Raw genomic sequence first — 56,094 nt, 5'->3', positions numbered from 1 at the left:
AGAAACGAAATCTGAACTAGATTACGATCAAACAAAGAAAATGATTGTTGATATTTTAAAAACCGATCAAGGAAAAAAAGCAATCCAAGATGTATTAACGGATGAAAAAATGAAACAAGCACTCATACTAGATGAAACGGTAGTAAAGAAAACGATTGAAGATGCGATGGTATCCGACAAAGGGCAACAATTCTGGGAAAAACTCTTTAAAGACCCTGAGTTCTCATCGAAATTTGCTAAAAGTATGGGAAAAGAACAAACAAACTTGATGAAAACTTTACTTAAAGATCCTGAATACCAATCAGGTGTTATAGAGATTATGAAGAATCCTGAAGTAGAAAAAATCATGTTACAAACAATGAAGAGTAAAGAATATCGTCAATATTTACAACAAGTACTAACCGAAACCGCTGAAAGTCCACTCTTCCAAGCTAAAATGATTGATATCATTAGTAAAGGTGTGCAAAAAGCCGAAAAAGGCGGATCTGCTAAAAAAGGCGGTGAAGGTGGTTCTCAAGGTGGGAATAAAGAGCAAAAGTAAAAATAATAATTATAATAATGAGTGGACAATGTATGTATTGCCCACTCATTATTACTTTACTTTTGTGTAACGGCCGTTTTATCAATAACTGTCTCAGCTATCGCACGATAAATGAGACCCGTTGTATGTGTATCTTCATATACTGACGGCGCAAAGTCTTCTTTATTCCAATCAGGTTGCTGAAGTGGAATTCGGCCAAGTACATCCGTTTGGAGTTCCGTAGCTAGTTTGTCTCCTCCGCCTCTTCCAAACACATACTCTTTCTCACCAGTTGCTTTACTTTCAAAGTATGCCATATTTTCAACGACACCAAGAATGCTATGTTCTGTACGTAAAGCCATCGCTCCAGCGCGCGCTGCTACAAACGCTGCTGTTGGATGCGGCGTTGTTACAATAATCTCTTTACAAGACGGCAACATCGAATGCACATCTAACGCAACGTCACCCGTGCCTGGCGGTAGGTCTAATACTAAGTAATCTAAATCACCCCATTCTACTTCTGTGAAGAAGTGATTTAACATTTTTCCAAGCATAGGTCCTCTCCAAATAACAGGCGCATTATCTTCTACAAAGAATCCCATTGAGATTACTTTCACACCTAGACGCTCCACTGGAATTATCTTATCGCCTCTTACGATTGGACGTTTTTCTATACCCATCATATCCGGTACACTAAAACCGTAAATATCTGCATCAATGATACCGACTTTTTTCCCTAAACGAGCTAAAGCAATTGCAAGGTTAACGGAAACAGTCGATTTTCCTACCCCACCTTTTCCACTTGCCACTGCTAAAAATGTTGTTTTTGAGTTTGGTGATAATAAAGATTCACTTTTCTCTTCTTCTTGCGGTGGTGCAAACTGAGCTAATTCCTCTTCTGTAAATTCTGCGAAACGAAGTCCAACTGTTGCTGCTCCAAGTTCTTTTACTAACTTTACAATTCCAGACTGCAACTGCATTTGCTCTGCTGTACCTGTTTTTACAATTGCAATTTTAACACTTACATGTTCCTTCTCAGGCTTGACTGTTACCTCTTTAATTGCATTTGTTTCTTTTAACGTTTTATGTAAAAACGGATCTACAATCCCTTCCAACGCTTCCACTACTTGCTCTTTTGTTACCATAATTAGCCCAGCCCCCTGTATGAAAAATAACGTAATGTTAATTGAATTTATCTCTCTTTATTTTTGAAATAAATGCGTTTACATTTCCAGTATAACATATTTTCGGAAAACTTCGTTAACGAGAGAAACTCGAAAAAATCCTCCTTATTCTGGAGGATTTCCCTTTTCCGTAAAATAACGTAATATACCACGATATATTGCAGCTGCTACTTTTTGCTGATATTTCTCCGAATTTAACATATATCTTTCATTCACATTCGATAAAAAGCCAGCCTCAATTAAAGCACCCGGTGTTTTAGCATACTTCAATAAGTACACGTGAGGAATTGTTTTAGCAGAACGATTCGTATTTTCTAAGCTTGTTCTCAATTCAGCCTGTATAAATTTCGCAGCCCGTTCATTTTCAATTAAAGAACGGTAATAGAACGTTTGTGCGCCTTTGGATCCACCACTAGTTAGAGCATTTAAATGGATACTTGCAAAAAAGTCTACATCAGGCTTATTAATGATCTCTACACGCCTTTTTAAATCCTCTGCTTTACGTCTACTATATGACTTTGTATCTTTGTTAGCTAAATCATAATCTCCCTCACGTGTTAAAATAACTAAAGCACCTTGTTCTTGTAAATAATCTTGTACCTTTTTTGTAATCTCAAGTGTAATATCTTTTTCTACAATATCCTTTCCACCAACAGCCCCTCCGTCTGGTCCACCATGTCCAGCATCCAATACAATTACTTTCCCTGATAAGGGTAAATTCCAAGCTCGCCACGATTTTGTAATTTGAAATTCTTGTTTGACTAAAAAAAACAAAACAACCGCAGCGAGCGCAAAAGAGATAATTCGAATTCTCTTCATACCTTTCCTCCTCCAGCTAGTCCCTCTAATTACTTATATGGGACAAGAGGAAAGTTTATGCTTGTCTTAGTGTAGCTTTAATCGATATCTTCTTTCACCTTTTTCATATCCTTCCTGCCACCACAAGCCGATAAACTGCTGGCAAGATTCATAAAGTAATTCCTCATCATTTAATTTAATTTCTCGTATAGTCATACTTGTTAAAAATTGAAATAGTGTTTCAGTTAATTGTTGTTCTTCCTCTAATGCTCTATATTTCACATCAAAGAATGATTCACCATAATAACCAAATTTACTGTATCTCGCTCCTAACAAATAAGATTCTATCCCTAATTCAATACAATAATCTTCATACTGACGATGAAGCTCTTGCATATGAAAAGCATCACGAATATTTGAACGTAATGTTTTTAATGATAATTCTCGCAGCATCTTCCGCTCGTATTTTAACTGCTTTTCTTTTTGTTTTTCTTGTAAGTTGACAATGACATTCATAGTACTTATAAACCTCCCTAATACGTATTAGTCTAAACCTCTAAAGAAGAAGCATACGTAGGACGATAGCACTAAAATATTCCAAACTACAAAAAATACAAAAGAGGAATTAAACATAAAAAACCCCAACCAAAATGGTTGGGGTTTGAAGTTCGCAAAAATTAACGTTTTGAGAACTGAGGTGCACGACGTGCGCCTTTAAGACCGTATTTTTTACGCTCTTTCATACGTGCGTCACGAGTTAATAGACCTGCACGTTTTAGTGTTAGACGGTATTCTGGATCAGCTTTTAATAAAGCGCGAGAAATACCGTGACGAATAGCACCAGCTTGACCAGTGTATCCACCACCATTTACGTTTACAAGTACATCGTAGTTACCTAAAGTTTCTGTTGCAACTAGAGGTTGTTTCACTACTTCACGTAATGCAGCAAATGGGATATAGTTTTCAAAATCACGACCGTTAATGATAACGCGTCCTTCGCCTGGAACTAGGCGTACGCGCGCTACTGAACTCTTACGACGTCCAGTGCCATAGTATTGAACCTGTGCCAAAGTAAGCCCTCCTTTAATTAATTATCCGCGAAGTTCGTAAACTTCTGGTTTTTGTGCTTGGTGTGGATGCTCTGCTCCAGCATACACGTTTAGTTTCTTAGAAACTTGACGTCCTAAACGTCCTTTTGGAAGCATGCCTTTAATTGCAAGCTCTAACATTTGTACAGGGTAGTTTGTACGCATTTCTAGAGCTGTTCTTTGCTTAAGTCCACCTGGGTGGTTAGTGTGACGGTAGTAAATTTTATCGTTTAATTTATTACCTGTTAAATGAATTTTCTCAGCGTTAATAATAATTACATGATCACCCGTGTCAACGTGTGGTGTAAATGTAGGTTTGTTTTTACCACGTAAAATGGATGCTACTTCACTAGCTAGGCGACCTAAAGTTTGACCTTCAGCGTCAACCACATACCATTTACGCTCAACTTCGTTAGCTTTTGCCATAAAAGTCGTACGCATGTGTTTCCCTCCTCGTTATCTTTTCCATAGAAAAAATCTATTGTTTATCTTAAACACGATTTCCTTCCGGGGCTAATCGTGGTTTTAGAAACAATACCATATGTTATGATATACTTTTGAGTTTCTAATGTCAAGCAAATGTTACACCAGGATTAGTTGTTATAGTTTACCTGCCATAAGTAAAGTCCATGACCTGGAGCCATCTTTCCAGCGAACTGGCGATTTTGTTTCGCTAAAATCTCTGGAATGCTATCAGGATCAAGCTTTCCTTGCCCTACGCTAAGTAACGTACCAACAATAATTCTGACCATATTATATAAAAATCCATTACCTACAAAACGAAAAATTAATTCATCGTCTTGCTCAATTAACTCGATTTCATAAATTGTTCGCACTTTATCTATTTTGTCAGTTTTTGCCGAACAAAAAGAAGTAAAATCATGAGTCCCGATAAAATAAGGAATTGCTTTTCTTATCGATTCTATTTCAAGTGGATATGGATATTGATATACGTAATTTCTACGGAATACATCCGCAGTCTTTGATAATAATACACGATAGCGATATTCTTTTTTCTCGACACCGTAACGTGCATGAAATTCTTCTGTTTTCTTCTCTACCTGCCTGATAACAATATCATCTGGCAACATTGTATTTAAAGCATTACTCCATTGCCACTCTTCAAGAGACAAAGGTGTATCAAAGTGTATAACTTGTCCTTTCGCGTGAACGGTAGAATCCGTTCTGCCTGATGCCTGAACACGAACAAGCTCTCCTTTATGCAACTTCTGCAATGCCTTCTCTATTTCTTGTTGAACAGTACGATGCTGTGGCTGAATTTGGTAACCACAAAAGTGAATGCCATCATATGCAACTGTACATTTTATTCTTTCCATTTCTCTATTCTCCATTACGATCGCACCCATGCCAAAATACAAGCTAAACAAAGTAAGCTTATAATCGTTACTGTATCGCTTGTTTTCCAGCGTAGTTGCCTAAATTTAGTGCGTCCTTCGCCATTTTGATATCCACGAGCTTCCATCGCAATCGCTAAGTCCTCAGCACGCTTAAAAGCACTAATAAAAAGTGGAACGAGTAATGAAATAATTGCTTTCATCCTATCTTTTATCGGACCTCCGGCAAAATCAATACCACGTGACGCTTGTGCTTTCATAATTTTACTCGTTTCATCCATTAATGTCGGGATAAAACGAAGAGAAATAGACATCATTAATGCGATTTCATGAACAGGAACCTTTATACGCTTCAATGGTTTTAATAACGTCTCCAAGCCATCTGTAATCTCAATTGGTGTCGTTGTTAACGTTAATAATGTCGTCATTAAAATAATAACGAAGAATCGTATAGAAATGTATATCCCTTGCTCTAATCCTTTTTCATGTATTGAAAACCAACCAAGCTGGAATAGTACATCCCCTTCTTTATTTGTAAAAATATGCAGGAAAAATGTAAAAAGAAAAATCCATAAAATTGGTTTTAAGCCCGAAAGTACATAACGAATCGGCACTTTTGCAAAAAATAAAGCAATGAGTGCATATAAAAATAAAAATCCATATGAAATCGCATTATTTGCTAAGAAAACAACAAATACATATAAAAAGACAATCAACAGCTTCGTACGAGGATCAAGTTGATGAATGAGTGACTGACCTGGAATGTATCTCCCAATAATCAACTGCTGCATGATTCATGACCACCTTTTCGTAACACCTGTACAACTTCATGAGTAAGATCCTCTAAAGATAAGGTAGCCTTCGAAATTGAAATACCAAACTTCTCTTCAATTGCACGTTTATACTTTAAAGACATCGGAAGATCCACACCAATTTGTTCTAATTCATCAGCATGTGAAAATACTTCCTCCGCTCTTCCTTGCAAAAAGACCGTTCCTTTATGCATGACCACAATTTGATCTGCATACTTAGCGGCATCCTCCATATTATGGGTAACAAGAATGACTGTAAGCCCCTGTTCCTTATGCAAATTATAAAACATCTCCATAAGCTCGTGCTGTCCTTTCGGGTCAAGCCCTGCTGTAGGCTCATCCAATACAAGCACTTCGGGTTCCATCGCAAGTACACCCGCTATTGCGACACGCCTCATTTGCCCACCGCTTAATTCAAACGGAGAACGTGCTAATAACTCTATGTCCAATCCAACAAGCTGGATTGCATCTTTCGCCTTTTGTTTTGCCATTTCTTCAGACACACCGAAATTAGTGGGTCCAAAACAAATATCCTTCTCAACTGTCTCTTCAAATAGTTGATGTTCTGGGAACTGAAAGACCACCCCTACTTTTTTTCGTAGTGGCTTAAGCTTCTTCTCTTTCTTCCCTGCTGAGATTAAATGTTCACCAATTTGAACCGTACCATTTGTCGGCTGCAATAAACCATTTAAATGTTGAATCATCGTCGACTTACCTGAACCAGTATGACCGATAATGGCATAATAGCCCCCACTTGGAAACGACACGTCTACATCATAAAGTGCGCGTCTTTCAAATGGAGTTTTATATTGATAACGATGTTCTACTTTTTGGAATGTAATCTCCAAAGTTCGTTCACCAAGCTTTCCATTGTAAGATGCGTATTTTGCAAGAGAATTTCATTTCTTTTTAATAATTCTGCTATTTTTACTGAAAACGGTACATCTAACCCTATTTCTTGGAGCATATGAGAGGACCTGAAAATTTGTTCTGGAGTTCCTTCCTCTAATATTTCTCCCTTGTTTAAAATAATGACACGGTCTGACTGTGCCGCTTCTTCTAAATCGTGTGTAATTGATAACACAGTAATACCTTTTTGATTAACAAGTTGTCTAACCGTTTCTACTACTTCACGTCTCCCTTGAGGGTCTAGCATTGACGTTGCTTCATCTAATATTAAAATAGATGGCTGAAGTGCTAAAACGCCTGCTATTGCGACTCGTTGCTTTTGTCCACCAGATAACGAATGGGGTTCATCATTAAGAAAATCTTCCATACGGACAAGTTGCAGAGCCTGTTCTAATCTTTCTACCATCTGCTCTCTTGGCATTCCAATATTCTCTAAGCCAAATACAACATCATCTTGTACTGTCGTTCCAACAAATTGATTATCAGGATTTTGAAATACCATCCCAATTTGTTTTCGAATATCCCATACCGTTTCCTCTGATAAAACCATTGTATCATTTACAGTAATTGTCCCTGATTCCGGCAAAAACAAACCATTCAATAATTTTGCAAGTGTAGACTTCCCTGAACCGTTTTGTCCAATAACAGATACCCATTCTCCTTCATATAAGGAAAATGAAACATCTTTTAATGCATAAGAGGCTGCCCCAGGATATTGAAATGATATATTTTCTGTCCGAAGTTTCTCTATTTTCAATACAAGGCACCCTTTCCTTCGCCAAGTTAGCCTATTTTTTTTATTTAAAAAAAAAGGGCCATGACCAGTTACTTGAAAAGAACTGTCCTGCCCTTTTAATCATCATTATACTAACTCGATAATTACCATTGGTGCTGCGTCTCCGCGACGTGGACCAATTTTTGCAATACGAGTGTATCCGCCTTGGCGCTCAGCATAGCGTGGAGCTACATCAGCGAATAATTTTTGAAGTGCATCTTGACCAGTCTCAGCGTTAGCAACTTCATTACGGATGAAAGCTGCTGCTTGACGACGAGCATGAAGATCTCCGCGTTTACCTAAAGTGATCATTTTTTCCACTACAGAACGAAGTTCTTTTGCACGAGTTTCTGTCGTTTGGATACGCTCGTTGATAATTAAATCAGTAGCTAAGTCACGTAACATAGCTTTACGTTGCGCACTTGTACGGCCTAATTTTCTGTATGCCATTCGTAGTTCCCTCCTTTGTTGATGGGTTTAAATCCTCAGTCGTCTTTACGTAAACCTAAACCTAATTCCTCAAGTTTATGTTTAACTTCTTCTAAGGATTTACGTCCTAAGTTACGAACTTTCATCATATCTTCTTCTGTTTTGTTCGCAAGCTCTTGTACAGTATTAATTCCTGCACGTTTTAGGCAATTATAAGAACGAACAGAAAGATCTAGTTCTTCGATAGTCATCTCAAGAACTTTCTCTTTTTGATCTTCTTCCTTCTCGACCATAATCTCAGCATTTTGTGCTTCATCAGTTAAACCAACAAAGATATTTAAATGCTCAGTTAAGATTTTGGCACCTAAAGAGATAGCTTCTTTTGGCCCGATGCTTCCATCCGTCCATACATCAAGCGTAAGCTTATCATAATTAGCCACTTGTCCGACACGTGTCTTTTCCACTTGGTAAGTTACACGTGATACTGGAGTATAAATAGAATCAATAGGAATTACTCCTATTGGTTGATCTTCGCTTTTATTTGCATCAGCTGGCGTATACCCACGGCCACGCTTTGCAGTTAAACGCATGCGGAAATGCGCATTTTTTGCTAACGTCGCAATGTGTAAATCTGGATTTAAGATTTCTACATCACTATCGTGAGTAATATCAGCAGCTGTGACAATACCTTCGCCCTGTACATCGATTTCCAACGTCTTCTCTTCTTCAGAGTAGATTTTAAGAGCTAACTTTTTCAAGTTTAAGATGATCGTCGTAACGTCCTCTACTACGCCCTCAACTGTTGAAAATTCGTGTAAAACACCATCGATTTGGATGGCAGTTACAGCGGCACCAGGGAGTGAGGATAAAAGAATACGACGTAAGGAGTTACCCAAAGTAGTACCATATCCACGCTCAAGCGGTTCAATCACGAATTTGCCATACTTAGCATCTTCGTTAAGTTCAACCGTTTCGATTTTCGGTTTTTCGATTTCAATCATTAACTAAACCCTCCTTCAAAACGTCGAAACCCCGGTTAAACAAAGGACAAACCCCTGTTTAACCGAAAGTCCCCCTTAGGCAGTTCCCGATTGTGCACAACAAGCGATGTTTCTGTACGAAATTTCTCGATAATGCATCATATCCATTATAGACAAAAGGGAAAATTCTATACAGAAAAATTACACACGACGACGTTTTGGTGGACGACATCCATTATGAGGAACTGGAGTAACATCTCTAATTGCTGTTACTTCTAGACCTGCAGCTTGAAGAGCACGAATTGCAGCTTCACGACCAGCACCAGGACCTTTAACAGTAACCTCTAAAGTTTTTAAACCGTGCTCCATTGCAACTTTAGCAGCAGCTTCAGCAGCCATTTGTGCAGCGAATGGAGTAGATTTACGAGATCCACGGAAACCAAGTGCACCAGCACTAGACCAAGAAAGTGCGTTACCGTGAGTATCTGTAAGTGTTACGATTGTGTTGTTGAAAGTAGAACGAATATGAGCTATACCAGCTTCAATATTCTTTTTCACACGTTTTTTACGAGTGTTTGTTTTACGTGCCATTGTTAGTTCAACCTCCTTTACTTATTATTTCTTTTTATTTGCTACTGTACGACGTGGACCTTTACGTGTACGAGCATTGTTTTTAGAATTTTGACCACGAACTGGTAAGCCACGACGGTGACGAAGACCACGGTAAGAACCGATCTCCATTAGACGTTTAATGTTAAGAGATACTTCACGACGAAGGTCTCCCTCAACTTTAATACGATCGATGATATCACGGATACGTCCTAATTCGTCTTCCGTTAGATCACGAACTCGTGTTTCTGAAGAAATACCAGCTTCAGTAAGAATTTTTTCAGCAGTTGTGCGACCAATGCCGAATACGTAAGTTAAAGAAATAACAACGCGCTTGTCACGAGGAATATCTACACCTGCGATACGTGCCATTCCGAATGCACCTCCTTCTGATTAACCTTGTTTTTGTTTATGTTTAGGGTTTTCACAAATAACCATTACTTTTCCACGTCTACGAATAACTTTACATTTTTCGCAGATTGGTTTAACTGACGGTCTTACTTTCATGTCTCGAACCTCCTTAAAGATTACGGAGTGCTATATTATTTAAAACGGTACGTAATACGACCACGATTTAAATCGTACGGAGATAATTCTACCGTAACTTTGTCTCCTGGTAAAATACGAATGAAGTTCATACGGATTTTACCAGAAACGTGAGCCAATACGACATGCCCATTCTCTAATTCTACTTTGAACATAGCATTTGGCAACGTTTCAAGAACGGTACCTTCGACTTCAATTACATCATCTTTAGCCATTCAATAGTTCTCCCTTCTTCAAATCAGTAACATTTTACACTGCTCTGAAATACCGGAGAGCCAGCTACTTATAAAGTGGTAAGGATTTCGTATCCTGCTTCTGTAAGAGCAATCGTGTGCTCAAAGTGGGCACACCATTTACCATCTACCGTTACCACTGTCCAGTCATCAGATAGTGTTTTTACATATCGTCTTCCTTGATTCACCATCGGCTCGACACAGATGACCATTCCCGGCTTTAATCTAGGACCTCTATTTGGTGGACCATAGTGCGGGATTTGAGGGTCCTCATGTAAGTCTTGCCCGATTCCGTGACCAACATACTCCCTAACGATCGAGAATCCATTCTCTTCAGCATGGGTTTGAACCGCATGTGAGATATTTGATAATCTTTCGCCTGGTTTTACTTGTTCTAGACCAAGATACAACGATTTTTCTGTGACATCAAGTAGCTTTTGAACAGATTCAGAAATGTTTCCAACTGGATACGTCCATGCAGAATCTCCATGGTACCCATTGTATTTTGCACCAATATCGATACTGATGATATCGCCCTCTTCGAGCTTACGCTTCCCTGGAATCCCGTGTACAAGCTCTTCATTTACAGAAGCACATATGCTCCCCGGAAATCCGTTGTATCCTTTAAAAGATGGCGTAGCACCATATTTTCGAATCGTCTTTTCCGCTATTTGATCGAGCTCTTTCGTTGTAATTCCTGGAGTAATATGCTGTTTCAACTCTTGATGAGTTAAAGCAACGATCCTGCCAGCTTCTCGCATGATTTCTATCTCGCGAGGAGTTTTGCAGATGATCATTACGCTAAGCCTCCGATGAGAACATCGATATCAGCAAATACTTTATTGATATCTTGCTCACCATTAATGCTTTGTAAGTAACCAAGCTCCTCGTAGAAATCAAGCAAAGGTTTTGTTTGCTTAATATTTACATCTAAACGATTTGCTACAGTTTCTTCATTGTCATCAGAGCGTTGATATAATTCGCCACCACATTTATCGCACACGTCAGCTTTTGCTGGTGGATTGAATTCTAAGTGGTAAGTCGCACCGCACTCTTTACAAATGCGACGGCCTGTAAGGCGTTTTAATAACAACCCTGAATCCACATTAATGTTTAAAACATAGTCGATTTTTTTGCCAAGATCTTTCATAATCTCTTCAAGAGCTGATGCTTGTGCAACAGTTCGTGGGAAACCATCTAGTAAGAATCCTTTAATACAGTCTTCTTGACTTAAACGTTCACGAACAATTCCGATTGTAACTTCATCTGGAACAAGCGCACCTTTATCAATAAAAGATTTCGCTTGTAAACCAAGTTCAGTTTCAGCCTTCATAGCTGCACGGAACATATCTCCTGTTGAGATGTGAGGGATGTTATACTTGGCAACAATCTGTTCGGCTTGTGTACCTTTACCAGCACCAGGAAGCCCCATTAAAATTAAGTTCATCCTTGTTCCCCCTCAGTACATGAGCATGTAGGGAAGATAATTCTTCCCACTTACTCACTGCTTGATAAACCCTTTGTAATGGCGTTTTACTAATTGGCTTTCTAGCTGCTTCATTGTTTCTAAAGCAACGCCGACAACGATTAACATACTCGTTCCGCCAATCTGTGCAGATGGAGGAAGATTTCCCAATTTCGTAAAGATAACTGGTAGAATTGCAATCGCTGCTAGGAAAATTGATCCCACAAAGGTCAAACGATACAAGATTTTTGTTAGATATTGTTCTGTATTCTTACCCGGACGAATACCTGGAACATATCCACCTTGCTTGTTTAGATTTTCTGACATTTGCTCTGGATTAACCTGAACAAATGCATAGAAATATGTGAAGGCTACAATGAGCGCAACATATATGATCATTCCCACTGGGTGAGAATAGTTAAAGTTTGCAATAATCCACTGCGATACATCATGTTTCGGGAAGAACTGTGCAATAGTTGGAGGCGTAATTAAGAATGAAACAGCAAAAATGACTGGAATAACACCCGCACTATTTACCTTAAGCGGTAAATGTGTGTTTTGTGCTCCAGCATGATTCCCATTCCCTCCTGTTACACGCTTCGCATATTGAATTGGGATCTTTCTAACAGCCTGTTGAATGAAAATAACACCAACAATAACCGCTAGCACAGCTAGTAAAATCAATGCAACTTTAACGATACTCATGAACAATTGATCTCCGATATTTTGAAACTGTTGTTGATACACTTGAGATATAACACTTGGGATCGCTGCGGCAATACCACCAAAGATAAGGATGGAAATACCATTACCTACACCTTTAGCTGTAATCTGTTCACCTAACCACATTAAAAATGCAGTACCAGCAGTCAGTACCGTAGCAATGTATAAATAAGTGCTCCAACCTGGATTCAAAATTAATTGTCCACCTACCATACCGTTAAAACCGATTGACATACCAAACCCCTGAATAAACGCAAGAACAATTGTAAAGTAACGCGTGAATTGCGTTAGTTTACGACGGCCCATTTCACCTTGCTTCGACCATTCCGAAAATTTAGGAACAACATCCATCTGCAATAATTGCACGATGATGGATGCTGTAATATACGGCATGATTCCCATCGCGAAGATGGAGAAGTTTTTCAAGGCGCCACCGCCAAATGTATTTAGGATACCTAAAGCATTTAATTGGTCTTGTGCTTTCAGTACGTCTCCATTTGTAAATGGCACTGGGATAAACGTGCCAATCCTGAATACGACTAACATCGCTAAAGTGAATAATATTTTACGTCTTATCTCAGCAACGCGCATAAAGTTGGAGATTGTACGAAACATTAGATCACCTCAACTGATCCGCCAGCTGCTTCAATTGCTTCTTTAGCACTTGAAGAGAACTTGTGCGCTTTAACAGTTAATTTTTTCTCTACTGCTCCGCTTGCAAGAATTTTAACACCGTCGTTTAATTTGCTGATAACGCCAGTTTCCAGCAATAATTCAGGTGTTACTTCTGTACCATCTTCAAAACGATTTAACGTTGATAAGTTTACAATAGTAAACTCTTTACGGTTAATGTTTGTGAAGCCGCGTTTTGGTAAACGACGGAATAATGGAGTTTGACCACCTTCGAAGCCAAGACGAACACCGCCGCCAGAACGTGCGTTTTGTCCTTTATGACCTTTACCAGCAGTTTTACCGTTACCAGAACCGATACCACGACCGACACGGTTACGTACTTTACGAGAACCTTCTGCAGGTTTTAATTCATGAAGTTTCATTCCCAGGCACCTCCTTATATTAATGAGTTATCCTTAAGCTTCTTTTACAGTTATAAGGTGAGAAACTTTGTTGATCATACCAAGAATAGCAGGAGTTTCTTCCTTAACTACAGTTGAATTCAACTTTTTAAGACCTAAAGCTTCTACCGTCGCACGTTGATCTTGTGGACGACCAATTACACTACGAGTGAGGGTAATTTCTAACTTTTTCGCCATTTGTTTTCCCTCCTTAACCTAGTAGCTCTTCTACAGATTTACCGCGTAATTTTGCAACATCTTCAGCGCGCTTAAGTTCGCTTAATCCGTTCACAGTAGCGCGAATCATGTTGATTGGTGTGTTAGAACCAAGAGATTTCGAAAGAATATCTTGTACACCAGCTAATTCAAGTACCGCACGAACAGGTCCACCAGCAATAACACCAGTACCTTCAGCAGCAGGTTTTAAGAATACTTCACCAGCTCCAAAATGACCGTTGATTGTGTGTGGAATTGTTGTACCAACTAATGGTACAGCGATTAAGTTTTTCTTAGCGTCTTCGATAGCTTTGCGAATTGCGTCTGGTACCTCTTGTGCTTTACCAGTACCGAATCCAACATGACCGTTTTTATCGCCAACTACAACTAGTGCAGCAAAGCGGAAACGACGACCACCCTTAACAACTTTCGCGACACGATTTATCGTAACTACACGTTCTTCAAGTTCTAATTTACTTGGGTCAATGCGATGCATCAATTTTCCCTCCTTTGACCATTAAAATTGTAATCCAGCCTCACGAGCAGCTTCAGCTAGAGCTTTAACACGGCCATGGTATAAGTAACCACCGCGATCAAATACTACTTCTTTAACGCCTTTCTCTACAGCACGCTTAGCAACTGATTCTCCAACTTTCGTAGCAGCTTCAGTATTGCTAGTACCGTTAAGAGCAAGGTCTTTATCAAGAGTAGATGCACTTACTAACGTTACACCATTTACATCATCAATAACTTGAGCGTAAATATGTTGGTTAGAACGGAACACGTTTAAACGTGGACGTTCTGCAGTACCAGTAAGTTTAGCACGTACACGCGCATGTCTTTTCTTACGAGTCGCATTTTTATCAGCTTTAGTGATCATTCTTGTCACTCCTTTCTCTCACCTAACGGGTTTACTTAGCAGTTTTACCTTCTTTACGACGAACAACTTCGCCTTCGTAACGAATACCTTTACCTTTATATGGCTCAGGAGCACGTACAGCACGGATGTTAGCAGCAAATTCGCCAACACGTTGCTTGTCGATACCTTTAATTACGATTTTAGTTGGTGCAGGTACTTCAACTTCAAGACCTGCTTCCGGAGTCATTTCTACTGGATGAGAATAACCTACGCTTAATACAAGTTTATCTCCTTGTTTTTGAGCACGGTAACCAACACCGACTAATTCAAGTCCGCGTGCGAAACCTGCAGTTACACCTTCAACCATGTTTCCGATTAAAGCACGAGTTGTACCGTGTAATGCACGGTGTTCCTTCTGTTCAGATGGACGCTCAACTGTTAGTGTATTTTCTTCAATTTTGATAGACATATCAGCATTGAATGTACGAGTTAATTCACCTTTAGGGCCTTTTACTGTTACAGTATTGTCTTCTGCAATTGTAATAGTAACACCTGCAGGGATTTCAAGAATCTTTTTACCAATACGAGACATGTGGTCACACCTCCGTTCGTTTTAAATATATATTACCAAACGTATGCTACTACTTCTCCACCAGTTTGTAATTGACGAGCGTCTTTGTCTGTCATTACTCCCTTAGATGTAGAAACAAGAGCGATACCTAATCCGTTAAGTACACGTGGTACTTCATCAGCTTTAGCGTAAACGCGTAAGCCAGGTTTACTGATACGTTTTAATCCAGTGATTACACGTTCATTGTTTGCACCATATTTCAGGAAAATACGAAGGATACCTTGTTTGTTATCCTCGATGTATTCTACATCACGAATGAAACCTTCACGTTTTAAAAGTTCAGCGATCTCTTTTTTGATTTTAGAAGCAGGAACCTCTAATTTCTCATGACGTACCATGTTCGCATTACGGATGCGAGTAAGCATGTCTGCAATTGGATCTGTCATCACCATGTGTTTTACCTCCTTCCCATTTGTGGGTTTTACCAACTAGCTTTTTTAACACCAGGAATTTGACCTTTATATGCAAGTTCACGGAAACAAATACGGCAAAGTTTAAATTTGCGGTATACAGAATGCGGACGGCCGCAGCGTTCGCAACGTGTATACTCTTGTACTTTAAACTTAGGAGTACGCTTTTGTTTCGCGATCATAGATTTTTTAGCCACGTTTTCGCCTCCTCTACTTAGCGTTGGCTTCCATTATTTTTGGAATGGCATACCGAATTGTGTTAAAAGTTCACGAGCTTCTTCATCAGTTTTCGCTGTAGTAACGATTACGATGTCCATACCGCGGACTTTACTTACTTTATCATAATCAATCTCAGGGAAAATTAGTTGCTCTTTAACACCTAATGTGTAGTTCCCACGACCATCGAATGATTTCTTAGAAACACCACGGAAATCACGTACACGTGGTAAAGAAACTGATACTAATTTGTCGAAGAACTCATACATTTGTTGTCCGCGTAAAGTTACTTTCGCACCGATTGGCATACCTTCACGAAGACGGAAACCAGCGATTGATTTTTTAGCGCGAGTTACAACAGGTTTTTGACCTGCGATTTGAGTTAATTCTTCTACTGCATTGTCTAAAGCTTTTGAGTTAGATACCGCGTCACCAACACCAGTGTTGATTACGATCTTTTCGATTTTCGGTACTTCCATCACAGATTTATAGTTAAACTTGCTCATTAGAGCAGGAGTAATTTCCTTTTGGAACTTCTCTTTAAGGCGATTCAATGAAGTGACCTCCTTTCTTAAGAAAATTATTTATCTAATAATTCACCAGATTTTTTTGCAATACGAACTTTTTTACCATCTTCTACTTTGAAGCCTACGCGAGTAGGTTCGCCTGTTTTCGGATCTAAAATCATAACATTAGAAACGTGAATAGGTGCTTCTTTCGTAATAATTCCACCTTGTGGATTTAATTGAGATGGCTTAGAGTGCTTCTTAACGATATTGACACCCTCAACGATAACACGGTTTTGCTTTGGGAAAGCCACAAGGATAACACCTTGTTTTCCTTTGTCTTTACCAGTGATTACCTGTACTTTATCACCTTTTTTTACATGCATCTTAATTCTGCACCTCCTTAGCAAGGCAATACCTTAAATTATAGAACTTCTGGAGCTAAAGAAACGATCTTCATGAAGTTGCTATCACGTAATTCACGAGCTACTGGTCCGAAGATACGAGTACCACGTGGGCTCTTATCGTCTTTAATGATAACCGCTGCGTTTTCATCAAATTTGATATAAGAACCGTCCGGACGACGAGCTCCGCTCTTCGTACGTACCACTACTGCCTTAACAACGTCACCTTTTTTAACAACGCCACCTGGTGTTGCTTGTTTTACCGTAGCAACGATAATATCACCAATGTTAGCATATTTACGACCAGAGCCGCCTAATACTTTAATTGTTAAAAGTTCACGTGCACCAGAGTTGTCAGCAACTTTCAAACGAGATTCTTGTTGGATCATGTTATGAAACCTCCCTTCGGACTAAAAATTCCGATTCGTCTATTTAGATAATAACCGCTTCTTCAACGATTTCAACTAAACGGAAACGCTTAGTAGCAGAAAGCGGGCGAGTTTCCATGATTTTAACGATATCGCCAAGTTTCGCTTGGTTTTGCTCATCATGGGCTTTGTACTTTTTAGAATACTTAACACGTTTTCCGTACAAGGAATGAGTTTTGTAAGTTTCAACTAAAACTGTAATCGTTTTGTCCATTTTATCAGACACAACACGACCAGTATAAACTTTGCGTTGGTTACGTTCGCTCACTATGCAAACCTCCCCTCAATTTATCGATTAATTCCGATCTCTCTTTCACGAACTACAGTTTTCATGCGAGCAATCGCTTTACGCACTTCACGGATGCGAGTTGGATTCTCTAATTGTCCTGTAGCAAGTTGGAAGCGAAGATTGAACAATTCTTCCTTTAAAGCTTTAACTTTTGTTTCGATTTCGGCAGTGGTTAATTCACGAATATCATTAGTTTTCATTAGATTCACCACCATTTTCTTCACGTTTTACGAATTTACATTTCACAGGTAACTTGTGAGCTGCAAGACGTAATGCTTCGCGTGCTACCTCTTCAGATACACCCGCGATTTCGAACATAATTTTCCCAGGTTTTACTACTGCTACCCAGCCTTCTGGTGCCCCTTTACCGGAACCCATACGTACTTCTAGAGGTTTTGCAGTGTAAGGCTTAGAAGGGAAAATTTTAATCCATACTTTACCGCCACGTTTCATGTAACGAGTCATTGCACGACGAGCAGCTTCGATTTGACGGTTTGTAATCCATGAAGCAGCTTGTGCTTGTAAACCGAATTCACCGAAAGCAATTTCAGTTCCACCTTTTGCACGACCACGCATTTTACCACGATGCTCTCTACGATATTTTACGCGTTTTGGCATTAACATATTATTTTCCTCCTTCCTCAGAAGCTTTCTTTTTTGTAGGAAGGACTTCTCCACGGTAGATCCATACTTTTACGCCTAATTTACCGTATGTTGTATCAGCTTCAACTGCTGCATAGTCAATATCAGCGCGAAGTGTATGAAGTGGAACAGTTCCTTCACTGTAAGATTCTGCACGAGCGATATCAGCTCCGCCAAGACGACCAGAAACCTGTGTTTTAATACCTTTAGCACCTGCACGCATAGCACGTTGAATAACTTGCTTTTGTGCACGACGGAATGATACACGGTTTTCTAATTGACGAGCGATGTTTTCGCCTACTAATTTAGCGTTAAGATCAGCTCTCTTAACTTCTAAAATGTTGATGTGTACACGCTTGCCTGTTAATTGGTTAAGAGCTTTACGAAGTGCTTCAACTTCAGTACCACCTTTACCAATTACCATACCAGGTTTTGCAGTGTGAATTGTAACATTTACACGATTTGCTGCACGTTCGATTTCTACTTTAGCAACAGCAGAATCTTTTAAGCGTACAGTAATGTACTCACGGATTTTGATGTCTTCATGTAATAATGTAGCGTAATCTTTCTCAGCGAACCAACGAGATTCCCAGTCACGGATAACACCGACACGAAGACCAATTGGATTAACCTTCTGACCCATCGATTATCCCTCCTTCTTTTCTGATACCACAACTGTGATGTGGCTTGTGCGTTTGTTAATTTGGCTTGCACGACCCATTGCACGTGGACGGAAACGTTTCAACGTTGGACCTTCGTCAACGAAGACTTTTTCAACAACTAGGTTGTTAATATCCATCTCATAATTGTGCTCTGCATTTGCGATTGCAGATTTTAAAACTTTTTCTACAACTGGAGAAGCAGTTTTTGGTGTGTGGTTAAGGATAGCAATCGCTTCACCCACTTGCTTACCTCGGATTAAGTCTACTACTAAACGAACTTTACGAGGAGCAATACGAACTGTTCTCGCTACTGCTTTAGCTTGCATTGAAGTGCCTCCTCTCATTATCTTCTAGTTTTCTTATCGTCAGCAAGGTGACCTTTATACGTACGAGTTGGTGCGAATTCACCTAACTTATGGCCAACCATATCCTCAGTGATGTACACAGGTACGTGTTTACGACCATCATATACAGCGATTGTGTGTCCGATGAACTGAGGGAAGATAGTTGAACGGCGAGACCAAGTTTTAACAACTTGTTTTTGCTCAGATGCAACTAATTTTTCCATTTTGCTCATTAAGTGATCATCGACAAATGGTCCTTTTTTTAAGCTACGAGCCATTTTGGTGCCTCCCTTCGTGATTGGCGTACGGTTCTTGAAATGAACCGTACTACAATCCCATTATTTTTTACGACGACGAACGATAAATTTATCAGACGCTTTGTTTTTCTTACGAGTCTTGAATCCAAGAGTTGGTTTACCCCATGGAGACATTGGAGACTTACGTCCGATTGGAGAACGTCCTTCACCACCACCGTGTGGGTGATCAACCGGGTTCATTACAGAACCACGAACTGTTGGGCGTTTACCTAACCAGCGAGAGCGACCAGCTTTACCGATTTTAATAAGTTCGTGTTGTTCGTTACCTACTTGACCAATTGAAGCGCGACAAGCAGATAATACTAAACGTACTTCACCAGAAGTTAAACGTACAAGTACGTATTTACCTTCTTTACCAAGTACTTGAGCAGATGTACCAGCAGAACGAACTAATTGTCCGCCACGACCAGGCTTAAGCTCGATGTTATGAACAACAGTACCTACTGGAATGTTGATTAATGGTAATGCGTTACCGATTTTGATGTCAGCCTCTGGGCCAGACATAACTTCCATACCTACTTCTAAAGTTTTAGGAGCAAGAATGTAACGTTTTTCACCGTCAACGTAGTTAATTAATGCAATATTCGCAGAGCGGTTTGGATCGTATTCGATCGTAGCAACGCGTCCTGGAATTCCATCTTTGTTACGCTTAAAGTCGATGATACGGTATTGACGCTTATGTCCGCCACCTTGATGACGTACAGTAATTTTACCTTGGTTATTACGACCAGCCTTTTTGCTTAAAGGAGCAAGTAAAGACTTTTCCGGTCTGTCAGTCGTGATTTCAGCGAAATCATTCGTAGTCATGTTACGACGACCGTTAGTAGTTGGATTATACTTTTTAATTCCCATCTCAATTTCCCTCCTTCTTTAGTAAGAATTAAACGCCTTGGAAGATTTCGATTTCTTTGCTGTCAGCAGTTAGCTTAACGATTGCTTTACGACGACGGCTAGTAAAACCAGCGTGACGACCAACGCGTTTTGCTTTCGGCTTGTAGTTCATGATGTTTACTTTGTCTACATTAACACCAAAGATCGCTTCTACAGCGTCTTTAACTTCTGTTTTATTAGATTTAACGTCCACGTCGAACGTGTATTTTTTTTCAGCCATCATTTCCATAGAACGTTCAGTGATAACTGGGCGCTTAATGATATCACGAGGATCTCTCATTATGCAAGCACCTCCTCTACTTTTTCCACTGCCGCTTTTGTCATGATTAGCTTATCATGATGAAGCACATCTAGCACGTTTACGCCATCAGCAGTGATTACTGTTACTCCAGGGATATTGCGAGCAGATAACTCTACAGATTCGTTTGCATCAGCAGTTACGATAAGAGCTTTCTTCTCAACAGTTAATCCTTTAAGTACTGCTACCATGTCTTTTGTTTTTGGTGCATTTAACACTAGGTCTTCAAGAACTACAATGTTGTTCTCAACTACTTTAGTAGCTAATGCAGATTTGATTGCTAAACGACGAACTTTCTTAGGAAGTTTGTACGCATAGCTTCTTGGTGTAGGTCCGAATACCGTACCACCACCACGCCATTGAGGAGAGCGGATAGAACCTTGACGAGCACGTCCAGTTCCTTTTTGACGCCATGGTTTACGACCACCACCGCGAACTTCAGAGCGAGTTTTTACTTTGTGTGTACCTTGACGTAAAGACGCACGTTGCATCATTACAGCTTCGAAAAGTACAGCTTCATTTGGTTCGATACCGAAAATAGCTTCAGCTAATTCGATTTCACCAACCTGTGAACCAGTTTGGTTATATACAGTAACTTTTGGCATTGGAATTCCTCCTTCCTATTGTGAATTATTTGCTAACCTTCACAGCGCCTTGAACAACTACAAGAGATTTCTTAGCACCTGGAACGTTACCTTTTACTAGTAATAAGTTGCGCTCAGTGTCAACTTGAACGATTTCTAAGTTTTGGATAGTAACTTGGTCTCCACCCATACGTCCAGCAAGTTTTTTGCCTTTGAATACACGGTTCGGAGCAACTGGGCCCATTGAACCTGGACGACGGTGATAGCGAGAACCATGAGACATAGGTCCGCGAGATTGTCCGTGGCGTTTAATTACACCTTGGAAACCTTTACCTTTAGAAATTCCTGTTACGTCAACGATTTCACCTGCAGCGAAAACTTCAACTTTTACCTCTTGACCAACCTCTAATCCGTCCACGTCTGCATCGCGGATTTCGCGAATGAAGCGCTTAGGAGTTGTAGATGCTTTAGCAGTGTGGCCTTGTTCAGGTTTGTTAGTTAACTTTTCACGTTTGTCTTCAAATCCTAACTGGATTGCATTGTAGCCATCAGTTTCAGTTGTTTTCTTTTGAAGAACAACGTTTGGATTAGCAGCGATTACCGTTACTGGGATTAACTCACCGTTCTCAGCAAATACTTGAGTCATACCGATCTTTCTTCCTAAGATTCCTTTGGTCATGAGTTACACCTCCTACATTTTTAAGTTATATAAATTATAGTTTGATTTCGATATCTACACCAGATGGTAAGTCTAAACGCATTAATGAATCTACTGTTTGTGGAGTAGGACTCACGATATCGATTAAACGTTTGTGTGTGCGCATTTCGAATTGCTCACGAGAATCTTTGTACTTATGAACAGCACGAAGAATTGTGTAAATAGTCTTCTCAGTTGGTAATGGGATCGGACCAGAAACTGTTGCCCCAGAACGCTTAGCTGTTTCTACAATTTTCTCAGCTGATTGATCAAGAATACGGTGATCATAAGCTTTTAAACGGATACGAATTTTTTCTTTTGCCATTATTTTCCCTCCTTCGTTCGCCTATTTCTAAAATAGACCTTCTCCATGGAAATTTCCCCACACCATGCCATGGCAAAGCGGCCGGGTGTGTCAGCAACCTTCCACTTCATCGCAGTCAAAGACCAACATTGTCTATTATACAATGTTATTCGTCTAGATGCAAGCATCTTTTTGTTTGCATCTGCTTTTCTCTACTTTTGCTATTATACATGGCACTTTAAAGAATATCAAGTTTTCATCTAACAGAATTCATTTTACAGTTTTTGGGTTTTTAGTTTGTTGAATTTATATTATTATAGAAGAAACTCGTCAAAACATAAATAAAATGATCTCATTCATTATATAAACACAAACAAAAAACCCAAGGGAAGATCCCTTGGGTTTTATATATCAGTTAAGATTACTCAACGATAGTTGCAACTACACCGTAACCTACTGTACGTCCACCTTCACGAATAGAGAATTTAGTTCCCTCTTCGATAGCGATTGGAGCGATAAGTTCGATAGTCATTTCGATGTTGTCACCAGGCATTACCATTTCAGTACCTTCTGGTAATTGGATGATACCAGTTACGTCAGTTGTACGGAAGTAGAACTGTGGACGGTAGTTAGCGAAGAATGGAGTATGACGTCCACCTTCTTCTTTAGATAATACGAAAACCTCAGCTTTGAATTTAGCGTGTGCTTTTACAGAGCCAGTTTTAGCAAGAACTTGTCCACGTTGGATGTCTTCACGAGCAACCCCACGAAGTAGAGCACCGATGTTGTCTCCAGCTTGAGCTTGGTCAAGAAGTTTACGGAACATTTCTACACCAGTTACAGTTGTAGAAGCATTCTCTTCAGCAAGACCGATAATTTCTACTACGTCACCAACTTTAACGATTCCGCGCTCAACACGACCAGTTGCAACTGTACCACGACCTGTGATAGAGAATACATCCTCGATAGGCATTAAGAATGGTTTGTCAGTTTCACGTTCTGGAGTTGGGATGTAAGCATCAACTTCAGTCATTAATTCGATGATTTTTTCTTCCCACTCAGCTTCTCCTTGAAGAGCTTTAAGAGCAGAACCTTTAATTACAGGAATATCGTCGCCTGGGAATCCGTATTCAGATAATAGGTCGCGAACTTCCATTTCAACTAATTCTAATAATTCTTCGTCGTCTACCATGTCGCATTTGTTTAAGAATACAACGATGTAAGGAACACCTACTTGACGAGAAAGAAGGATGTGCTCACGTGTTTGAGGCATTGGGCCATCAGCAGCAGATACTACTAAGATACCGCCGTCCATTTGAGCAGCACCAGTGATCATGTTTTTAACATAGTCAGCGTGACCTGGGCAGTCAACGTGTGCATAGTGACGAGTTTCAGTTTCGTACTCAACGTGTGCAGTTGAGATTGTGATTCCGCGCTCTCTTTCTTCTGGAGCAGCGTCGATTTGATCGTATCCGCGTGCTTCAGCACCACCAGCTTTTGCAAGAACTGTAGTGATCGCAGCAGTTAATGTAGTTTTACCATGGTCAACGTGGCCGATTGTACCGATGTTAACATGGGGTTTAGAACGTTCGAATTTAGCTTTAGCCATTCTAAATTCCTCCTTAGTTTATATAGGTTATTTTATATTTAGACTAGAAAGCGAGACATAAGCCTCACTTTCTAAGCTTACATAAGTAGTTATACTTGAACAATCGATAAAAATCAATTATTCACCTTTATTTTTTTTAATAATTTCTTCTGAAACAGACTTCGGTACTTCTTCATAATGATCAAATGTCATTGAGAATGTTCCGCGTCCTTGAGTGTTAGAACGTAATGACGTTGCATAACCGAACATTTCAGAAAGTGGAACCATAGCGCGAACAACTTGTGCGTTACCGCGAGCTTCCATACCTTCTACACGTCCACGACGAGATGTTACGTCACCCATAATGTCACCCATGTACTCTTCAGGAATTACAACTTCAACTTTCATCATTGGCTCAAGAATTACTGGGCTACATTTAGAAACCGCAGCTTTAAGCGCCATAGATGCAGCGATTTTGAACGCCATCTCAGATGAATCGACATCATGGTAAGATCCGTCAACTAATGCAGCTTTAATGTCAACTAGTGGATAACCAGCTAGTACACCATTTTTAAGTGCATCTTCAAGACCTGCTCCAACAGCTGGGATGTATTCACGTGGAACTACACCACCGACGATCTTGTTTTGGAATTCGAATCCTTTACCTTCTTCATTAGGTTCAAACTCAATCCAAACGTGACCGAATTGTCCACGACCACCAGATTGACGAGCGAACTTACCTTCAACTTTCGCAGCAGCGCGGAAAGTCTCACGGTATGCTACCTGAGGAGCACCAACGTTTGCTTCCACTTTGAATTCACGACGCATACGGTCAACGATGATATCAAGGTGAAGTTCACCCATACCAGCGATGATTGTTTGGCCAGTTTCTTGGTCAGTGTGAGCACGGAATGTTGGATCTTCTTCAGAAAGCTTAGATAATGCTGTACCCATTTTATCTTGGTCAGCTTTAGATTTTGGTTCGATAGCTACAGAGATAACTGGTTCTGGGAATTCCATAGACTCAAGGATAACAAGGCTCTTCTCGTCACAAAGAGTATCACCAGTAGTAGTATCTTTTAAACCTACAGCAGCAGCGATATCACCAGCGTAAACTGTTGAAATCTCTTCACGGCTGTTAGCGTGCATTTGTAGGATACGACCTACACGCTCACGCTTACCTTTAGTTGAGTTTTTCACGTATGATCCAGAGTTTAACACACCAGAATACACACGGAAGAACGTTAACTTACCAACATAAGGGTCAGTCATGATTTTGAATGCTAGAGCTGCGAATGGTTCTTCATCGCTAGACTTACGTTCTACAGCTTCATCTGTATCCGGAAGAGTACCTTTAATAGCAGGTACATCTAATGGAGATGGTAAGTAGTCAATAACTGCGTCTAACAGAATTTGAACACCTTTATTTTTGAATGCAGAACCACAGATTACTGGGAAGAATTCAACAGAAGTTGTAGCCTTACGGATACCAGCTTTAAGCTCTTCTATAGTGATTTCTTCACCTTCTAGGTACTTCATCATCATTTCTTCATCAAGCTCAGCTACCGCTTCAATAAGTTTTCCACGGTATTCTTCAGCTAGTTCTTTGTGCTCTTCAGGAATTTCAACACGCTCGATGTCTGTTCCTAAATCGTTACTGTACATGTAAGCACACTCTTCAACAAGGTCAATGATACCATTGAACTCGTCTTCAGCACCGATTGGTAACTGAATTGGATGTGCGTTTGCTTGTAAACGATCGTGGATTGTTCCTACAGAGTATAAGAAATCTGCACCGATCTTATCCATTTTGTTAACGAATACGATACGAGGTACGCCATAAGTAGTAGCCTGACGCCAAACAGTTTCTGTTTGTGGTTCTACACCAGATTGTGCATCAAGTACTGCTACCGCGCCATCAAGTACGCGTAAAGAACGTTCTACTTCTACTGTGAAATCTACGTGTCCTGGAGTGTCAATGATATTTACACGGTGACCCTTCCATTGTGCTGTAGTTGCAGCAGAAGTAATTGTGATACCACGTTCTTGCTCTTGCTCCATCCAGTCCATCTGAGATGCACCTTCATGAGTTTCACCGATTTTATGAATACGTCCTGTGTAATACAGAATACGCTCAGTTGCTGTTGTTTTACCAGCATCGATGTGAGCCATGATACCAATATTACGAGTGTTTTCTAAAGAGAACTCTCTTGTCATTTGGTGTCTTGCTCCTTCCATATATGGATTGGATTATTTTATTTTAAGTAGCAAAAAAGCCACTTTATATTGTTACATATGCCAGTGTCCAGTACCCTCATTATGTAAAACGAGCGCCCAACGAAAGGGAGAGGCATTCTCCCTCTCCACACTTCCATAAGCGACAAATAAAGCGGTTTATGCTTACATTTATTTTACGTTGAATCCTACCAACGGTAATGAGCAAATGCTTTGTTAGCTTCTGCCATTTTATGAGTGTCTTCACGTTTCTTAACAGATGCACCAGCGTTGTTAGCTGCATCTAAGATTTCGTAAGCTAGACGCTCTTCCATAGTTTTTTCACCACGAAGACGAGCATAGTTTACTAACCAGCGAAGACCTAAAGTTGTACGGCGTTCTGGACGAACCTCAACTGGAACTTGGTAGTTAGCACCACCAACACGACGAGCGCGTACTTCAAGAACAGGCATGATGTTCTTAAGAGCTTGCTCGAATACTTCCATAGGTTCTTTATCTGAACGTTCACGAACGATATCGAAAGCGTTATAAAGAATTGTTTGAGATTTACCTTTTTTACCGTCAACCATCATTTTGTTGATTAGGCGTGTTACAAGTTTAGAATTGTACATTGGATCTGGTAACACGTCACGTTTCGCAACAGGTCCTTTACGAGGCATATTGAGTTCCTCCTTTCATTATAAGTTTATTATTTTTTAGCAGGTTTTGGTCGCTTAGTACCATATTTAGAACGTCCTTGCATACGTTTGTCAACACCAGCTGTATCAAGCGCACCACGAACGATGTGGTAACGTACCCCCGGTAAATCCTTTACTCGACCACCGCGAATTAATACTACGCTATGCTCTTGTAGGTTATGACCGATACCTGGGATGTAAGCTGTAACTTCAATACCATTTGTTAAACGTACACGAGCGTATTTACGTAACGCTGAGTTCGGTTTCTTTGGAGTCATTGTACCAACACGAGTACATACACCACGTTTTTGAGGTGCAGAGATATCAGTTGATTTTTTCTTTAAAGAGTTAAAACCTTTGTTTAACGCAGGTGATTTAGATTTCCATACTTTATCAGTACGACCATTTCTCACTAATTGGTTAATAGTAGGCATTTGATTATCCTCCCTTCGCATGTTTGTATGACCACATATCCAGGTGGTTCATTATTAGTTGAAAACAAAGTTTTTGCAAGGGAGAGCAAATGCTCTCTCCTCACAAAAACAGTTTTAACTTATTATTCCTATTGCTGAAGCTCCCACTTGAATCCCCGAAACTTTTCCAAGTTTACGAACTGATTCAACTTTGGTTATGGGTATGTTATGTTGCAAGGCAGTACGAATGATAACATGAGTTAACCTCACATCAGCATCTTCCGCAATGACAACTTCTTTAACTATACCATTTTTGATTGCTTCCAATGTTCGCTTATGACCAACGACCACATTTTCAGCATTTGACACTTTTTGATAAGACATATAAATATCCTCCAAAGCATCGTTCAGGAGCAACCTTGATTATAGTAACATTTTGACTCATACAATGTCAACTAAGATTAGCTGTTTTTATACAAAATTTACGAAGGAAAATTTTACTGTTCCACATAAACTTCATCGTTTTCCACATTCATGTTATCTTGTGTTGTTTTTACAAGATCCACTTTGCGATAACGATTCATACCTGTTCCAGCAGGAACAAGCTTACCGATAATAACATTCTCTTTCAATCCTAGAAGCTCATCACGTTTACCCTTAATTGCTGCATCTGTTAGAACACGAGTTGTTTCTTGGAACGATGCTGCAGATAAGAACGAATCCGTTTCAAGTGAAGCTTTAGTAATACCAAGTAGAACCGGTCTAGCTGTTGCTGGTTGTTTACCTTTCAGTAACACCTTCGCATTCGCATCAGTAAACTGATGGATATCTAGTAATGTTCCTGGTAATACATCTGTTTCACCCGCATCGCTTACACGAACTTTACGTAGCATTTGACGTACCATTACTTCTACGTGTTTGTCACCAATTTCTACCCCTTGCATACGGTATACTTTTTGAACTTCACGTAATAAGTATTCTTGTACTGCTGTAATGTCCGTTACTTTTAGTAATTCTTTCGGATCAATAGAACCTTCTGTTAACTCTTTACCATGGCTAATTGGCTGTCCTGGAGTTACTTTCAGACGAGCACCGTAAGGAATAGCATACGTACGAGCTTCAACTTCACCCTGTACAACTACTTCTTGGCGATCTTTAACATCGTTGATCGCTGCGATAACACCGTCGATTTCACTGATAACTGCCTGACCTTTCGGATTACGAGCTTCGAAGATCTCTTGGATACGAGGTAAACCTTGTGTGATATCATCTCCGGCAACCCCACCTGTATGGAACGTACGCATCGTTAACTGTGTACCTGGCTCACCGATAGATTGAGCTGCGATAATACCTACCGCCTCTCCTACTTCTACATCTGTACCAGTTGCTAAGTTACGACCGTAACACTTCTTACATACACCGTGGCGAGTATTACACGTAAATGCTGAACGAATGTTTACAGTTTCAACACCCGAATTTTCAACGATATGAGCGATATCTTCAGTAATTAATTGGTTTTCACTAACTAATACTTCACCTGTTTCAGGATGTTTTACAGTTTTTCTTGCAAAACGTCCAACAAGACGATCATATAGTGACTCAATAACTTCATTACCCTCTTTAATCGCACCAATTAGTAAACCGCGATCTGTTCCACAATCATCTTCACGAACGATTACATCTTGTGCAACGTCTACAAGACGACGTGTTAAGTAACCAGAATCGGCAGTTTTAAGTGCTGTATCGGCAAGACCTTTACGTGCACCATGCGTAGAGATGAAGTACTCAAGTACTGTTAAACCTTCACGGAAACTTGATTTGATCGGAAGCTCAATGATACGACCAGATGGATTGGCCATCAGACCACGCATACCAGCAAGCTGAGTAAAGTTCGATGCGTTACCACGGGCACCGGAATCACTCATCATGAAGATTGGGTTGCGTTTATTCAAGGATTTCATCAGTTTTCCTTGGATAACATCTTTTGCATTACTCCAAATAGAGATAACACGATCGTAACGTTCTTCTTCCGTGATTAAACCGCGACGGAATTGTTTAATTACATTATCTACTTTTGCTTGTGCTTCGTGGAGAATTTCATCTTTTTCACCTAATACAAGAATGTCAGATACCCCAACTGTAATACCAGCTTTTGTAGAGTATTTAAATCCTAAGTTTTTCATACGGTCAAGCATGCGAGACGTTTCTGTAATCTTGAAACGCTTGAATACTTCCGCAATGATGTTACCAAGGATCTTCTTGCTAAATGGCGCCACTTCTTCGCGACTAGCAATAATTTCTTTAATGTTCGCACCTTTTTCAACGAAATATTCCGCTGGTGTTTCTTTTTCAAGGTTTGAGTTTGTCGGTTCATTAATATAAGGGAACGACTCTGGTAAGATTTCGTTAAATATTAATTTACCAACTGTTGTTAATAGAAGCATACTTTTTTGCTCTTCAGTAAATGTTGCATTGTTTACTGCACTTGCAGCTACTGCCACACGTGTATGCAGATGCACATATCCATTTTGGTATGCAAGTAATGCTTCGTTTGCATCTTTGAAGACCATACCTTCACCGATTGCACCTTCACGCTCAAGCGTTAAGTAGTAGTTACCTAATACCATATCCTGAGATGGAGTAACAACTGGTTTACCGTCTTTCGGGTTCAAGATGTTTTGTGCCGCTAACATAAGAATACGAGCTTCTGCTTGTGCCTCTGATGATAACGGAACGTGAACCGCCATTTGGTCACCGTCAAAGTCCGCGTTGTATGCAGTACATACAAGTGGGTGAAGACGGATTGCGCGACCTTCTACTAATGTAGGTTCAAACGCCTGGATACCAAGACGGTGAAGTGTTGGTGCGCGGTTTAGAAGTACTGGATGCTCTTTGATCACAGATTCTAAAACGTCCCAAACTTCAGGTTGTACACGCTCGATTTTACGTTTAGCACTCTTAATGTTGTGTGCTAATCCTTTTCCAACTAACTCTTTCATAACGAAAGGCTTAAACAATTCAAGCGCCATTTCTTTCGGTAATCCACATTGGTACATCTTTAAGTTCGGTCCTACAACGATTACAGAACGGCCAGAGTAGTCAACACGTTTACCTAATAAGTTTTGACGGAAACGTCCTTGTTTACCTTTAAGCATGTGAGATAGTGATTTTAATGGACGGTTACCTGGTCCAGTAACTGGACGGCCACGACGACCATTATCGATTAATGCGTCTACAGCTTCTTGTAGCATACGTTTTTCGTTTTGAACGATGATGCTTGGTGCACCTAAGTCCAATAGACGTTTTAAACGATTGTTACGGTTAATTACACGACGATATAAGTCGTTTAAGTCAGAAGTAGCAAAACGTCCACCATCTAACTGTACCATCGGGCGTAGTTCTGGTGGGATAACTGGAAGAACATCTAAGATCATCCAAGATGGGTGATTTCCAGAGTTACGGAATGCTTCTAATACTTCTAGACGTTTAATAGCACGAGTACGGCGTTGTCCTTGTGCTGTTTTTAATTCTTCTTTTAAGAAGTCTACTTCTTTATCTAAATCGATATCTTGCAGTAGCTTTTTAATCGCTTCTGCACCCATAGCAGCTTGGAATGTGCTGCCATATCGATCACGATATGCACGGTATTCTTTTTCAGAAAGTAATTGCTTCTTATCAAGTGGTGTATCTCCACTTTCTGTTACAACATAAGAAGCGAAATAAATTACTTCTTCAAGCGCGCGAGGGGACATGTCTAAGACAAGTCCCATGCGGCTCGGGATACCTTTGAAATACCAAATATGAGATACAGGAGCAGCTAATTCGATATGGCCCATACGTTCACGACGAACTTTTGCACGCGTTACTTCAACGCCACATCGATCACAAACTACACCTTTATAACGTACACGTTTATATTTTCCGCAATGACATTCCCAGTCCTTTTGTGGTCCGAAAATACGCTCACAGAACAAGCCATCTTTTTCAGGCTTTAACGTACGATAGTTAATTGTTTCTGGTTTCTTAACTTCACCGTATGACCAAGAACGAATCTTGTCAGGTGAAGCAAGTCCAATCTTCATATATTCAAAGTTATTTACATCTATCAAGGGGCCTACCTCCCTTTTAGTCTACAGGTTATCCCAATTATTCCTTAGTTGTCTCAACTTCAACATTCAATTTATCTGCTGATTGATGATCGTCGTCATCTTCCGTATCACGCATTTCAATTTCTGTATCGTCGCTAGACATCATTTTAACGTCCATACCTAAACTTTGCAGTTCTTTAATCAATACTTTGAATGATTCAGGAACGCCTGGTTCTGGAACATTTTCGCCTTTAACAATTGCTTCATACGTCTTAACACGTCCAACAACATCATCAGACTTCACTGTTAAGATTTCTTGAAGAGTATAAGCAGCACCGTAAGCTTCAAGTGCCCAAACCTCCATCTCACCGAAACGCTGTCCACCGAACTGAGCTTTACCTCCAAGAGGTTGCTGCGTTACAAGTGAGTATGGTCCAGTAGAACGAGCATGAAGTTTATCGTCAACCATGTGCGCAAGTTTGATCATATACATGACACCAACAGATACGCGGTTATCGAATGGCTCACCAGTACGTCCGTCATACAGGATTGTTTTCGCGTCATTTGCCATACCAGCTTCTTCGATTGTGCCCCATACATCTTCCTCACGAGCACCATCAAATACTGGTGTTGCAATGTGAATGCCAAGGTATCTTGCTGCCATACCAAGATGAAGCTCTAATACCTGACCGATATTCATACGAGATGGTACCCCTAATGGGTTTAACATGATATCGATTGGCGTACCATCTGGTAAGTAAGGCATATCTTCTTCCGGTAAAATACGGGAAATAACACCTTTGTTACCGTGACGACCGGCCATCTTGTCACCTTCAGAAATTTTACGTTTTTGAACGATATATGCACGCACAAGTTGATTCACGCCTGGTGGCAATTCATCGCCATCTTCACGGTTGAACACTTTTACGTCTAAGATAATACCGCCACCACCGTGTGGTACACGTAGTGATGTATCACGTACTTCACGTGCTTTTTCACCGAAGATTGCATGTAATAGACGTTCTTCTGCTGTTAATTCTGTTACACCTTTTGGCGTTACTTTACCAACAAGTAGATCTCCATCTTTTACTTCAGCACCGACGCGAATAATACCGCGCTCGTCAAGATTACGAAGTGCATCTTCTCCAACATTCGGGATATCACGTGTAATTTCTTCTGGTCCAAGCTTCGTATCACGAGCTTCTGATTCATATTCTTCAATATGAATAGAAGTGTACACATCATCTTTTACAAGGCGCTCACTCATAATGATCGCATCCTCGTAGTTATAACCGTCCCATGTCATGAAGCCAACAAGCACGTTACGTCCAAGTGCTAGTTCACCTAATTCCATAGAAGGACCATCCGCAAGGATTTCACCTTTTACAACTTGATCTCCAACACTTACGATTGGACGCTGATTGTAGCAAGTTCCTTGGTTAGAACGAATGAATTTCAACATTTTGTAGCGATCTAAGTCGCCTTTTACTGTTTGACCGTCAACTTCTACATAGCGACGTACCCAAACTTCACGTGCTTCTACGCGTTCAACAACACCAGGATGTTTACAGATTACTGCAGCACCTGAGTCTTTTGCTGATACGTACTCCATACCTGTACCTACAATCGGAGATTCCGGATTCATTAACGGAACCGCCTGACGTTGCATGTTCGCTCCCATAAGTGCGCGGTTAGAGTCATCGTTTTCTAAGAACGGAATACAAGCTGTCGCTGCCGACACTACTTGTTTTGGAGATACATCCATGTAGTCAATGCGCTCTTTATTTGTGACAATGTTTTCACCACGGAAACGAGCTACGATATCTTCATCAAGGAATTCTCCTTCTTCAGATAATTTCATATTCGCTTGGGCTACAACATAATTATCTTCTTCATCTGCTGTTAAATAATCAACATGCCCTGTTACAAGACCAGTTTCTGGGTCAACACGACGGTATGGTGTTTCGATGAAACCAAACTCATTTACTTTCGCGAACGAAGATAATGAGTTAATCAAACCGATGTTTGGTCCCTCTGGTGTTTCGATTGGACACATACGACCATAGTGAGAGTAGTGAACGTCACGTACTTCAAAGCCTGCGCGCTCACGCGTTAAACCACCGGGTCCTAATGCAGATAGTCTTCGTTTGTGAGTTAACTCTGCTAATGGGTTTGTTTGGTCCATGAACTGAGATAACTGAGAACTTCCGAAGAACTCTTTAATAGATGCAATAACAGGACGAATATTGATTAATGCCTGTGGTGTAATTGCATTTGTATCTTGAATCGACATTCTCTCACGAACAACACGTTCCATACGAGAAAGACCGATACGGAATTGGTTTTGTAATAGTTCTCCTACAGAACGCAGACGACGATTTCCTAAATGGTCGATATCATCTGTATCCCCTACTTTGTATAGTAAGTTGAAGAAGTAACTAATAGAAGCAAGAATATCACCTGGTGTGATGTGTTTTATATCACGAGTAATATTTGCATTCCCAATTACGTTAATAGTACGTTCGCCTTCTGATTCTGGAGCATAAATCTTAATAGATTGCAGCTCAACATCGCCTTCTACCACTCCACCCATTGGTTTCGCTGTTTTGAATCCAATGTTTTTCTCTAAGTAAGGTAAAATGCGATCCAGTGTACGACGATCTAAGACTGTTCCTTCTGTCGCTAAAATTTCACCAGTTTCTGGATCCACTAGTGTTTCAGCTAAACGTTGGTTAAACAATCTGTTTTTAATGTGTAACTTTTTGTTGATCTTATAGCGACCTACATTTGCTAAATCGTAGCGCTTTGGATCGAAGAAACGAGACACAAGTAAGCTCTTTGCATTTTCTACTGTTGGTGGTTCACCAGGACGTAGACGCTCATAAATTTCAAGCAATGCTTTTTCTGTGCTATCTGTATTGTCTTTTTCTAATGTGTTGCTTAAGTATTCGTTATCACCTAAAAGCTCGGTGATTTCTTGATCAGAGCCAAACCCTAATGCGCGTAACAAAACAGTTACAGGAAGTTTACGCGTACGGTCAATACGCACATATACAACATCCTTAGCATCTGTTTCATACTCTAACCAAGCTCCGCGGTTTGGAATTACAGTAGCAGTAAAACCACGTTTTCCGTTTTTATCCACTTTGCCACTATAGTATACGCTTGGAGAGCGAACTAACTGGGAAACGATAACACGTTCTGCACCGTTAATTACGAATGTTCCAGTCTCTGTCATGAGTGGGAAATCTCCCATGAACACATCTTGTTCTTTTACTTCACCAGTTTCCTTGTTGATTAGACGCACTTTTACACGAAGTGGTGCTGCATACGTCACATCACGCTCTTTGCATTCTTCTACAGAGTATTTAGGTTCACCTAAGCTGTAGTCGATAAATTCAAGCGATAGATTTCCCGTAAAGTCTTCGATCGGAGAAATGTCTTGGAACATTTCTCGCAAACCCTCATCAAGAAACCACTGATAAGAAGAGGTTTGAATTTCGATAAGATTTGGTAACTCTAATACTTCACTAATACGGGCATAACTTCTTCGTTGGCGGTGGCGTCCGTATTGAACTAGTTGACCTGTCAACTGCTTCACCCCTCAAATCATGAGTATTATAAATGCACAAAAAAAATTGTGCAAAATCACAAATAAATACAACTACTGCTATTAGCGTAGTTTTTTTCTCTTAAAGATAGATACGTTGAGTCTTTCTACCTGCTCAAAAAAGAAAAATGGCTTCTATAAGAAAACCATCATTCTGTTTCATAATCTGCTGATTTTACTATCTTTTCCAAGAGAAACAAAAATATACATCTTTCTCAACGCAGAAAATCATATATTGGCATTGTATAATGTTAACATAGCCAAAAATAACCGTCAACGTTTTTTTGATTTTATGATATAATATCCTTTTTTCTTTTCTACAACTTCAACTTCAGAAAATACTTCTTCTAGTTTTTTCAGTGCAGATGGTGCACCTTGTTTCTTTTGAATAACAATCCACAATTCTCCACCTGGAACTAAATACTCCACAGCGTTTTCTAAAATCTCGTGCACAATATCTTTCCCAGCACGAATTGGAGGATTAGATAGAATAGCAGCATACTTGCCATCTACATTTTCATAGACACTACTTTGAAAAATACGTATATTCTCGATTCTGTTATTAGCGGCGTTTTCTTTTGCAAGTCCAAGCGCCCTTTCATTCACATCCACCATGTGAACGTCAAGATTTTGAAACTCTTTCGCTAACGACAGACCAATAGGACCGTACCCACAACCTACGTCTAATATATCACCTTTAACATCCGGCATTTGAAACGCTTCAATTAAAAGACGGGAACCAAAGTCCACCTCGTTTTTCGAGAACACCCCATGGTCAGATAAAAAAGTAAATCGAGATTCACGAAGTGTAAATTCCCATCGTTTACGATCACTTTTACTTGAAGGGTCGTTAGAAAAATAATGGTCTGCCATATGGCCACCTCTTTTCTTTACAGTTAAAAAAAAAGCTCGCATGAGAGCGAGCTTTTTTTAAAGCATCAAAAGTTAATTACTTAACTTCTACAGCAGCGCCAACTTCTTCAAGTTTAGCTTTCATTTCTTCAGCTTCCTCTTTAGAAACGCCTTCTTTGATTGCTTTTGGAGTGTTGTCAACTAATTCTTTAGCTTCTTTTAAGCCAAGACCAGTGATTTCACGTACAGCTTTGATAACTTTGATTTTTTGAGCGCCAGCACTTGCAAGTACTACGTCAAACTCAGTTTTCTCAGCAGCAGCTTCACCAGCGCCACCAGCTACAGCTACAGGAGCAGCAGCAGTTACGCCGAATTCTTCCTCGATAGCTTTTACTAAGTCGTTAAGTTCTAATACAGTCATAGATTTAACTGCTTCAATGATTTGTTCTTTAGTCATTGTAAATATCCTCCCTTAAATAGGTTTGTATTGTTTTATAGATAACAAGTAATTATCTTTTAAAAAATTAAGCGCCTTGCTCTTCCTTTTGATCTGCAACTGCTTTAGTAGCAAGTGCAAGGTTACGGATTGGAGCTTGAAGAACGCTAAGAAGCATAGAAAGTAAGCCTTCACGTGATGGAAGAGTAGCAATAGCTTTAACCTCATCAAGTGTTACAAGTTTACCTTCGATTACACCAGCTTTAATTTCTAAAGCTTCATGTTTTGTAGCGAAGTCGTTTAATACTTTCGCAGGAGCAACTACATCCTCGTTACTGAACGCGATTGCGTTTGGTCCTGTTAAGAATTCGTTTAACTCAGCCATTTCAGCAGACTCTGCAGCACGACGAGTTAAAGAGTTTTTGTAAACTTTGAACTCAACGCCAGCTTCACGTAAGTTTTTACGTAATTCTGTTGCTTCAGAAACTGTTAAACCACGGTAGTCAACAACGATTGTAGATTTACTCGCGCGAAGTTTTTCAGCGATTTCAGTTACAACTTGTTGTTTAGTTTCGATTACTTTGCTCATGTTATTACACCTCCTGTAGATTATATAGAAGATGTACCGAAAGTGCACTAAAAACCTCCATGCCCAACTTGTAGACATGGAGGCATATAGTCACAGAAAAAAGATTCCGCTTCGTATATTAACACCTAGGTAGGAAATTAAGTCGAATCGACACCTACTGTCTACGGTACACTATTTAAATTCACAACATAAATGATTATATTAAAACTTCTTTATGAAGTCAACTTCCAATTTTTACGCAAGTGTAGAAACATCTACGCGTACGCCAGGTCCCATTGTAGAAGCAACAGTTGCGTTCTTCATGTAAGTACCTTTTGCAGCAGCTGGTTTAGCTTTTTGTAGCGTGTCAGCAATTGTTTTGAAGTTTTCTACTAATTTAGCATCTTCGAAAGATACTTTACCGATTGGAACGTGGATGTTACCAGCTTTATCAACGCGGTATTCAACTTTACCAGCTTTGATTTCGTTAACAGCTTTAGTTACATCGAAAGTAACAGTTCCAGTTTTAGGGTTTGGCATTAAACCTTTAGGTCCTAATACGCGACCAAGTTTACCAACTTCACCCATCATGTCAGGAGTTGCTACTACTACATCGAAGTCGAACCAACCTTGTTGGATTTTACCGATGTAATCAGCATCGCCTACGAATTCAGCGCCAGCAGCTTCAGCTTCTTTTGCTTTTTCGCCTTTAGCGAATACTAATACACGTTGTACTTTACCAGTACCGTGTGGAAGAACAACTGCACCACGAATTTGTTGGTCAGCTTTCTTAGGGTCAACACCTAAACGGAATGCAGCTTCTACAGTTGCATCAAATTTAGCTGTGTTTGTTTTCTTTACTAATTCTACTGCTTCTGTTGCAGAGTAAGCAGCTGCACGATCAACAAGCTTCGCAGCTTCTACGTACTTTTTACCTCTTTTAGCCATTTTTATTTCCTCCTCGAATGTGGTTTTAGCGGAATAACCTCCCACGTTTACGCCTTTTTTCCAGGGATAACCTGAGGATGCGCGCCATCCTTTTATTTAAAAAACGATAATCATTTACGATAATAAAGGTTGCGAATTGGAATTCCAGACCCGCAACCTTTTTTTAAAAACAAATCGAATTAGTCTTCGATAACGATGCCCATACTGCGTGCAGTACCTTCAACCATACGCATTGCAGCTTCTACGCTAGCAGCGTTTAGGTCAGGCATTTTAGTTTCAGCGATTTCGCGTACTTTATCACGCTTAACAGTTGCCACTTTATTACGGTTTGGTTCACCAGAACCAGACTCGATACCAGCTACTTTCTTAAGAAGAACAGCAGCAGGAGGAGTTTTAGTAATGAAAGTGAATGAACGGTCCTCAAATACCGTAATTTCAACAGGGATGATAAGACCAGCTTGATCTGCTGTACGAGCGTTGAACTCTTTACAGAAGCCCATGATGTTAACACCTGCTTGTCCTAATGCTGGACCAACTGGTGGAGCTGGGTTAGCTTTACCTGCAGGAATTTGAAGTTTTACCATTTTAATTACCTTTTTAGCCACGAGACACACCTCCTTAAGTCCGTGATGTGGTCAATTGGACAGTGATTTGCCCTCCCACGTCATATTTTATCTGTAACGATAAAATCTTTCAAAAAACGTCTCCGATAACGAAGACGTACTGACTTAAAAGATATTATCACTTTTTACAATTCATTTCAAGTTTCATTTTATAATTTTTCAATTTGATGGAAGTCAAGTTCAACTGGAGTCTCGCGACCAAACATGTCTACAAGCACACTAACTTTCTTCTTCTCCACATCAATTTCTTCAATAGCACCTGTATAATCTGCGAATGGTCCTTCATTTACACGTACTGTCTCATGAAGTTCAAAATCGAAATCAACCACTTCGTTGTCCATTCCCATATGCTTCATGATGGTAACAACTTCCTCTTCTAATAGAGGAGATGGTTTAGATCCAGAACCAGAAGAACCGACAAAACCTGTTACACCCGGTGTATTACGAACAACATACCAAGAGTCATCAGTCATGATTAGTTCTACTAATACGTAACCTGGGAACACTTTTCTTTTCATTAATTTTTCTTTACCGTTTTTCATTTCTACTTCTACTTCTTCCGGGACAACAACACGGAAAATTTTATCTTGCATACCCATTGATTCTACACGTTTCTCTAGGTTTGCTTTTACTTTATTTTCATATCCAGAATAAGTATGGACAACATACCAACTTTTTTCCATTCATTTAGGACGAGCGTCCTTCCCTCCCTGACGTACATTTTTTTGCGCAAATGAAAAAACCCGTTCACCGGGCTTTTACACAGTTCTTATAAATAACATTATATCATGGATAAGTGCTTCTTATTCAAGAATTAACCAAGAATTAACCGAATTAAAGAAGAAATGCCCATATCAACTACCGCGAAGAAAATCGCAAAGAAGACAACTGTAGCGATAACAGTCGCGGTTGAGCGGAGTAATTCATCTTTTTTAGGCCAACTTACTTTTTTCATTTCGCGACCTACATCGCCGAAAAAGTTCGTTAAACGCATCTGCGGGACCTCCAGTGTATTATTTCAATTATTTATTTTGTTTCCTTGTGAACTGTATGCTTATTGCATGTTTTACAAAACTTCTTTATCTCAAGTCGCTCTACTGAGCTCGTATCTTTCATCGTAGAGTAGTTTCGATTTTTACACTCTTCACATGAGAGTACAACTTTTTTCCTCATTAGTTACACCAACCTTGTAACATTATGTCCCTAAAAATGTATCATACAACAAAAGATAATGTCAATGTCATGACTTCCACTCTCTCTACAAAAAGAAAACAGGTGAATTATTTTACACCTGCGGTATTTACTACGAATTTAAAGTTGTACTCTCTCTCATCTCCATATATCTTTCCAATTTCCTTTTCACACGCTGTAATGCGTTATCAATAGATTTCACATGTCTGTTTAACTGTTCTGAAATTTCTTGATAGGAACGGCCATCTAAGTATAAAGAGAGTACTTTTCTTTCTAAATCGCTTAATAATTCAGATATTTTAGATTCTATGTCTGTATATTCTTCCTGACTTATAATCATTTCTTCAGGATCAGTCACTTTTGCTTCTGAAATAACATCTAATAGTGTTCGATCAGATTCCTCATCGTAAATCGGTTTATCTAATGACACATACGAATTTAATGGAATATGTTTTTGCCTTGTCGCTGTTTTAATAGCGGTAATAATTTGTCGAGTGATACACAGTTCAGCAAATGCTTTGAACGAAGACAGCTTGTCCTCCTTATAATCACGAATCGCTTTAAACAATCCAATCATACCTTCTTGAACAATATCTTCTCGATCGGCACCCACTAAGAAATAAGATCTTGATTTCGCACGAACAAAGTTCTTATATTTGTGAATTAAATATTCTAGAGCGTCAGTATTACCTTTTCGAACTAACTCAACGATTGCCTCATCCTCTAAATCACGAAATGTAACGTCGCCTACACTTACGAAGCCTGCTTCCACCTTGATCCCTCCGACCGCTATATATTTAGCAATATTATACAGTAAAAAGATAAAGAGCGTCAATGCTTCAACGCTCTCCTCTTCTTAATTTTTCTAATTTTTCTGTAATATCTTTACTAAATATCTTTCGCATGGCAGGTTGCTTTTCTTTCGTATCTTTCGTACGTCTTCTTACTTGTTGTTCCATCGCTTGCACTTCTAACTCTAATTCACGTGCAGATTTCCGAAGTGCACCTTGCCCAAATATAACCCATTGCTCCGTATAATCTGAAGTTGCAACGTATATTTGTGTATTTATATTTCTAAGCTCAATCGCAAGTTGCTCTATCTTTTCATCTGCAGTTTGATTCTTCCTCGTGAATATTACTTCCACCCGCGATTGTTTCATCTTCTTTTCAATACCATGGACTGTATAGGCATCAAAGACAATCATTACTTTTGTGCCTGTATAACCTTGATAATCCGCCATCTTATCAATAAGCGCGTCTCTTGATGATTGTAAATCCACATCCCGCAGTTTCTTCAAGTCTCCCCAAGCTCCGATAATGTTGTAACCGTCAACGATTAAAATATCGTTCATTTTTTATTTACCAATTTCGTGACGTTTACGATATACCTCATACATTAACAAACTTGCGGCTACTGAAGCATTTAAGGATGTAACTTTACCAACCATCGGTAAAGTAATTAGGAAATCACACTTTTCACCAATAATACGACTCATACCTTTTCCTTCACTACCGATTACTAATCCAATTGGCATTTTACCATCTAAATGACGGTAATCCGTTTTTCCTTTGGCATCTGTACCAGCAATCCAAAGTCCACGTTCTTTTAATTCATCAATTGTACGAGATAAGTTTGTTACGCGCGCAACAGGAATATATTCAATTGCTCCAGTCGATGCTTTCGCAACTGATGCTGTAAGCCCCACCGCTCTTCTTTTCGGAATAATAATTCCATGAGCTCCTGTTGCATCAGCAGTACGCATAATAGAACCTAGGTTATGTGGATCTTCAATTTCATCTAAAATTAAGAAGAACGGATCTTCATTACGTTTTTCTGCTACTTTGAATAAATCTTCTAACTCAGCATATTGATATGCAGCTACTTGAGCAATTACACCTTGATGATTACCCTCAACTAATTGATCTAACTTCTTCTTTGGTGCATGTTGTAAAATAATCTTATTCTCTTTCGCTAATGCTAGTACAATCTGTACTTGCCCTTTGGCAGCACCTTCTGCGATCCAAATTTTATTAATATCTCTCCCTGATCGTAACGCTTCAATTACAGGGTTACGTCCGATAATATATTCACTACTCATGATGATGTGCCCCCTTCCTTTTCTTCTAAAACAGCAATTGCCTTATATACAATCTCGTCTAATCTTTCACGATTATTTAATAAATGATGATAACCGATTAGCGCTTCAAAGGCTGTACTATGTCGATATGTTTGTACATCCGTATTTTTTGGAACGGTACCTGAATTTGCATTACGCCCTCTTCTTAATACCGCCTCTTCTTCCTCTGTCAAAAATGCCGTCTCTAATAAATGATAAACAACTTTTGCCTGTGCTTTTGCCGAAACAAAGCTCGTCCCTAAGCGATGTAATTGATTAGGGCGAACTTTTCCTTTTTGAAGGAGGTGATAGCGGATATATTGTTCATATACCGCATCACCCATATATGCTAACGCCAAGCTGTTTAATTGCTTTGCATCAATCATTCTTATCCTCTTTTCCATCTTGTACCTTGAGCGGTATCTTCTAAAATAATATTACGTTCTTTTAAATCATCGCGAATTTGATCGGATAATGCGAAATCGCGATTTTTACGAGCTTCAATACGCTTTTGGATAAGTGCTTCAATTTCTTCATCAAGCAACTCTTCTTGTGCTAATTCTAATCCTAAAATATCAAATAATGTTTCAAGTTGTTTTACGTATACTTCAATTACAACTTTAGAAGTATGTTCTTCTAACAAATATTGATTTGCATGATTTGCTACATTATATAATTCAGTAATTGCATTAGCCGTATTGAAATCATCATCCATCGCTTCTTCAAATGCAACCTGGAATTTTTCCATTTCAGCTAACCATTTCTCATTATGATCTGTTAAATCCGTACTACTTTCCATACGATGCTTTAAGTTACCGTAAGCTGTTTTAATTCTTTCTAGCCCATTATTCGTACTTTGTAATAACTCTTCACTAAAGTTAATTGGGTGACGGTAATGTACCGATAACATAAAGAATCTAATTAACTGTGGATCATATTGCTTAATGATATCGTGAACTAAAATGAAGTTTCCAAGCGACTTAGACATCTTCTCATTATTAATATTAATATATCCATTATGCATCCAATATCGTGCAAATGTTTTTCCAGTCAGCGCCTCGGACTGCGCAATTTCATTTTCATGATGAGGAAATGCTAAATCTTGACCACCAGCATGAATATCAATTGTATCCCCTAAATATTTACGCGCCATTGCCGAGCATTCAATATGCCATCCCGGGCGTCCTTTCCCCCAAGGGCTTTCCCAGAAGATTTCCCCTTCTTTCGCAGCTTTCCATAAAGCAAAGTCAAGAGGGTCTTGTTTCTTTTCTCCTACTTCAATACGTGCACCGTGACGTAAATCTGCGATTGGTTGGTGCGATAATTTACCGTAACCTTCGAATTCTTTCGTTCTAAAGTACACATCACCTTCTGATTCATATGCATATCCCTTATTCACAAGTTCTTGAATAAATTCAATAATGATATCCATATTTTCCGTTACACGCGGATGAACCGTTGCATGTTTGCAACCTAGCGCCGTTACATCTTCAAAGTACGCTTCAACGAAACGGTCAGCAATCGTCGGTACATCTTCACCTAATTCATTTGCCGCTTTAATTAATTTATCATCTACGTCAGTAAAGTTAGATACATATTGCACGTCGTATCCTTTGTATTCTAAATAACGGCGCACTGTATCGAATACCATTGGAGGTCTCGCATTCCCAATATGAATATAGTTATAAACTGTAGGTCCGCACACATACATCTTTACCTTATTTTCTTCTAATGGAATAAACTCTTCTTTTTGACGTGTTAACGTATTATAAATGTGAATAGTCATTTTTATCCTTCCTTTCTACCTTTACTTCCAGTTGTTTCTTTAGTTTATCAAGCTCCACTTCCATAGCCTTTAATTTATCAAAAATCGGATCCGGAAGATCGGAATGATTTAACTCTTGACCAATCTTTACTCCATTTTGAATTACGACTCGGCCTGGTATACCTACAACTGTAGAATGTGCAGGAACTTCTTTTAATACGACCGATCCTGCTCCGATTTTAGAATTCTCTCCCACAGTAATAGAACCAAGGACTTTAGCACCCGTTGCAATTAATACATTATCCTGAATTGTAGGATGCCTCTTTCCTTTTTCTTTTCCTGTACCACCTAATGTAACTCCTTGATAAATTGTTACATTATCACCAATTTCACACGTTTCTCCAATTACAACTCCCATTCCATGATCGATGAAAAAACGCCGACCAATAGTTGCTCCTGGATGAATCTCAATGCCAGTAAAAAAACGACTAACTTGTGAGATCCAACGTGCCATAAAGAAAAAATTCCTTTTATAAAAAGCATGTGCAATTCGATGGGCCCAAACTGCATGTAATCCAGAGTAAGTTAAAATGACTTCGAAATAACTTCTTGCCGCTGGATCCTGTTCAAAAACGACTTCAATATCTTCCCGAAGCCTCTTAAACATCGATGTTCCCTCCCCTTTATGGGCTGCTTTTTTCGAGTGAACTAACTCCCTTAACTCCCCACTTATCCCCCTAAATCTTTATACAAGAAAATAAAACTTATACTCCTACCCATTTACATGGTATAAAAAAAGACGCCTCTGTCATATTGACAGAGACGCCTTATAAGCGCGGTTCCACTCTGTTTAGGCTAAAGAAAGCCTCAAACTCATCCATGATAACGGTTTACACCGCTTCTGTTTACTTTGCGCCCTAAGACGTTTCACGAAATACTTCGCTGTTCAACAGAAGACTCGAAGGGGCATTTCAAAAACCCGCTTATAAACCACTTCCAGCCTAAAGGTGGTTCTCTCTGTAAAAAGCCTGATTTTCTACTTCTCCTTCTCGTCGCTTTTCCTTATTAGGTTTTAGGTATACTTATTATATTTCTAAACCTAGAAAATGTTAACCAATTACTTTTTGAATACGATTTAAAACTTTTTCTTTTCCAAGAAGAGCAATAGCGTTAGGAAGCTCTGGACCGTGTGTTTGTCCAGTAGTAGCAACACGGATTGGCATAAATAGATTTTTACCTTTATGTCCTGTTTCTTTTTGAACTGCTTTAATAGCTGCCTTAACTGCTGCTGGCTCCATTGCTTCTAGAGCTTCTAATTGATCGGCAAATGTACGAAGTACTTCAGGTACTTGTTCACCTTTCAATACTTCTTGTCCCTCTTCTTCATGATCAACATGATCTTTAAAGAACATTTCAGAAAGCTCTACAATTTCAGCTCCAAAGCTCATTTGGTCATGATATAAAGCAATTACATCACGAACCCAAGCTTGTTCTTGTTCGCTTAAGTTTTCACCTACGCGGCCCGCTTTCACTAAATGTGGTAAGCTTAGTTCAACAACCGTATCTAAATCTTGTTTTTTCATATATTGGTTGTTCATCCATTTTAGTTTTTGAGAATCAAATAATGCAGGTGATTTTGATAAACGAGCTGCATCAAACATTTTGATAAACTCATCTTGAGAGAAGATTTCTTCTTCTCCTACTGGTGACCAACCTAGTAGTGCAATAAAGTTAAAGATTGCTTCTGGAAGATATCCAAGCTCTTTATATTGCTCAATAAATTGAATAATAGATTCATCACGCTTACTTAACTTTTTACGGCTTTCATTTACAATTAAAGTCATATGACCGAATTGTGGGATATCCCAACCGAAAGCTTCGTAAATCATCATTTGTTTTGGCGTGTTTGAAATATGATCATCACCACGAAGCACGTGTGTAATCTCCATTAAATGATCATCTACTGCTACCGCAAAGTTATAAGTTGGAATTCCATCTTTTTTCACGATAACGAAATCGCCAAAATCATTTGAATGGAATGCAACTTCGTCTTTTACGATATCTTTAAACGTGTAGTCGCGATCAGCCGGTACACGGAAGCGAATACTTGGAATGCGGCCTTCAGCCTCAAAACCTTTCATTTGCTCCTCAGTTAAATCACGGTGATTTCCTGCATAACGCGGTGTTTCACCACGAGCGATTTGACCTTCACGCTCTGCTTCTAGCTCTTCTTCTGTCATATAACATTTGTAAGCTAAACCACGCTCTAATAAATCTTCATATAGTTTTTTATAAATATCTAAACGCTCTGTTTGACGATATGGTCCAAATTCACCACCAACATCAACACCTTCATCCCAGTCCATACCGAGCCATTTCAAGTATTTTAATTGGCTTTCTTCTCCACCAGCAACATTACGTTTTACATCAGTATCTTCAATACGAATAATAAACTTACCATCTTGATGACGAGCAAATAAATAATTAAATAATGCCGTACGCGCATTTCCGATATGTAAGTGTCCTGTTGGACTTGGCGCATAGCGCACTCTCACTTGCTTTTCCATAATTGGTACACCTTCCAATCTTAATGTCAACACATTCTATAATTGTACACCAAAAAAACGTGATTATCCATCTTACGAATTAAAAACCATTATTTTTTCTGTAATAAAACAACCGCTTGAGAAGCAATTCCTTCTTCTCTACCTGTAAATCCTAATTTTTCTGTTGTTGTTGCCTTTACATTAATATTATCAATAGACGTTTCTAATAGTTCACTAATACGTTTACGCATGCTTTCAATATGCGGTGCCATTTTTGGTTTTTGTGCAATAATTGTACAATCAAGGTTCCCTAGCTCGTAACCATGTTCACGCACAAATTCCCAAACTTTTTGTAACAATACAGCTGAATCTGCATCTTTAAAGGCAGGATCCGTATCAGGAAAATGCTTACCAATATCCCCTGCTGCAATTGCTCCTAAACATGCGTCAGCAATCGTATGTAACAATACGTCAGCATCCGAGTGACCAATTAATCCTTTCTCATGAGGAATTGTAATTCCACCGATAATTAACGGTCTACCTTCCGCAAATTCATGCACATCAAAACCTTGTCCAATTCGAAACATTCTTTACATCCTCCTCAAGCTAAACTACTGAGCTTTATGACTCTATATTATATCGCTATCCTTATAAAGAAAAGCCCGGCCGTTGCCGAGCTTTTCTTTACTATAATACCACCACTGCTATCTCTTCTGAACATGAAGGAAACTTTCAGCAATTAATAAATCCTCTGGGGTTGTCACTTTAATATTATAGTAACTCCCCTCTACTACACCTACTTGCTTTCCGATTCGTTCTACGAGGCTTGCATCATCCGTACCAAGGAAACAACTCTGTTTTGCACTTCTATGAGCTTCTAATAAAAGAGGGACAGAGAATCCTTGCGGCGTTTGAACAGCTTTAAGCTGAGAACGTTCTATTGTTTCAACAACAACATTCTGTTCCACTTTCTTAACTGTATCCTTCACTGGCACGGCACAAATAGAAGCACCATACTTTTCCGCTGAAGTTAATACATCTTGAATCATTTTATTCGTTACGAACGGGCGCGCACCATCGTGTACGAGAACATACTCAACTCCGCTCACATGCTGAAGCGCATTATATACGCTATCTTGTCGTTCAGCTCCGCCCTGAATAAATTGCACCTGTTTTTCAACTGGGTACTTCTGCATTAACTCCTCAAAATAAGGACGTTCCTCTTCGTTAATTGCCATAATAATACTTTCACATGCTTTATCTTTTTCAAAAGCACGTAATGTATGCACAATAATCGGTACTTCATTTATAAGTAAGAATAACTTATTTTTGCCAGCACCCATCCGTTTTCCTTGACCCGCTGCCGGAATAATTAATGTATACATATTAATAATCCTCTACTTATAATGCTTTTTCTAATAGTTTACGTTTTGCGAAAATCATACGGCCAGCCGATGTTTGCAACACACTCGTAACAAGTACATTGAGTTGCGAGCCGACATATTCTCTACCATCTTCTACTACAATCATCGTGCCATCATCTAAATATGCAACACCTTGATTTTGTTCTTTACCATCTTTTACAACATAAACACTTAGTTCTTCACCAGGGAGTACAACTGGTTTAATTGCATTCGCTAAATCGTTAATGTTTAACACTGTTACTCCTTGTAATTCAGAAACTTTGTTTAAGTTGAAATCATTTGTTACAACAGTCCCACCAGTGATTTTCGCTAACTTTACAAGCTTGCTATCCACCTCTTGGATATCATCGAAATCGCCTTCATAAATTTCCACCGGAATTGGCATCTCTTTTTGAATACGATTTAAAATATCTAATCCTCTGCGACCACGATTACGCTTTAAAGCATCGGAAGAATCAGCAATATGCTGAAGCTCTTCTAATACGAATTGCGGAATCACAATTGTTCCTTCTAAAAACTTCGTCTGGCAAATATCAGCAATACGTCCATCAATAATTACACTCGTATCGAGAATTTTCCAATGAGCTGTAGATTTTTCTACCTCTACCTCTTCGTTCTCACTATTGCTTTTCTTTTTACCTCCGCGTTGGGGTAATGTAAATAATCCTAACAATTCATTTCTCTTTTTAAACCCTACTTGGAATCCTAAATAACCAAGTAAAAGGGTAAAGAACACTTGTAATACTGTACTAATGACTGGAATCGTGAATTCACGAATTGGTATTAAAATTAAATATGCAACAATAAGACCAGAGATCAATCCTAATGTACCAAATAAAACATCTGCTACAGGTGCCTTTACAAGGGCTTCTTCGATATGCTTAATAAGTTGGACAATATAATCTACAAGCCAAAATGTTGTTAAAAATAAAATAATTGCACCAATAATCGCACGAACATACGATCCCTCGAGCCATGGAACAGCACCGATGTCCAATACATTAATAACTTTTGGGATAAAGAAAATCCCTAATGCTCCCCCGATTACTAAAAAGAAGAGCTGTACGATCCGTTTTAACATCCAACCACCTCCTACTCATTATTAACCATTGTTTCGCTAATCAAAACGCCGAATGCAAAAGCGGATGTGTTTTTTTGTAAATAGTTTTATTTACCAATATACCATATCATATACCAAAAGTGTTCTAGTGTCGTTATATTATGGAATCAATGTAATATTCTTAATTGTGTCTACTCATGTAGAGATGCTCTTGAATTCTTTTTAAACCTTCTCGTATTTTCTTCGCCCTGACTTCTCCAATTCCTTCCACATCGTCCAATTCATTAATAGTTGCACGACAGACACCTTGTAACGTTTTAAATCGATTAATTAAATTTTCAATGATAAGTGGTGGAACACGAGAAATTTTACTTGTGATTCGGTATCCTCTTGGTGTCACGCTTGCTTCTAAGCTCGTTTGTCCTGGATAGCCAAGCAATTTAACTAAATCGCTATCCTCTAGAAGTTGTGTATTTGCAAGATCTTGTAACTTTTTCAAAATTTGATGGTGATCTTGCGTTTTTTCTTGATAATAGTCTTTAATTAATAACGCTGCCTCTGCTTCTAAGTCGGCTAGTAATTCTGTAAGCTGTAAACGAATTAACCTTCCTTCTGTTCCTAACTCATGAATATAGCTCAATATTTCATTTTTAATACGCAGTACCATTTCAACACTATGTAAAACATGAACGACCTCGGACATTGTAACGACCTCTTCAAATTCTAGAATGCCCAAATTCGTAATACCATCATTCCATACAGCTTTATATTTTTCTAACGTTTGAATAGCTTGATTTGCCTTCGTTAAAATAACACCTATATCCTTTAGTGTATAACGTAAGCTCCCTTGATATAGTGTAATTACGTTACGTCTTTGTGAAATAGCCACAACAAGGCTGCCCGTCTGCTTGGCTACACGCTCTGCCGTTCGGTGGCGCATACCCGTTTCAATAGAATCAATGGCTGACTCTGGAACTAATTGTGCATTTGCAATTAAAATTTTACTCCCAGTTTCATTTAAAATAAGTGCCCCATCCATTTTTGCTAATTCATATAAACTAGCAGGTGAGAATGCACAATTAATGTGAAACCCTCCATCAACAATACTTTTAATCTGCTCATTATACCCAAGGACAATTAGTCCCCCTGTTTGCGCACGAAGTACGTTATCTATCCCTTCGCGCAGTGGTGTTCCTGGGGCAACGAGCTGTAGAATGTTAATCATACTTTTGACACGTTGCTTGTTTTCCTCCATAGCCTAGCCTCCTAATGTCAAACGAAGCGCTTCTCCTAAATTAGAAACACCCACTACCTCAATCCCATCCGGAATTGTCCATCCCCCTAAATTTTTTCTAGGAATAATAGCACGTTGAAATCCTAATTTCGCTGCTTCTTGTACACGTTGTTCAATTCTTGATACTCTTCTTATTTCTCCAGTTAGTCCTACTTCTCCTATTACCGCATCAGTTGGTGCAGTAGATTTATCCTTGAAACTTGAAGCGATACTTAATGCGACAGCTAAATCAATTGCTGGTTCATCTAATTTCAAACCACCTGCGACTTTTAAATACGCATCTTGATTTTGCAACAATAAACCTGTTCTTTTTTCTAGTACTGCCATAATAAGTGAAACGCGGTTATGATCAATTCCCGTCGCCATTCTTCGAGGATTTCCAAAACTAGTAGGGGAGATTAATGCTTGTATTTCTACTAAAACCGGTCTTGTTCCTTCCATTGAAGCAACCACCGTGGATCCTGCGACTCCAACCGGCCTTTCCTCAAGGAAAATTTCAGAAGGGTTTAAGACTTCCGCAAGACCAAGTTCCTTCATTTCAAAGATACCCATTTCATTCGTGGAACCAAAACGGTTCTTAACAGCCCGCAAAATACGATATGTATGGTGGCGATCTCCTTCAAAGTAAAGAACTGCATCAACCATATGTTCTAACATACGCGGCCCTGCAATTGCACCCTCTTTTGTCACATGTCCGACGATAAAAATAGGGATCCCCTTTGTCTTTGCAAGTTTCATTAGTTCTGCTGTACATTCACGTACTTGTGCCACACTTCCAGGAGCTGACGTCACTTCGGGTAAATGTATCGTTTGAATAGAGTCAATAACAACAAAGGCTGGATTCATCTCTTCAATATGTGCTGCAATTCGTTGTAAGTCAGTCTCTGATACAACGAATAAATTACTACCCTTTACATGCAAACGATCTGCACGAAGTTTTATCTGCTTTGCCGACTCCTCACCCGATATATATAGTACATCATATGAAGAATCTGCTAATTGCGATGAAATCTGTAGTAGCAATGTCGATTTCCCAATCCCAGGGTCTCCACCAATGAGTACTAAAGATCCATCTACAATGCCTCCACCAAGTACACGGTTAAACTCCTGAAATTTCGTTTCAATACGCGCCTCAGACTTTGTTTCTACTTCTGTTAGGCGTCTTGGTTTTGTTACTTCTGATTGAATTGCATTTGCATAATTAAGGCGCCTTGATGATACAACTGGTTCCATCTCTTCAACAAGCGTATTCCATTGACCACATCCAGGACATTTCCCCATATATTTTGGTGACTGATAACCACATTCTTGACATGTAAATTTTGTTTTCTTTTTAGCCATATCTTTTTATAGTTCACTTCACTTTCATCTATAAACGTTTATCCTTCTCGTACAAGAAAGAGGGCTATCGCGTAGCCCTCTTTGTTTGTCTATACTTATTTTACCTTTTCCGCACCATGAATGACAAATGATTCTCCTTCTACATCAAAGATAACTTTTTGTCCTTTCTCAATAGCACCTTTTAAAAGCTCTTCTGATAGTCTATCTTCTACATGTTTCTGAATTGCTCTACGAAGCGGACGAGCACCGTACTCACGATCAAATCCTTTATCAGCAATTGCTGAAATTGCTCCTTCTGTTAAGTGCAATTCAATTTCTTGTTCTTTTAAGCGATTCACTAACTGATTTACCAGAAGTGTTACAATTTCTTGAATATGTTTTTTCTCAAGCATATGGAACACGATAATTTCATCGATACGGTTTAAGAATTCTGGACGAAATGCTTTTTTCAATTCATCCATTACTTTACCTTTCATATCCGAATAATCACGGCTCTCATCTTGTACGTTAAATCCAAGATGTTTATTACGTTTTAACGCCTCTGCACCAACATTAGACGTCATAATAACAATTGTATTACGGAAATCAACTGTACGTCCTTTAGAATCTGTTAAACGGCCGTCTTCTAATACTTGTAATAAAATATTAAACACATCAGGATGAGCTTTCTCTACTTCATCTAATAAGACAACTGAATATGGCTTGCGACGAACTTTCTCTGTTAATTGTCCACCTTCTTCATATCCAACATATCCTGGAGGAGATCCAACTAAACGAGAAGTAGAATGCTTTTCCATGTACTCAGACATATCGATGCGGATCATTGCATCCTCATCACCGAACATAGATTCCGCTAATGCCCTTGCTAGTTCCGTTTTACCTACACCAGTCGGCCCTAAGAAAATAAATGAGCCAATTGGGCGTTTCGGATCTTTTAATCCCGCTCTCGCACGACGAACAGCTTTTGCCACAGCTACGACTGCTTCTTCCTGCCCAATTAAACGATCGTGTAAAATTGATTCTAAGTTTAATAATTTATCCGTCTCTGTTTGTGCAAGTTTAGAAACCGGAATACGTGTCCATGTGGAAACGACATTTGCAATATCTTCTACCGTTACTTCTGAGTTTTCTTTTCCTTGTTTCTCTTTCCACTGACGCTTTGTATCTTCTAACTTTTCACGTAAACGTTGTTCCATATCACGTAAGGAAGCAGCTTTTTCAAATTCTTGGCTTTGTACAGCTGCATCTTTTTCTTTTCGAATTTCCTCAAGCTTCACTTCAAGCTCTTTTAAGTTTGGCGGTGTTGTATAAGAACGTAAGCGCACTTTTGATGCAGCCTCATCAATTAAATCGATTGCTTTATCAGGTAAGAAACGGTCTGTAATGTAACGATCTGAAAGTTTTACAGCCGCATCGATTGCATCGTCTGTAATAGATACGCGGTGATGCGCCTCATAACGGTCACGTAAACCTTTTAAAATTTGAACTGATTCTTCTAAGTTTGGTTCATCAACATGAATTGGTTGGAAACGTCTTTCTAATGCCGCATCTTTTTCAATATATTTACGATACTCATCTAAAGTTGTTGCACCAATACATTGTAATTCACCACGTGCTAAAGATGGTTTTAAAATATTCGATGCATCAATTGCACCTTCCGCCCCTCCTGCACCAATTAACGTATGAAGCTCATCAATAAATAGAATAATGTTACCAGCTTGGCGAATCTCATCCATCACTTTCTTTAAACGATCCTCAAATTCACCACGATATTTTGTACCAGCAACAACTGTACCCATATCTAATGTCATAACACGCTTATCTCTTAACGTTTCAGGAACTTCATTATTTACAATTTGTTGCGCTAACCCTTCTGCAATTGCCGTTTTACCTACACCAGGCTCTCCAATTAATACTGGATTGTTTTTTGTTCTACGACTTAACACTTCAATTACGCGCTGAATTTCTTTACTACGTCCAATAACAGGATCTAGTCTGCTTTCACGTGCAACAACTGTTAAATCACGTGCTAAACTGTCAAGTGTAGGTGTATTCGCATTTGTTGATGAACCACCTTGATGACCTGAACTAGCTTCATTACTTCCAAGGAGTTGTAACACTTGTTGTCTTGCTTTATTTAGGCTTACACCTAAATTATTTAAAACACGTGCTGCTACACCTTCACCTTCACGGATTAAACCAAGTAAAATATGTTCTGTTCCAACGTAGGAATGGCCCAATTTACGAGCTTCGTCCATAGACAACTCAATAACTTTTTTAGCACGAGGTGTGTAATGTACTGTTTGAGAAGCTTCCGTTCCACGTCCAATTAATGCTTCTACCTCTTTTTGAACTTTCTCTGGACTTAATCCAAGAGCAATTAACGCTTTTGCTGCAATTCCTTCACCTTCGCGTACAAGCCCAAGTAAAATATGTTCTGTTCCAATATTATTATGCCCAATGCGAATTGCTTCCTCTTGAGATAAAGCTAATACTTTCTGTGCTCGTTCTGTAAATCTTCCAAACATCATAGAAATCGCCTCCTACTTGCGCTTAGTTTTGTTCAATACGTAATCGCTCACGGATTAAGGTTGCTCTTCGATAATCTCTTTCTTCTGGTCCTAAAGGTCCTCCTGCATATTGTTGTAAAATGCCTGGCTGAGTAAGAACCATTAACTCAGTCAAAATATTTCTCGATATACCTTGTATATATCCTAGGTCAATACCAAGTCGTACATCTGATAAGCAAGTGGCTGCTTCCGCAGATTGAATTAAACGACTGTTAGCTAGTATGCCGTAAGAACGATATACTTTATCTTCAAGTTCAATACTTGAATTTTGTACAATTAATTCTCTAGCCATTTTTTCTTGTTGTATGATTTGTTGAATGACACTCTTTAAATCTGTAATAATATCTTCTTCTGATTTCCCTAGCGTCATTTGATTTGATACTTGAAATATATTACCTAACGCTTCGCTACCCTCACCGTATATTCCTCTTACTACTAACCCTAATTTTTGAATTACTTGTATAATACGGTTAATTCTTTTCGTTAAAACCAGTCCCGGCAAATGGATCATTACAGAAGCTCTTAATCCTGTACCGACGTTAGTCGGACAACTCGTAATATATCCAAGCGACTCATCAAAAGCATATTCAACCTCTTCCTCGATCCAATTATCTATTTGATTGGCACTTTGAAGCGCCTCTGATAACTGTAATCCTGAAAATAGGCACTGAATTCTAACATGATCTTCTTCATTAAGCATGATACTTATATGTTCACTTTCTGATAGTAGACATGCTCCGTATTCTGCTCCTGCAAGATTTGGACTAATTAAATGCTTCTCAACTAAAACTCTCCTTTGAAGAGGATTTAATTCATTCATTTTTAATAGTTCAAACTTCCCAAAAGGTTCTACCGGTTTATTTACAAACTTCTTCTTAAATAATTCGTGAATCTGTTTAGCTTCTTCCTCGTTTTGCATAGTAGAGAATTGATATTTTTTTAAATTACGAGCCAAACGAATTCGACTACTTAAAACAATATCAGAATCAGGGCCATCCCCCTTCATCCACGGACTAATCGCTTCATTCATAATTCTGTCCAGTGACATAGAACTATTCCCCCTCTCTATGCTCACTAAGCTGATTTTCAAGAGCTCGAATTTCATCTCGTACTTCAGCTGCTTTCTCAAATTCCTCTTTCTGTACATATTGTTTCAGATTGAGTTTTAGTTCATCTAATTCTTTCTTTAAGTAGATATTTCCTTCTATACGTTCCGGAATTTTTCCACAATGATCTGTATGCCCACCATGAAGACGTTTTAATAGTGGCTTTAAATGTTCCTTAAAGGTGTCATAACAAGATGCACACCCAAAGCGTCCCACTTTTGTAAACTGTTCATATGTCATCTTACAATTGGGGCATCTTAATATACTTGCATTTGAAAATGTATTCTGTCCTTCTTCAAACATTGCTGGTTCACCATGTAATAATCCAGCTAATAGATCGTGAAACGAAAAATTAGACTGCGGTGATTGAAAGAAAGACGTATAGCCACTTTGTTCTGCACACTGCTCACAAAGATGAACTTCCGCCTTTTTCTCGTTGATTACTTTTGTATAATGTAAAGTTGCTGGTCTTATATTACAGTTTTGACAAGTCATCGCTATCCCCACCTTTACAACAGGAACGATCTATCTCATGATACTTTTCATACATTACTAGATTGTTCTCTTTCCTTAATCCATTTAATAAAAGTACATGTTATCTTTCAAAATCTCTACAATATTAAACTGCACTATCTTGGTTATCATTCTTAACAAAAGTTATATTTATTTATATTTCAGTGTTCTTAACATTGCGCATAATATTCGAGCCCTAAGTTCATCTCGAGAAGGAACATCCATTAATAATACAGAACGATCTAGTACGCTTAACATAAGTTTAGCTTCACGATTTGTTATAATACCCTCTTCTATTAAACGTATAATCATGCTTTCTGCATTCCCTTGTGCAACGCTATGATCAATCATATGAAGCATTTGATCAATAATGTCTATATCGTCATGCAGTTTGACTTTTATAATGCGAATGTAACCTCCTCCACCTCGTTTACTTTCTACTACGAATCCTCTTTCTAACGTAAAACGGGTATTGATTACATAGTTGATTTGAGATGGCACACAATCGAATCGATCCGCGATCTCATTCCTCTTGATTTCAATCACATTATTATTGCTTAAGTCAATAACTTGCTTTAGATATTTCTCAATGATATCAGATATATTTCTCATTTATCCGCCACCTTTATTGACTTTGACTATCTTTGACTTTAATTATATACGTATTAAAAAAATTTGCAACTCTTTTGCTTATTCACTATCCTAGCCACATTTCTCAATCTTTAATCAAAAGAGCGATTCTTTAAGTAAAGATTTTTTAAATTACTATGAATTATAAAAGAAAACACAAAAAAACACGAGTCAAAAGACTCGTGTTTTAGTTGCTTGGCGACGTCCTACTCTCACAGGGACAAGGTCCCAACTACCATCGGCGCTAGAGAGCTTAACTTCCGTGTTCGGTATGGGAACGGGTGTGACCTCTCTGCCATCAT

71 protein-coding genes, 1 rRNA gene and 2 other annotated features (1 of these 74 only partly in view) are annotated in these 56,094 nt (G+C 39.1%); of the genes, 1 reads left to right on the top strand and 71 read right to left on the bottom strand.

Features of this window, described 5'->3' with window-relative positions; genetic code table 11:
* A protein-coding gene (gene gerD, locus ACTFQM_RS26065) for a spore germination lipoprotein GerD (protein WP_440036849.1) crosses the window boundary here: on the top strand, window positions 1-541 show its 3' portion. 71 nt of this gene lie to the left of the window's left edge; only the last 541 of its 612 coding nucleotides appear in the window; the start codon falls outside the window, past its left edge; it ends in the stop codon at window positions 539-541.
* A 56-nt stretch (window positions 542-597) separates the two neighbouring features.
* Here the strand turns inward: gerD and ACTFQM_RS26060 are convergent, their stop codons facing one another.
* The 71 genes from ACTFQM_RS26060 to rrf form a co-directional block, all read right to left on the bottom strand.
* Window positions 598-1,665: an Mrp/NBP35 family ATP-binding protein gene (locus tag ACTFQM_RS26060; protein ID WP_002175423.1), complete on the bottom strand. Its 1,068-nt coding sequence runs from the start codon at window positions 1,663-1,665 to the stop codon at window positions 598-600.
* 144 nt (window positions 1,666-1,809) lie between these two features.
* Entirely contained in the window at window positions 1,810-2,523 is a 714-nt protein-coding gene (gene cwlD, locus ACTFQM_RS26055; RefSeq protein WP_002175424.1) for an N-acetylmuramoyl-L-alanine amidase CwlD, read from the bottom strand.
* A gap of 66 nt (window positions 2,524-2,589) precedes the next feature.
* Window positions 2,590-3,018 carry a DUF2521 family protein gene (locus ACTFQM_RS26050; RefSeq protein WP_002175425.1) on the bottom strand — a complete coding sequence of 143 codons (429 nt, stop codon included), beginning with the start codon at window positions 3,016-3,018 and terminating at the stop codon, window positions 2,590-2,592.
* A 161-nt stretch (window positions 3,019-3,179) separates the two neighbouring features.
* The gene (rpsI, locus tag ACTFQM_RS26045; protein ID WP_000079986.1) at window positions 3,180-3,572 is read right to left on the bottom strand and encodes a 30S ribosomal protein S9; all 393 of its coding nucleotides are present in this window, start codon (window positions 3,570-3,572) and stop codon (window positions 3,180-3,182) included.
* A 21-nt stretch (window positions 3,573-3,593) separates the two neighbouring features.
* Window positions 3,594-4,031: a 50S ribosomal protein L13 gene (gene rplM, locus ACTFQM_RS26040; protein ID WP_001260793.1), complete on the bottom strand. Its 438-nt coding sequence runs from the start codon at window positions 4,029-4,031 to the stop codon at window positions 3,594-3,596.
* A gap of 152 nt (window positions 4,032-4,183) precedes the next feature.
* Window positions 4,184-4,927 (bottom strand): tRNA pseudouridine(38-40) synthase TruA, encoded by a 744-nt coding sequence (gene truA, locus ACTFQM_RS26035; protein WP_071717894.1) that lies wholly within the window; start codon window positions 4,925-4,927, stop codon window positions 4,184-4,186.
* A gap of 14 nt (window positions 4,928-4,941) precedes the next feature.
* Window positions 4,942-5,736: an energy-coupling factor transporter transmembrane component T family protein gene (locus ACTFQM_RS26030; RefSeq protein WP_002175427.1), complete on the bottom strand. Its 795-nt coding sequence runs from the start codon at window positions 5,734-5,736 to the stop codon at window positions 4,942-4,944.
* A complete protein-coding gene (locus ACTFQM_RS26025; RefSeq protein WP_002175428.1) occupies window positions 5,724-6,605 on the bottom strand; it encodes an energy-coupling factor ABC transporter ATP-binding protein in 882 nt (293 codons plus the stop codon). The genes ACTFQM_RS26030 and ACTFQM_RS26025 overlap by 13 nt, the downstream gene beginning before the upstream one ends.
* Window positions 6,581-7,423, bottom strand: coding sequence for an energy-coupling factor ABC transporter ATP-binding protein (locus ACTFQM_RS26020; RefSeq protein WP_440036846.1), 843 nt, complete (start codon window positions 7,421-7,423; stop codon window positions 6,581-6,583). The genes ACTFQM_RS26025 and ACTFQM_RS26020 overlap by 25 nt, the downstream gene beginning before the upstream one ends.
* Before the next feature lie 105 nt (window positions 7,424-7,528).
* The gene (gene rplQ, locus ACTFQM_RS26015) at window positions 7,529-7,891 is read right to left on the bottom strand and encodes a 50S ribosomal protein L17 (protein WP_000331490.1); all 363 of its coding nucleotides are present in this window, start codon (window positions 7,889-7,891) and stop codon (window positions 7,529-7,531) included.
* A 35-nt stretch (window positions 7,892-7,926) separates the two neighbouring features.
* The gene (locus ACTFQM_RS26010) at window positions 7,927-8,871 is read right to left on the bottom strand and encodes a DNA-directed RNA polymerase subunit alpha (RefSeq protein ID WP_000569644.1); all 945 of its coding nucleotides are present in this window, start codon (window positions 8,869-8,871) and stop codon (window positions 7,927-7,929) included.
* Window positions 8,872-9,051: 180 nt separating this feature from the next.
* Entirely contained in the window at window positions 9,052-9,441 is a 390-nt protein-coding gene (rpsK, locus tag ACTFQM_RS26005; protein WP_000101797.1) for a 30S ribosomal protein S11, read from the bottom strand.
* A 24-nt stretch (window positions 9,442-9,465) separates the two neighbouring features.
* The gene (gene rpsM, locus ACTFQM_RS26000; RefSeq protein WP_000090790.1) at window positions 9,466-9,831 is read right to left on the bottom strand and encodes a 30S ribosomal protein S13; all 366 of its coding nucleotides are present in this window, start codon (window positions 9,829-9,831) and stop codon (window positions 9,466-9,468) included.
* A 21-nt stretch (window positions 9,832-9,852) separates the two neighbouring features.
* Entirely contained in the window at window positions 9,853-9,966 is a 114-nt protein-coding gene (rpmJ, locus tag ACTFQM_RS25995) for a 50S ribosomal protein L36 (protein WP_000868344.1), read from the bottom strand.
* Window positions 9,967-10,001: 35 nt separating this feature from the next.
* Entirely contained in the window at window positions 10,002-10,220 is a 219-nt protein-coding gene (infA, locus tag ACTFQM_RS25990) for a translation initiation factor IF-1 (protein ID WP_001029884.1), read from the bottom strand.
* 68 nt (window positions 10,221-10,288) lie between these two features.
* On the bottom strand, window positions 10,289-11,035 hold the full coding sequence (map, locus tag ACTFQM_RS25985; RefSeq protein ID WP_000582542.1) for a type I methionyl aminopeptidase: 747 nt from the start codon (window positions 11,033-11,035) through the stop codon (window positions 10,289-10,291).
* Complete coding sequence (locus tag ACTFQM_RS25980) at window positions 11,035-11,685, bottom strand: adenylate kinase (RefSeq protein ID WP_025149623.1); 651 nt, start codon at window positions 11,683-11,685, stop codon at window positions 11,035-11,037. The genes map and ACTFQM_RS25980 overlap by 1 nt, the downstream gene beginning before the upstream one ends.
* Before the next feature lie 54 nt (window positions 11,686-11,739).
* Window positions 11,740-13,041 (bottom strand): preprotein translocase subunit SecY, encoded by a 1,302-nt coding sequence (secY, locus tag ACTFQM_RS25975; protein WP_002124688.1) that lies wholly within the window; start codon window positions 13,039-13,041, stop codon window positions 11,740-11,742.
* Window positions 13,041-13,481 carry a 50S ribosomal protein L15 gene (gene rplO / locus ACTFQM_RS25970; protein ID WP_000766083.1) on the bottom strand — a complete coding sequence of 147 codons (441 nt, stop codon included), beginning with the start codon at window positions 13,479-13,481 and terminating at the stop codon, window positions 13,041-13,043. The genes secY and rplO overlap by 1 nt, the downstream gene beginning before the upstream one ends.
* 33 nt (window positions 13,482-13,514) lie before the next feature.
* A complete protein-coding gene (gene rpmD, locus ACTFQM_RS25965) occupies window positions 13,515-13,697 on the bottom strand; it encodes a 50S ribosomal protein L30 (RefSeq protein WP_001085231.1) in 183 nt (60 codons plus the stop codon).
* Between the two features lie 13 nt (window positions 13,698-13,710).
* The gene (gene rpsE / locus ACTFQM_RS25960) at window positions 13,711-14,211 is read right to left on the bottom strand and encodes a 30S ribosomal protein S5 (protein WP_000554646.1); all 501 of its coding nucleotides are present in this window, start codon (window positions 14,209-14,211) and stop codon (window positions 13,711-13,713) included.
* Window positions 14,212-14,232: 21 nt separating this feature from the next.
* A complete protein-coding gene (gene rplR, locus ACTFQM_RS25955; protein ID WP_000628818.1) occupies window positions 14,233-14,595 on the bottom strand; it encodes a 50S ribosomal protein L18 in 363 nt (120 codons plus the stop codon).
* A gap of 31 nt (window positions 14,596-14,626) precedes the next feature.
* A complete protein-coding gene (gene rplF, locus ACTFQM_RS25950) occupies window positions 14,627-15,166 on the bottom strand; it encodes a 50S ribosomal protein L6 (RefSeq protein WP_002115328.1) in 540 nt (179 codons plus the stop codon).
* A gap of 32 nt (window positions 15,167-15,198) precedes the next feature.
* A complete protein-coding gene (gene rpsH / locus ACTFQM_RS25945) occupies window positions 15,199-15,597 on the bottom strand; it encodes a 30S ribosomal protein S8 (protein WP_000245511.1) in 399 nt (132 codons plus the stop codon).
* A gap of 29 nt (window positions 15,598-15,626) precedes the next feature.
* Window positions 15,627-15,812 (bottom strand): 30S ribosomal protein S14, encoded by a 186-nt coding sequence (gene rpsN, locus ACTFQM_RS25940; protein ID WP_001085700.1) that lies wholly within the window; start codon window positions 15,810-15,812, stop codon window positions 15,627-15,629.
* A gap of 33 nt (window positions 15,813-15,845) precedes the next feature.
* Window positions 15,846-16,385 (bottom strand): 50S ribosomal protein L5, encoded by a 540-nt coding sequence (gene rplE, locus ACTFQM_RS25935; RefSeq protein ID WP_002091528.1) that lies wholly within the window; start codon window positions 16,383-16,385, stop codon window positions 15,846-15,848.
* A 26-nt stretch (window positions 16,386-16,411) separates the two neighbouring features.
* Window positions 16,412-16,723: a 50S ribosomal protein L24 gene (rplX, locus tag ACTFQM_RS25930; RefSeq protein WP_000558200.1), complete on the bottom strand. Its 312-nt coding sequence runs from the start codon at window positions 16,721-16,723 to the stop codon at window positions 16,412-16,414.
* Window positions 16,724-16,761: 38 nt separating this feature from the next.
* Window positions 16,762-17,130 (bottom strand): 50S ribosomal protein L14, encoded by a 369-nt coding sequence (gene rplN / locus ACTFQM_RS25925; protein ID WP_000615912.1) that lies wholly within the window; start codon window positions 17,128-17,130, stop codon window positions 16,762-16,764.
* Between the two features lie 43 nt (window positions 17,131-17,173).
* On the bottom strand, window positions 17,174-17,437 hold the full coding sequence (rpsQ, locus tag ACTFQM_RS25920; RefSeq protein WP_000004106.1) for a 30S ribosomal protein S17: 264 nt from the start codon (window positions 17,435-17,437) through the stop codon (window positions 17,174-17,176).
* A gap of 20 nt (window positions 17,438-17,457) precedes the next feature.
* Window positions 17,458-17,658, bottom strand: coding sequence for a 50S ribosomal protein L29 (rpmC, locus tag ACTFQM_RS25915; protein WP_000855718.1), 201 nt, complete (start codon window positions 17,656-17,658; stop codon window positions 17,458-17,460).
* Window positions 17,648-18,082, bottom strand: a complete 435-nt coding sequence (rplP, locus tag ACTFQM_RS25910) for a 50S ribosomal protein L16 (RefSeq protein WP_000928969.1) — start codon at window positions 18,080-18,082, stop codon at window positions 17,648-17,650. The genes rpmC and rplP overlap by 11 nt, the downstream gene beginning before the upstream one ends.
* Before the next feature lies 1 nt (window position 18,083).
* The gene (gene rpsC, locus ACTFQM_RS25905) at window positions 18,084-18,743 is read right to left on the bottom strand and encodes a 30S ribosomal protein S3 (protein ID WP_000529958.1); all 660 of its coding nucleotides are present in this window, start codon (window positions 18,741-18,743) and stop codon (window positions 18,084-18,086) included.
* A gap of 3 nt (window positions 18,744-18,746) precedes the next feature.
* Window positions 18,747-19,088, bottom strand: coding sequence for a 50S ribosomal protein L22 (gene rplV / locus ACTFQM_RS25900; protein WP_001148024.1), 342 nt, complete (start codon window positions 19,086-19,088; stop codon window positions 18,747-18,749).
* Between the two features lie 17 nt (window positions 19,089-19,105).
* Entirely contained in the window at window positions 19,106-19,384 is a 279-nt protein-coding gene (rpsS, locus tag ACTFQM_RS25895) for a 30S ribosomal protein S19 (RefSeq protein WP_000124454.1), read from the bottom strand.
* A gap of 60 nt (window positions 19,385-19,444) precedes the next feature.
* Window positions 19,445-20,275: a 50S ribosomal protein L2 gene (gene rplB, locus ACTFQM_RS25890; RefSeq protein ID WP_000511584.1), complete on the bottom strand. Its 831-nt coding sequence runs from the start codon at window positions 20,273-20,275 to the stop codon at window positions 19,445-19,447.
* Between the two features lie 28 nt (window positions 20,276-20,303).
* The gene (gene rplW, locus ACTFQM_RS25885) at window positions 20,304-20,594 is read right to left on the bottom strand and encodes a 50S ribosomal protein L23 (protein WP_001205559.1); all 291 of its coding nucleotides are present in this window, start codon (window positions 20,592-20,594) and stop codon (window positions 20,304-20,306) included.
* The gene (gene rplD, locus ACTFQM_RS25880; RefSeq protein ID WP_001127261.1) at window positions 20,594-21,217 is read right to left on the bottom strand and encodes a 50S ribosomal protein L4; all 624 of its coding nucleotides are present in this window, start codon (window positions 21,215-21,217) and stop codon (window positions 20,594-20,596) included. The genes rplW and rplD overlap by 1 nt, the downstream gene beginning before the upstream one ends.
* Before the next feature lie 25 nt (window positions 21,218-21,242).
* Entirely contained in the window at window positions 21,243-21,875 is a 633-nt protein-coding gene (gene rplC, locus ACTFQM_RS25875; protein WP_000160209.1) for a 50S ribosomal protein L3, read from the bottom strand.
* Between the two features lie 34 nt (window positions 21,876-21,909).
* Window positions 21,910-22,218: a 30S ribosomal protein S10 gene (gene rpsJ, locus ACTFQM_RS25870; protein ID WP_001040595.1), complete on the bottom strand. Its 309-nt coding sequence runs from the start codon at window positions 22,216-22,218 to the stop codon at window positions 21,910-21,912.
* A 400-nt stretch (window positions 22,219-22,618) separates the two neighbouring features.
* Window positions 22,619-23,806, bottom strand: a complete 1,188-nt coding sequence (gene tuf, locus ACTFQM_RS25865; protein ID WP_048374300.1) for an elongation factor Tu — start codon at window positions 23,804-23,806, stop codon at window positions 22,619-22,621.
* A gap of 117 nt (window positions 23,807-23,923) precedes the next feature.
* Complete coding sequence (gene fusA / locus ACTFQM_RS25860; protein ID WP_242274110.1) at window positions 23,924-26,002, bottom strand: elongation factor G; 2,079 nt, start codon at window positions 26,000-26,002, stop codon at window positions 23,924-23,926.
* Between the two features lie 206 nt (window positions 26,003-26,208).
* Entirely contained in the window at window positions 26,209-26,679 is a 471-nt protein-coding gene (gene rpsG / locus ACTFQM_RS25855; RefSeq protein WP_001137492.1) for a 30S ribosomal protein S7, read from the bottom strand.
* Between the two features lie 29 nt (window positions 26,680-26,708).
* On the bottom strand, window positions 26,709-27,131 hold the full coding sequence (gene rpsL, locus ACTFQM_RS25850; protein WP_001142341.1) for a 30S ribosomal protein S12: 423 nt from the start codon (window positions 27,129-27,131) through the stop codon (window positions 26,709-26,711).
* A gap of 114 nt (window positions 27,132-27,245) precedes the next feature.
* Window positions 27,246-27,494, bottom strand: a complete 249-nt coding sequence (locus tag ACTFQM_RS25845; RefSeq protein ID WP_000121833.1) for a 50S ribosomal protein L7ae-like protein — start codon at window positions 27,492-27,494, stop codon at window positions 27,246-27,248.
* Window positions 27,495-27,607: 113 nt separating this feature from the next.
* On the bottom strand, window positions 27,608-31,219 hold the full coding sequence (gene rpoC, locus ACTFQM_RS25840) for a DNA-directed RNA polymerase subunit beta' (RefSeq protein WP_098473822.1): 3,612 nt from the start codon (window positions 31,217-31,219) through the stop codon (window positions 27,608-27,610).
* 37 nt (window positions 31,220-31,256) lie between these two features.
* Complete coding sequence (gene rpoB, locus ACTFQM_RS25835; protein ID WP_440036837.1) at window positions 31,257-34,790, bottom strand: DNA-directed RNA polymerase subunit beta; 3,534 nt, start codon at window positions 34,788-34,790, stop codon at window positions 31,257-31,259.
* Window positions 34,791-35,081: 291 nt separating this feature from the next.
* On the bottom strand, window positions 35,082-35,681 hold the full coding sequence (locus ACTFQM_RS25830) for a class I SAM-dependent methyltransferase (protein ID WP_440036836.1): 600 nt from the start codon (window positions 35,679-35,681) through the stop codon (window positions 35,082-35,084).
* 76 nt (window positions 35,682-35,757) lie between these two features.
* Window positions 35,758-36,117: a 50S ribosomal protein L7/L12 gene (rplL, locus tag ACTFQM_RS25825; protein WP_000159737.1), complete on the bottom strand. Its 360-nt coding sequence runs from the start codon at window positions 36,115-36,117 to the stop codon at window positions 35,758-35,760.
* 67 nt (window positions 36,118-36,184) lie between these two features.
* Window positions 36,185-36,685, bottom strand: coding sequence for a 50S ribosomal protein L10 (rplJ, locus tag ACTFQM_RS25820; RefSeq protein WP_048374302.1), 501 nt, complete (start codon window positions 36,683-36,685; stop codon window positions 36,185-36,187).
* Between the two features lie 39 nt (window positions 36,686-36,724).
* Window positions 36,725-36,870: a sequence feature (ribosomal protein L10 leader region), on the bottom strand.
* Between the two features lie 49 nt (window positions 36,871-36,919).
* Complete coding sequence (rplA, locus tag ACTFQM_RS25815; protein ID WP_002074134.1) at window positions 36,920-37,612, bottom strand: 50S ribosomal protein L1; 693 nt, start codon at window positions 37,610-37,612, stop codon at window positions 36,920-36,922.
* Window positions 37,613-37,791: 179 nt separating this feature from the next.
* Window positions 37,792-38,217, bottom strand: coding sequence for a 50S ribosomal protein L11 (rplK, locus tag ACTFQM_RS25810; RefSeq protein ID WP_001085872.1), 426 nt, complete (start codon window positions 38,215-38,217; stop codon window positions 37,792-37,794).
* 167 nt (window positions 38,218-38,384) lie between these two features.
* Window positions 38,385-38,918, bottom strand: coding sequence for a transcription termination/antitermination protein NusG (nusG, locus tag ACTFQM_RS25805; RefSeq protein ID WP_000415794.1), 534 nt, complete (start codon window positions 38,916-38,918; stop codon window positions 38,385-38,387).
* A 131-nt stretch (window positions 38,919-39,049) separates the two neighbouring features.
* On the bottom strand, window positions 39,050-39,229 hold the full coding sequence (gene secE, locus ACTFQM_RS25800; protein ID WP_001241321.1) for a preprotein translocase subunit SecE: 180 nt from the start codon (window positions 39,227-39,229) through the stop codon (window positions 39,050-39,052).
* 32 nt (window positions 39,230-39,261) lie between these two features.
* Window positions 39,262-39,408 carry a 50S ribosomal protein L33 gene (rpmG, locus tag ACTFQM_RS25795; protein ID WP_012260172.1) on the bottom strand — a complete coding sequence of 49 codons (147 nt, stop codon included), beginning with the start codon at window positions 39,406-39,408 and terminating at the stop codon, window positions 39,262-39,264.
* A gap of 130 nt (window positions 39,409-39,538) precedes the next feature.
* Window positions 39,539-40,198 carry an RNA polymerase sporulation sigma factor SigH gene (locus tag ACTFQM_RS25790; protein ID WP_000387198.1) on the bottom strand — a complete coding sequence of 220 codons (660 nt, stop codon included), beginning with the start codon at window positions 40,196-40,198 and terminating at the stop codon, window positions 39,539-39,541.
* A 67-nt stretch (window positions 40,199-40,265) separates the two neighbouring features.
* Window positions 40,266-40,778 carry an NYN domain-containing protein gene (locus ACTFQM_RS25785; protein ID WP_440036835.1) on the bottom strand — a complete coding sequence of 171 codons (513 nt, stop codon included), beginning with the start codon at window positions 40,776-40,778 and terminating at the stop codon, window positions 40,266-40,268.
* A gap of 3 nt (window positions 40,779-40,781) precedes the next feature.
* Window positions 40,782-41,525 (bottom strand): 23S rRNA (guanosine(2251)-2'-O)-methyltransferase RlmB, encoded by a 744-nt coding sequence (gene rlmB / locus ACTFQM_RS25780; RefSeq protein ID WP_048374303.1) that lies wholly within the window; start codon window positions 41,523-41,525, stop codon window positions 40,782-40,784.
* Complete coding sequence (locus ACTFQM_RS25775; protein WP_000564261.1) at window positions 41,522-41,929, bottom strand: Mini-ribonuclease 3; 408 nt, start codon at window positions 41,927-41,929, stop codon at window positions 41,522-41,524. Before ACTFQM_RS25775 ends, rlmB begins: the two co-directional genes overlap by 4 nt.
* A gap of 2 nt (window positions 41,930-41,931) precedes the next feature.
* The gene (gene cysS / locus ACTFQM_RS25770) at window positions 41,932-43,329 is read right to left on the bottom strand and encodes a cysteine--tRNA ligase (protein ID WP_440036834.1); all 1,398 of its coding nucleotides are present in this window, start codon (window positions 43,327-43,329) and stop codon (window positions 41,932-41,934) included.
* On the bottom strand, window positions 43,310-43,975 hold the full coding sequence (gene cysE, locus ACTFQM_RS25765) for a serine O-acetyltransferase (protein WP_440036833.1): 666 nt from the start codon (window positions 43,973-43,975) through the stop codon (window positions 43,310-43,312). Before cysE ends, cysS begins: the two co-directional genes overlap by 20 nt.
* Before the next feature lie 148 nt (window positions 43,976-44,123).
* Window positions 44,124-44,370, bottom strand: a binding site (T-box leader).
* Between the two features lie 47 nt (window positions 44,371-44,417).
* The gene (gltX, locus tag ACTFQM_RS25760; RefSeq protein ID WP_242274112.1) at window positions 44,418-45,875 is read right to left on the bottom strand and encodes a glutamate--tRNA ligase; all 1,458 of its coding nucleotides are present in this window, start codon (window positions 45,873-45,875) and stop codon (window positions 44,418-44,420) included.
* Between the two features lie 89 nt (window positions 45,876-45,964).
* Window positions 45,965-46,441: a 2-C-methyl-D-erythritol 2,4-cyclodiphosphate synthase gene (gene ispF / locus ACTFQM_RS25755; RefSeq protein ID WP_061678377.1), complete on the bottom strand. Its 477-nt coding sequence runs from the start codon at window positions 46,439-46,441 to the stop codon at window positions 45,965-45,967.
* A 117-nt stretch (window positions 46,442-46,558) separates the two neighbouring features.
* Window positions 46,559-47,239, bottom strand: a complete 681-nt coding sequence (gene ispD, locus ACTFQM_RS25750; protein ID WP_440036832.1) for a 2-C-methyl-D-erythritol 4-phosphate cytidylyltransferase — start codon at window positions 47,237-47,239, stop codon at window positions 46,559-46,561.
* 16 nt (window positions 47,240-47,255) lie between these two features.
* Window positions 47,256-48,359 carry a PIN/TRAM domain-containing protein gene (locus tag ACTFQM_RS25745; protein WP_440036830.1) on the bottom strand — a complete coding sequence of 368 codons (1,104 nt, stop codon included), beginning with the start codon at window positions 48,357-48,359 and terminating at the stop codon, window positions 47,256-47,258.
* Window positions 48,360-48,519: 160 nt separating this feature from the next.
* Window positions 48,520-49,593, bottom strand: a complete 1,074-nt coding sequence (disA, locus tag ACTFQM_RS25740) for a DNA integrity scanning diadenylate cyclase DisA (protein ID WP_025149635.1) — start codon at window positions 49,591-49,593, stop codon at window positions 48,520-48,522.
* 3 nt (window positions 49,594-49,596) lie between these two features.
* Window positions 49,597-50,973 carry a DNA repair protein RadA gene (gene radA / locus ACTFQM_RS25735; protein ID WP_071717892.1) on the bottom strand — a complete coding sequence of 459 codons (1,377 nt, stop codon included), beginning with the start codon at window positions 50,971-50,973 and terminating at the stop codon, window positions 49,597-49,599.
* 95 nt (window positions 50,974-51,068) lie between these two features.
* Window positions 51,069-53,504, bottom strand: a complete 2,436-nt coding sequence (gene clpC, locus ACTFQM_RS25730; RefSeq protein ID WP_440036828.1) for an ATP-dependent protease ATP-binding subunit ClpC — start codon at window positions 53,502-53,504, stop codon at window positions 51,069-51,071.
* 22 nt (window positions 53,505-53,526) lie between these two features.
* Complete coding sequence (locus ACTFQM_RS25725; RefSeq protein ID WP_440036826.1) at window positions 53,527-54,591, bottom strand: protein arginine kinase; 1,065 nt, start codon at window positions 54,589-54,591, stop codon at window positions 53,527-53,529.
* Between the two features lie 4 nt (window positions 54,592-54,595).
* A complete protein-coding gene (locus tag ACTFQM_RS25720) occupies window positions 54,596-55,144 on the bottom strand; it encodes a UvrB/UvrC motif-containing protein (RefSeq protein WP_440036825.1) in 549 nt (182 codons plus the stop codon).
* A gap of 168 nt (window positions 55,145-55,312) precedes the next feature.
* Window positions 55,313-55,774, bottom strand: a complete 462-nt coding sequence (gene ctsR, locus ACTFQM_RS25715) for a transcriptional regulator CtsR (protein WP_002115277.1) — start codon at window positions 55,772-55,774, stop codon at window positions 55,313-55,315.
* A gap of 211 nt (window positions 55,775-55,985) precedes the next feature.
* Window positions 55,986-56,094, bottom strand: a 5S ribosomal RNA gene (gene rrf, locus ACTFQM_RS25710); the annotation flags it as partial.

It is taken from the genome of Bacillus cereus group sp. MYBK30-2, assembly GCF_051915945.1.
Classification (GTDB): Bacteria; Bacillota; Bacilli; order Bacillales; family Bacillaceae_G; genus Bacillus_A; species Bacillus_A paramycoides.
The sequence above is the reverse complement of the archived record's forward strand: the minus strand, read 5'-3'. Positions and strand labels throughout refer to the sequence as shown.

Bases quoted from the DNA above. Each gene is read 5' to 3' on its own strand.
- rpmG (WP_012260172.1), bottom strand. From the start codon at position 39,408: ATGAGGAAAAAAGTTGTACTCTCATGTGAAGAGTGTAAAAATCGAAAC.
- rplB (WP_000511584.1), bottom strand. From the start codon at position 20,275: ATGGGAATTAAAAAGTATAATCCAACTACTAACGGTCGTCGTAACATG.
- rplN (WP_000615912.1), bottom strand. From the start codon at position 17,130: ATGATCCAACAAGAATCTCGTTTGAAAGTTGCTGACAACTCTGGTGCA.
- rpsL (WP_001142341.1), bottom strand. From the start codon at position 27,131: ATGCCTACTATTAACCAATTAGTGAGAAATGGTCGTACTGATAAAGTA.
- ACTFQM_RS25845 (WP_000121833.1), bottom strand. From the start codon at position 27,494: ATGTCTTATCAAAAAGTGTCAAATGCTGAAAATGTGGTCGTTGGTCAT.
- rlmB (WP_048374303.1), bottom strand. From the start codon at position 41,525: ATGAGTAGTGAATATATTATCGGACGTAACCCTGTAATTGAAGCGTTA.
- rpsC (WP_000529958.1), bottom strand. From the start codon at position 18,743: ATGGGTCAGAAGGTTAATCCAATTGGTCTTCGTGTCGGTGTTATCCGT.
- infA (WP_001029884.1), bottom strand. From the start codon at position 10,220: ATGGCTAAAGATGATGTAATTGAAGTCGAAGGTACCGTTCTTGAAACG.
- rpsH (WP_000245511.1), bottom strand. From the start codon at position 15,597: ATGGTGATGACAGATCCAATTGCAGACATGCTTACTCGCATCCGTAAT.
- rpsK (WP_000101797.1), bottom strand. From the start codon at position 9,441: ATGGCACGTAAAACAAACACTCGTAAAAAACGTGTGAAAAAGAATATT.
- ACTFQM_RS25980 (WP_025149623.1), bottom strand. From the start codon at position 11,685: ATGAACTTAATTTTAATGGGGCTTCCTGGTGCTGGTAAAGGTACACAA.
- ispF (WP_061678377.1), bottom strand. From the start codon at position 46,441: ATGTTTCGAATTGGACAAGGTTTTGATGTGCATGAATTTGCGGAAGGT.
- ACTFQM_RS26030 (WP_002175427.1), bottom strand. From the start codon at position 5,736: ATGCAGCAGTTGATTATTGGGAGATACATTCCAGGTCAGTCACTCATT.
- rplC (WP_000160209.1), bottom strand. From the start codon at position 21,875: ATGACCAAAGGAATCTTAGGAAGAAAGATCGGTATGACTCAAGTATTT.
- cwlD (WP_002175424.1), bottom strand. From the start codon at position 2,523: ATGAAGAGAATTCGAATTATCTCTTTTGCGCTCGCTGCGGTTGTTTTG.
- ACTFQM_RS25775 (WP_000564261.1), bottom strand. From the start codon at position 41,929: ATGATTGATGCAAAGCAATTAAACAGCTTGGCGTTAGCATATATGGGT.
- rplP (WP_000928969.1), bottom strand. From the start codon at position 18,082: ATGTTAATGCCAAAACGCGTAAAATATCGTAGAGAGCATCGTGGTAAA.
- rpmC (WP_000855718.1), bottom strand. From the start codon at position 17,658: ATGAAAACTAATGATATTCGTGAATTAACCACTGCCGAAATCGAAACA.
- cysS (WP_440036834.1), bottom strand. From the start codon at position 43,329: ATGACTATTCACATTTATAATACGTTAACACGTCAAAAAGAAGAGTTT.
- rplJ (WP_048374302.1), bottom strand. From the start codon at position 36,685: ATGAGCAAAGTAATCGAAACTAAACAACAAGTTGTAACTGAAATCGCT.
- ACTFQM_RS25725 (WP_440036826.1), bottom strand. From the start codon at position 54,591: ATGTCACTGGACAGAATTATGAATGAAGCGATTAGTCCGTGGATGAAG.
- rplM (WP_001260793.1), bottom strand. From the start codon at position 4,031: ATGCGTACGACTTTTATGGCAAAAGCTAACGAAGTTGAGCGTAAATGG.
- rpsG (WP_001137492.1), bottom strand. From the start codon at position 26,679: ATGCCTCGTAAAGGACCTGTTGCGAAACGTGACGTGTTACCAGATCCA.
- clpC (WP_440036828.1), bottom strand. From the start codon at position 53,504: ATGATGTTTGGAAGATTTACAGAACGAGCACAGAAAGTATTAGCTTTA.
- ispD (WP_440036832.1), bottom strand. From the start codon at position 47,239: ATGTATACATTAATTATTCCGGCAGCGGGTCAAGGAAAACGGATGGGT.
- secY (WP_002124688.1), bottom strand. From the start codon at position 13,041: ATGTTTCGTACAATCTCCAACTTTATGCGCGTTGCTGAGATAAGACGT.
- rpsS (WP_000124454.1), bottom strand. From the start codon at position 19,384: ATGGCTCGTAGCTTAAAAAAAGGACCATTTGTCGATGATCACTTAATG.
- rpmD (WP_001085231.1), bottom strand. From the start codon at position 13,697: ATGGCGAAAAAGTTAGAAATTACCCTCACTCGTAGTGTAATTGGTCGT.
- rplQ (WP_000331490.1), bottom strand. From the start codon at position 7,891: ATGGCATACAGAAAATTAGGCCGTACAAGTGCGCAACGTAAAGCTATG.
- rplV (WP_001148024.1), bottom strand. From the start codon at position 19,088: ATGCAAGCTAAAGCAGTAGCGAGAACAGTTCGTATTGCTCCTCGTAAA.
- ACTFQM_RS26010 (WP_000569644.1), bottom strand. From the start codon at position 8,871: ATGATTGAAATCGAAAAACCGAAAATCGAAACGGTTGAACTTAACGAA.
- ACTFQM_RS25745 (WP_440036830.1), bottom strand. From the start codon at position 48,359: ATGTTAAAACGGATCGTACAGCTCTTCTTTTTAGTAATCGGGGGAGCA.
- rplA (WP_002074134.1), bottom strand. From the start codon at position 37,612: ATGGCTAAAAGAGGTAAAAAGTACGTAGAAGCTGCGAAGCTTGTTGAT.
- rpsE (WP_000554646.1), bottom strand. From the start codon at position 14,211: ATGCATCGCATTGACCCAAGTAAATTAGAACTTGAAGAACGTGTAGTT.
- tuf (WP_048374300.1), bottom strand. From the start codon at position 23,806: ATGGCTAAAGCTAAATTCGAACGTTCTAAACCCCATGTTAACATCGGT.
- ctsR (WP_002115277.1), bottom strand. From the start codon at position 55,774: ATGAGAAATATATCTGATATCATTGAGAAATATCTAAAGCAAGTTATT.
- radA (WP_071717892.1), bottom strand. From the start codon at position 50,973: ATGGCTAAAAAGAAAACAAAATTTACATGTCAAGAATGTGGTTATCAG.
- fusA (WP_242274110.1), bottom strand. From the start codon at position 26,002: ATGACAAGAGAGTTCTCTTTAGAAAACACTCGTAATATTGGTATCATG.
- rplL (WP_000159737.1), bottom strand. From the start codon at position 36,117: ATGACTAAAGAACAAATCATTGAAGCAGTTAAATCTATGACTGTATTA.
- rplD (WP_001127261.1), bottom strand. From the start codon at position 21,217: ATGCCAAAAGTTACTGTATATAACCAAACTGGTTCACAGGTTGGTGAA.
- rplO (WP_000766083.1), bottom strand. From the start codon at position 13,481: ATGAAACTTCATGAATTAAAACCTGCAGAAGGTTCTCGTAAAGTACGT.
- rpsJ (WP_001040595.1), bottom strand. From the start codon at position 22,218: ATGGCAAAAGAAAAAATTCGTATCCGTTTAAAAGCTTATGATCACCGT.
- rplF (WP_002115328.1), bottom strand. From the start codon at position 15,166: ATGTCTCGTATTGGTAAAAAGATTCTTGAAATCCCTGCAGGTGTTACT.
- nusG (WP_000415794.1), bottom strand. From the start codon at position 38,918: ATGGAAAAAAGTTGGTATGTTGTCCATACTTATTCTGGATATGAAAAT.
- ACTFQM_RS26050 (WP_002175425.1), bottom strand. From the start codon at position 3,018: ATGAATGTCATTGTCAACTTACAAGAAAAACAAAAAGAAAAGCAGTTA.
- rplR (WP_000628818.1), bottom strand. From the start codon at position 14,595: ATGATCACTAAAGCTGATAAAAATGCGACTCGTAAGAAAAGACATGCG.
- gltX (WP_242274112.1), bottom strand. From the start codon at position 45,875: ATGGAAAAGCAAGTGAGAGTGCGCTATGCGCCAAGTCCAACAGGACAC.
- ACTFQM_RS25720 (WP_440036825.1), bottom strand. From the start codon at position 55,144: ATGACTTGTCAAAACTGTAATATAAGACCAGCAACTTTACATTATACA.
- ACTFQM_RS26060 (WP_002175423.1), bottom strand. From the start codon at position 1,665: ATGGTAACAAAAGAGCAAGTAGTGGAAGCGTTGGAAGGGATTGTAGAT.
- rplW (WP_001205559.1), bottom strand. From the start codon at position 20,594: ATGAGAGATCCTCGTGATATCATTAAGCGCCCAGTTATCACTGAACGT.
- ACTFQM_RS25830 (WP_440036836.1), bottom strand. From the start codon at position 35,681: ATGGCAGACCATTATTTTTCTAACGACCCTTCAAGTAAAAGTGATCGT.
- disA (WP_025149635.1), bottom strand. From the start codon at position 49,593: ATGGAGGAAAACAAGCAACGTGTCAAAAGTATGATTAACATTCTACAG.
- rpsM (WP_000090790.1), bottom strand. From the start codon at position 9,831: ATGGCACGTATCGCAGGTGTAGATATTCCTCGTGACAAGCGCGTTGTT.
- secE (WP_001241321.1), bottom strand. From the start codon at position 39,229: ATGCGTTTAACGAACTTTTTCGGCGATGTAGGTCGCGAAATGAAAAAA.
- rplX (WP_000558200.1), bottom strand. From the start codon at position 16,723: ATGCATGTAAAAAAAGGTGATAAAGTACAGGTAATCACTGGTAAAGAC.
- truA (WP_071717894.1), bottom strand. From the start codon at position 4,927: ATGGAAAGAATAAAATGTACAGTTGCATATGATGGCATTCACTTTTGT.
- map (WP_000582542.1), bottom strand. From the start codon at position 11,035: ATGATCATCTGCAAAACTCCTCGCGAGATAGAAATCATGCGAGAAGCT.
- ACTFQM_RS25785 (WP_440036835.1), bottom strand. From the start codon at position 40,778: ATGAACGATATTTTAATCGTTGACGGTTACAACATTATCGGAGCTTGG.
- rpmJ (WP_000868344.1), bottom strand. From the start codon at position 9,966: ATGAAAGTAAGACCGTCAGTTAAACCAATCTGCGAAAAATGTAAAGTT.
- cysE (WP_440036833.1), bottom strand. From the start codon at position 43,975: ATGTTTAAGAGGCTTCGGGAAGATATTGAAGTCGTTTTTGAACAGGAT.